Here is a 57,671-nt window from a genome sequence, read left to right on the forward strand (position 1 = left end):
CCATCCGCACGGCGGTGCAGCCGAACGCGAAGCCCGACGATCTGCACCAGCCGGGGCACATCTTCCCGCTGGTCGCCCAGCCCGGTGGCGTGCTGACCCGCGCCGGGCACACCGAAGCCGGCGTGGATCTGGCGATGCTTGCAGGGCTGGAGCCGGCCGGCGTGCTGGTCGAGATCCTCAACCCGGATGGCAGCATGGCGCGCCGTCCGGAACTGGAAGTCTTCGCGCGCGAGCACGGCCTGAAGATGGGCTCGATTGCCGATCTGATCGCCTACCGCCTGGCGACCGAGCACACCGTCGAGCGCCTCGACGAACGCGATATCGACACCGAGTTCGGCCCGTTCAAGCTGGTGACCTACCGCGACCGCATCGCCCACGAGCTGCATTTCGCGCTGGTGCGCGGCACACCCGATGCGCAGGCGCCGACGCTGGTGCGCGTGCAGGTGGAAAACCCGCTGGCCGACCTGCTGCACTGGCGCCGCGACGATTTCGGTGTGGCCGCCACCGACGCCCTGCGTGCGATCGCCGCCGAGGACCGCGGCGTGATGGTGCTGCTGTCGGCGCCGCGCGATGCCGACGCGCTGCTGTCGCGCCTGCGCCAGGAACCGGTCGTCCGGCCGCCCGGCAAGGACAAGGACGTGGGCCAGTGGCGCCGCAATGGCGCCGGCGCGCAGATCCTCGCCGATCTCGGCCTGGGGCGGCTGCGCGTGCTGGGCACGCCGCGCAAGCAGGTGGGCCTGGCCGGCTACGGTCTGGAAGTCGTCGAATACGTGCCGGCGTGAGCCACGCTAAACTGCACGGCCCTGCGCGAGTCCCGAGCCCATGAGCCACATCGAAGGCGACCTGCGCGCCCCTGCCGGCGCGCGTTACGCGATCGTCGCCAGCCGCTGGAATCCCAAGATCACCGACACGCTCGTCGCCGGTGCGCGCAAGGCTTTCGCCGACCACGGCGTGGCCGACGACGCGGTCGACGTGATCCGCGTGCCGGGTGCGTGGGAAATCCCGGTGGCGTGCGCGCGGCTCGCCGCGAGCGGCAACTACACCGCGCTGCTGGGCCTGGGCTGCGTGGTCCGCGGTGATACGCGCCATTACGAGCAGGTGGCCGACGGCTGCAGCGACGCATTGATGCGGGTCGCGCTCGACAGCGGCGTGCCGGTCGCCAATGGCGTGCTCGCGGTCGAGGATTACGCCGATGCCGAGAAGCGCGCCGGCGGCAGCCACGGCAACAAGGGCGAGGAGGCGGCACTCGTCGCCATCGAAATGAGCAACCTGCTGGACAAGATCGGATGAACCAGACCCGCAAACCCCATGGCGTCGACCCGGTGCTGCGCTCGCGCGCGCGCCGTCGTGCGCTGCAGGCCATCTACGCGATGCAGATGTCGGGCACCGAGCCGCGCGAGATCGTCGCGCAGTTCGCGCACGAGCAGGCCAAGGAAGTCGCGGATCTCGCGTACTTCGAGGACCTCGTGCACGGCGTGGGCACGCGCTACCGCGAGCTCGACGCCGCGCTGGCGCCGTTCCTGGACCGCGAGATCGACGAGGTCGATCCGATCGAACGCGCGATGCTGCGCATCGCCGCCTACGAACTGCAGCACCGCATCGACGTGCCGTATCGCGTGGTCATCGATGAGGCGCTGAAGACGGTCAAGCGCTTCGGGTCCGAGCACGGCCATACCTATGTCAACGGCGTGCTCGACAAGGCCGCGGCGCAGTGGCGCGCACCGGAAGTCGGCGCGCTGCGCGGGCGTTGAGCCCGGGCCGCCGCCCGTGGCCGGCGAATTCGATCTGATCGACCGCATCGCCGCGCGCACCGTTGCGCGCGACGACGTGGTGCTGGGCATCGGCGACGACGCCGCGCTGCTGCAGCCGCCGGCCGGCCGCCAGCTGGTCGTGGCCATGGACACGCTCAACAGCGGCGTGCATTTCCCCGCCGACACCGCGCCGGCCGACATCGGCTGGAAGGCGTTGGCGGTGAACCTGTCCGATCTCGCCGCGATGGGCGCGACGCCCGCGTGGTGCACGCTGTCGCTGTCGTTGCCCGACCCGGATGCGGCGTGGATCGACGCGTTCCTCGACGGCTTCGACGCGCTTGCACAGAGGCACGGTGTCGCCCTAGTTGGCGGCGACACCACGCGCGGCCCGCTGTCGATCTGCGTGACGGTGTTCGGGCTCGTCGCGCCCGGCAGCGCGCTGCGCCGGGATGGTGCACAGCCCGGCGATGACATCTGGCTCAGCGGCACGCCGGGCGATGCGGCCGCGGCGCTCGCGCAGTGGTCGCGCGGCGCGGTGCGCGATCCTGCGCTGCGATCGCGTCTCGATCGACCCACGCCGCGTGTGGCGCTCGGGTTGGCGCTCGCGAACCTTGCGCACGCGGCGATCGACGTCTCGGATGGCCTGTTGGCCGATCTGGGCCACGTGTGCCGTGCCAGCAACGTCGCTGCCCATATCGACGTCGATGCGTTGCCGGTCTCCGATGCCCTCGGCGCGCTCGGTCTCGATGCCGACTCGCGGCGCGCGCTGCAGGCCGGTGGCGGGGACGATTACGAACTGTGCTTCACCGCATCACCGACGGCGCGCGACGCGGTCGCGTCAGCCGCGGCGACCGCCGCGACGCCGGTTGCCCGGATCGGCCGCATCGTCGAAGGTGCCGGCGTCACAGCAGTCAGGTCCGACGGCGTGGCGTGGGCGCCGTCACGCGCCGGCTGGGATCACTTCGCCGGTTGAAGCGCCCGCTGGCGGAGCTTGGGCGATACCAAGGTGGAGTTGCGGGTGCGGCTTGCTTCTGCTGTCGCGCTTTTGCTCTGGCTGTTCGCTTTCGGGTTGAATCGAGCCGTAAAGCGAGCCGAGCATCGCAGGGTGGCGGGGTCGAAGAGCAGCCCATGTCTGAGCGCAGCGAGTTCGGGCTGCGTGCCCCGTCGGCCGAGAAGCGCAGGGGACCGCCGCGGCTGTATCGCGGCGGATCGCGTCCGGCGAAAGGACCTTTTGGTTCCTTTTGGGTCCATCCAAAAGGAACTCGCACGCACAGCGGGCGAAAGCTCTGCATTTGCTTGTGTTTCTAGCTCGTCGCTCGTCGTTTGCGACTATAAGGTTCGTACCGAAAAAAGATTAACGGCAGGAGCGAAGATCAAGTACAGGGCTTCCGCGTTGTCGCGCGGCTTACTTTTGTCTTGGCAAAAGTAAGCAAAACCGTCTTCGCCGGACGCGAGCCGATGCGATGAAGCCGCATCGGTCCCCTGCGCTCCTCGCCTGACGTGGCACGCAGCCCAAACTCGCTGCGCTCAGACATGGGCTGCTCTTCGGCCACGCCAGGCTCCGGTGCTCGGCTCACTCTACGGCTCGGTTCAAGTCAAAGGCCCAAAGCCAAAGCCAGAACCACGGCAGCAGAAGTCCACGACGAAGCGAAAAACAGAACGCAAAGCGAAATAGCGTCCCGCCACGACGGATCAGTCATCCGCGCGGAACGCATCCTCGATCCAGCGCAACGCAGGCGCATCCGCTGGTCCGCTCGCATCCACGACGTCGAAGCGGCAGGGCAGGTCGCGCAAGCTGGCGTGCTGCAACAGGAACTGCTGAGCCGCGAAAACGAGCTTGCGCCGCTTGCCGGCATCGATCGACGCGGCGCCGCCGCCGAACGCGGCGCTTTTGCGATGCCGCACCTCGACGAAAACGACCACGCGCGACGCAGCACGTGCATCGAGCATCACCAGATCCAGTTCGCCGCCGCGGAAGCCGACGTTGGCGGCCAACGGGCGCAGGCCGGCGGCCTGCAGATGCGCGGCCGCTGCCCGTTCGACGGCAGCGCCATCGCGCCGCCGGTCGTTCAACCGCCCGCGTCCGCCTGCGGCACCACGTTGCCGCCGCGCCAGGTCGCCCACGCGGGCTGACGCAGTACGTTGCCGTCGTTGCCGATGCGCAACATGCCGGTCGCGCCGCCGATCGCGTTCTCGGGCGTGCGCGCGAGATGCTCGAGATAGCCGCTCAGCAACCAGGCATCGAAGCCGAACGCGAACAGGCGCGCGGCGGCACCGCGCGCGGTCGGCAGTTCACGCGACACCGTCGCCAGCGGCGGCAGCGCGCGCGCGCTGGCCCCGGTCGACCAGCTTTCGGTCGGGAACACGATGCCGTCCAGGATCTGGTCTTCCTCTGGCTTGCCGGTACCGGTCTGCAGCAGCGAGCTGCCAACGCGCGGACGCGCGGCGAGGCCGGCGACCGAGAGCTGCGGCGCGAGGACACGCGCCTGGTTGCCACGGATCGCGAGGAACACCGCATCGACGCCGGTGCCGCTGGCGAGCGCGTTCTGCAGGGCCGCGGTCTGGTCGACCGGCTGGTCGCCGACGATCGCCAGCGTCGCGACGACGCTGCCGCCGCTCTGCGCCAGGCGCGCGGTGAGCGCATCGACGCTGCGACGCGCGGCGTCCTCGCCGTTGCTGAGCACCAGCACGTTGCGGGCATTGCGCTTGAGCAGGTATTGCGCCGCGGCGTCGCCCTCGTCTTCCGGCGCCAGCGAGAACGCCGCCGCATTGTCCGGCGCGTGCGCGCTGCCGCGGTTGAGCGCGACGACCGGCACCTGCACCGTGCTGCGGAACAGCGCATCGACTTCCTCGCGGCCCAGCGGACCGACCACCTGGTCCGCACCTTCCGCAATCGCGCGCGCGTAGGCGCTCGCGGTGCCGGCGCTGGTGCCGGTGGTGTCGTAGAACGCGAGCTCGGGGCGGGTGCGGCGTTCGCCGTAGTAGCCGGCCAGCAGGCCGTCGCGCACCGGCCCGGCTGCGGTGGCCAGCGCGCCCGTCATCGGCAGCAGCACCGCCAGCTTGCGCGGTGGCCGGTAGCCGTCGCGCTCGGCCGGGGCGCGGCTGTCGTCGAAGCGCCAACGCGCCGGTGCCGGCGCCGTTTCGGTCGGCGCGACGACGGTGCCCGTACTCGTGGTCTGCACGGTCGCGCAGCTGGCGAGCATCGCGGCCAGCGCCGCGCCGGCGAGCACGCGCAGTGCACGCGGACGGGCGGCCGCACGGCGCGCGGTGTGCGTGCGGGCGTTCGAAGACTGGGCCGTTGCTGCCATGTCGCGGTTCCGCTGCGGGATAATGGCCGCATTCTAGCGTTCCCCGGTGTGCAGACGATGAGCGATCCTTCCCGTGGCCCCGGCGTGCTGCATGTCGTGGCGACGCCCATCGGCAACCTCGGCGACCTCTCGCCGCGTGCCCAGACGGTGCTGCGCGGCGTCGATGCGATCTGCGCCGAGGACACCCGGCACACGCGCCAGTTGCTCGGCCACTTCGGCATCGAGCGTCCGCTGGTCGCGCTGCACGAACACAACGAGGACGGCCTGGCCGCGCGGCTGGTCGAGCGGTTGCAGGCGGGCGAGTCGCTGGCGCTGGTCAGCGATGCCGGCACGCCGCTGGTCAGTGACCCGGGCTTCCGCCTGGTGCGCGCGGCGCGCGAAGCCGGCCTGAAGGTGTCGCCGCTGCCGGGGCCGAGCGCCCTGATCGCCGCCCTCAGCGTGGCCGGCCTGCCGAGCGACCGTTTCGTGTTCGAGGGCTTCCTCCCGGCGAAGGCGGGCGCGCGGCGCGAGCGGTTGCAGGCGCTCGTCGCCGAGCCGCGCACGCTGCTGTTCTACGAAGCCTCGCACCGCATCGAGGAGATGCTGGCCGATGCGGCGCAGGTGTTCGGCGGCGATCGCAAGGCGGTGATGGCGCGCGAACTGACCAAGCTGTTCGAAACCGTGCTCGACGGTCCGCTCGATGCGCTGGCTGCACGGGTGCAGACCGAAGCCGACCAGCGCAAGGGCGAGTTCGTGGTGCTGATCGAGGGTGCCGGCGACGATGCCGACGCGCGCCTTGCCGAAGGCCATCGCGTCTACGCGCTGCTGAGCCGGGAAATGAAGCCCTCGCTCGCGGCCAAGCTCGCCGCCGACATCACCGGCGCGCCGCGCAAGGCGCTGTACGGGCAGGGAACTCCTGGCGCCTGATCGCGTCGAACGGTCTCCCATGGAAGGAGATCACCGGATGCCCGTCCGTTTCGCGCGCCTGTCGGCCGCTGCTCTGTGCGTCACGCTCGCCGCCTGCACCTACCGTCTCGAGGAATCGCATCTGGTGCGGCCGCTGCCGGCGCCGCCTGCGGATCTGGCCGCGTTGCAGATGCTCTATCCGGATCACGTCGCCACCGAATCGCGCATCGAGGCGGCCGACGGCGCATCGCTGTACCGGCTCACCCTTCGGCGCCCGGACGCGCGCGCGACGGTGCTCTATTACGGCGGCAACGGCTTCCGGATCGGCCCGCACGCGCAGCATCTGCTCAAGTCCTACGCAGCGCTGCCGGTCGACCTGATCCTGGTCGACCATCGCGGCTATGGCGCCAGCACCGGCACGCCCGGTGTCGACGCCATGCGCGCCGATGCGCTGCAGGTCTACGACCGGGTGCGTGCCGACACCGCGGGCCCGCTGGTCGTCCACGGCCAGTCGCTGGGCAGTTTCTTCGCCGGCCACGTGGCCGACCACCGTCGGCTCGATGCGCTGGTGCTGGAGAGTTCGATGACCAGCGCCGAGGACTGGACCCGTGCGATGCGGGCGCGGGCCGGTTTCTGGACGCGACTGGCGGTGCGGCGCTTCGACATCGCACCGGCGCTGCAGGCGACCGGCAATCTCGGCGTGGCCGCGCGTCTCGACGAGCCGGTGCTCTACGTCGTGGGTGCCGACGACGTGGTGACCGCGCCGGCGTTCTCGCAGGCGCTGTTCGATGCGACGCCGCCGCAGGTCGACCCGCGGTTGCTGGTGGTAGCCGGTCGCAGCCACAACGACGCCACGCTCTCGCCGGAATTCCGCGACGGCCTGCTGGAGCTGCTGGCGCGCATCGAGGGGCGGTAACCGCCGGCGCGTGCGCTGCGTGGCGTGCGACAATGCGCGCGGCGGAGTCGGCCAGACAGTCGCGTCATCCCGGGTGCCCGCATCCGGCGATGCCGAGGAAAGTCCGGGCTCCACAGGGCAAGGTGCCAGGTAACGCCTGGGCGGCGCGAGCCGACGGAAAGTGCAACAGAAAGATACCGCCTACGTCTTCTCCGGAAGGCCGGCAAGGGTGAAATGGTGCGGTAAGAGCGCACCGCGAGTCCGGTAACGGACCGGCACGGCAAACCCCACCTGGAGCAAGACCAAATAGGGACCTCATGACGTTGCCCGCGTCGGGTCCGGGTAGGTTGCTCGAGCGTACCGGTGACGGTGCGCCTAGAGGAATGACTGTCCACGACAGAACCCGGCTTATCGGCCGGCTCCGCCACTCTTCCGCCTGGCCCCGCGCTGCAATCACCGATGCCGACCGCACGTGCGCATCTGCGGATGCACGCAGCGAAGGCATCGGGATTCGGGAACCTGTTCGCGCACACGCCGGTTCCCGGCGTGCATTTGCGCATTCATAAATGACCCATGTTGCGTCGCAGTATGAAGGTCGTGTGAGGCCTGTGTGAGGGGTCGGTTCAGGCCCGAAAATGGCCGATTCTCAAAATTTGAGACGAAACAGATGCTTGTGGATAAAGCTTGAACAAGTCTCTGAAGAGTGGCGCAAGTCATTGACGGCACAGGTGAAAAGTCCTCGACAAAGCTGTTGACAACCCAAATGCCGGGTCCTAAGGTGGCGACTCGTGGGGAAACCGGGAATTTCGTGGTTTTCCGAACGCCAAAGCCCGCTCAGACGGGCACCTCAGAAGGGCAGGACCGGACGTGTTGCAGGGCGAGACCGCCATCACCATCGACGAGAAGGGCCGGTTGGCGATTCCGACCGCCTATCGGGACTTCGTCGCGCGTGAATGCGACAACCGGCTGGTGCTGACCTACAACCCGTTCGACGCGGGTGGTCTCTATCTCTATCCGTTCAAGGCCTGGGAAGCGCTGCGCGACCAGGTCAACGCGCTGCCGCGCACGCTGGCGCGCAACCGCATCCTGCAGCTCAAGCTCGTCGGCGCGGCCACCGTGCTCGAACCCGACGGCAGCGGTCGCATCGGCATTCCGGCCAGCCAGCGCAATACGGTCGGCATCGAGCGCCGCGCGGTGCTGGTCGGGATGGGCGACAAGTTCGAGCTGTGGAGCGAGCACGCCCACCAGGCCCAGATCCGCCAGACCCTGACCGATGAGGACATGGCCGGCGACGATCTCGAAGGATTGCCGTTGTGACCGCCGGTGGTGCGGATGCCACGTCCGGCCACCTCCCGGTGTTGTACGCGCAGGTCCTCGACGGTCTGCATGTGCGCCCGGGCGGCCGCTATCTCGACGGCACCTTCGGCCGCGGCGGTCACGCCGGCGGCGTGCTCGCACAGCTCGGGCCCGAAGGCCGGCTGCTGGTGATGGACAAGGATCCCGAGGCGATCGCGGTCGCCCAGGCGCGCTTCGGCACCGATCCGCGCGTGGCCATCCACCGCGGCAGCTTCGTCGAACTCGACCGCTGGTCCGCGGCCACCGAAGCGCCGCTCGACGGCGTGCTGTTCGATCTGGGCGTGTCCTCGCCGCAGCTCGACGTCGCCGAGCGCGGTTTCAGCTTCGGCAAGGACGGTCCGCTGGACATGCGCATGGATCCCGACGCCGGCGAAAGCGCGGCGGACTGGATCGCGCGCGCCGACGAGGCCGCGATCGCCGACGTGCTGTGGACGTATGGCGAAGAGCGCATGAGCCGTCGCATCGCACGCGCGATCGTGGCGCGCCGCAGCGAGTCGCCGTTCCTGCGCACCGCCGATCTGGCTGCGGTGATCGCCGCGAACGTGCCGCGCAAGGTCAAGCCCGGGCAGAAGGAAACGCATCCGGCGACGCGTTCGTTCCAGGCGATCCGCATCCACATCAACCGCGAACTGGCCGATCTCGAAGCCGGTCTCGATGCCGCGCTCGACGCGCTGCGTCCCGGTGGCCGCCTGGCGGTGATCAGCTTCCATTCGCTGGAAGACCGGATCGTCAAGCGCTTCATCGCCGGTCACGCCAAGGCGCCGGCCGGCAATCGCCGTCTGCCCGAGGCAGCCCCGTTCGTGCCGCGCCTGCGCATCGTCGCCGACGCCGCGAAGGCCGACGAGGCCGAGCTGCGCGACAACCCGCGCGCCCGCAGCGCGGTGCTGCGCGTGGCCGAGAAAGTGCAGGTGGCCGCATGAAACTGCGCCACCTCGTCATCGCCATCCTGCTGGCCGCCAACATCATCAGCGCGATCGGTGTGGTGCACGCGCGCCACGACTACCGCCAGCTCTACATCGACCTGACGCGCCTGGAGCGCGCCCGCGACGAGCTCAACATCGACTTCGGCCGCCTGCAGCTCGAGCAGGCGACCTGGGCGATGAGCAACCGTGTCGACCAGGTCGCGCGTGAGCGTCTGGGCATGCGTTTCCCCGAGACCGCCGAGATCGTGGTGGTGCGCCCATGAAGTTCGGCAAGCTCAGCCGCTTCATCAAGACCGGCGACGGTCATGCCAAAAAGCCGCGCAAGCGCGCACAGTTCGACCTGCGCCTGCGCCTGATGCTGGTCGGCGGCGCGCTGGGTCTGGGCGCGGTGGCGCTGGTTGGTCGCGCGGTCGACCTGCAGCTGATCGACAACGCCTTCTATCAGCAGAAGGCCGACGCGCGCTTCCGCCGCGAAATGCCGATTCCGGCCTCGCGCGGCATGATCACCGACCGCAACGGCGAGCCGCTGGCGATCTCGTCGCCGGTGGAATCGCTGTGGATCAATCCGCAGGAACTGAGCAAGCACCCCGACCGCATTCCCGAGCTGGCACAGGCCACCGGCCTGCCGGCCGACGAGCTGTCGCGCACGGTGTCGCAGCGTGCGGACAAGGAATTCATGTACGTGCCACGGCACCGCCGGATCAGCCCGGTGGCGGCCAAGCGCGTGCTCGACCTGGGCATTCCGGGTGTGTTCTCGCAGCGCGAGTACCGCCGCTTCTACCCGCAGGGCGAGGCGGTGTCGCACGTGCTGGGCTTCACCAACATCGACGACCGCGGCCAGGAAGGCATCGAGCTGGCGTTCGACGAATGGCTGGCCGGCAAGCCGGGTGCGCAGAACGTGATCCGCGACCGCCACGGGCGCATCGTCGAGCACGTGAACCTGGTGCGCGCTGCCGAAGCGGGCAAGGATCTGGTGCTGAGCATCGACCGCCGCATCCAGTTCCTCGCGCACCGCGAACTGCGTCGCGCACTGGAGGAAACCGGCGCCAGCGCCGGCTCGATCGTCGTGCTGGAAGTGGCGACCGGCGAAGTGCTGGCGATGGCCAACCTGCCGACCTACAACAACAATCGCGTCACCGGCGAGAACCGCGACGCGCACCGCAACCGCGCGGTGACCGATCTGCTCGAGCCCGGCTCGACGATGAAGCCGATCACCGTCGCCGCGGCGCTGGAGAAGGGCGTCATCAGCCCGAACAGCACGTTCAATACCAGCCCCGGCTGGATTCCGAACGGCCGCTATCGCACCACCGACTTCCGCAACTACGGCGTGCTCGACACGACCGGCATCATCACCAAGAGCTCGAACGTCGGCTCGTCGATGATCGTGCACAAGCTCGAAGACCGGTACTTCTACGACTTCATCCGCAACATGGGCTACGGGCACAGCACCGGCAGCGGCTTCCCGGGCGAAGCGGCCGGCCTGCTGGCCGACCCCTCGCGCTGGTCGGGCACCGACAAGCAGGTGATGTCCTACGGCTACAACATGGCGGTGACGCCGCTGCAGATCGCGCATGCCTACGCGACCTTCGGCAACCACGGCGTCGCGCTGCCGCCGACCTTCGTCAAGGGTGGTGCCGGCGAAGGCCAGCGCGTGCTGTCGGCGAACGTCGCCGACGAAGTCGTGCGCATGATGCAGACCGTGACCGAGCCGGGCGGCACCGGCACGCGCGCGGCGATCCTCGGCTATCACGTCGCCGGCAAGTCGGGCACCGCGCGCAAGGCCACCGGCGGCAGCTACGCGCGTCGTTATCTGGCGTTCTTCGCCGGCCTGGTGCCGGTGGAGAATCCGCGTTTCGCGATGGCCGTGGTGATCGACGATCCCGACACCTCCAAGGGCGGCTCGACCTACGGCGGTGGCTACGTGTCCGCGCCGGTGTTCCAGCGGGTCATGGACGGCGCGCTGCGCCTGATGGACGTGCCGCCGGACGACATCGACACCTGGCTGGCGGCGCAGGCGGCCAACGATGCCAAGCGCGCCCGTGCGCAGGGCCACGCACCCGCCGCCGCACCCGCGCCGGTCGCAGCCCCGGCGGCGGCGGCCGTCCATGCCACACCGGTCGCCGCGCACGTCGCCGGAGGCCAGCGATGAGCCGCGCGATGGCGCTCCGTGAGCTGCTGCCCGATGTCGCGGCCGTGCCCGAGGACACGGTGATCACAGGCCTCGTGCAGGACAGCCGCGCGATCCGCCCGGGCGATGCCTTCGTCGCGATCGGCGGCTTCGGCACGCACGGTCTGCACTTCACCGCGGCCGCGCGCGAGGCGGGCGCTTCGGCGATCCTGTTCGAACCGCCGGTGCCGGCCGAGATCGAATCGATGCCGGGCGACGCGATCGCCGTGGCAGGCCTGCGCGCGCGCATGGGCGCGATGGCCGACGCCTTCCATGATCGCCCGTCGCGTGCGATGGCGATGGTCGGCGTCACCGGCACCAGCGGCAAGACCTCGACCGTGCAGCTGCTGGCCCAGGCCTTCGAAGCCGTCGGCACGCGCGCCGGCACCATCGGCACGCTGGGCGCGGGCCTGCACGGCGCGCTGGAGCCCAACGGCTTCACCACGCCGCTGGTGCTGCAGACGCATGCGCTGCTCGCGCAGATGCGCGATGCCGGCGCGCGGGCGGTGGCGATGGAGGTCAGCTCGCACGCGCTCGACCAGGGCCGCGTGGATGCCGTGCACTACGACGTCGCGGTGTTCACCAATCTCACCCGCGACCATCTCGACTACCACGGCGACATGGCCGGCTACGGTGCGGCGAAGGCGAAGCTGTTCGTGCGCGAGGGCCTGAAGGCCGCCGTCATCAACATCGACGACGCCTTCGGCGCAACGCTGCCCGCGACGCTCGCTGCGGGCGTGCGTCCGATCACCGTCAGCGCCGCCGGCGACGACGCGGCCGACGTCGCCGCGCACGACGTGGCGCTCGACGATCGCGGCATCCGTTTCGTCCTGCGCATCGGCGGCGAAGCGCTGCCGGTGCACTCGCCGCTGCTGGGGCGCTTCAACGTCGACAATCTGCTGGTCGTCGCCGGCGTGCTGTGGGCGCTGGGCCACGCGCCGGCGGAGATCGTCCGCGTGCTCGATGGGCTGTCGCCGATTGCCGGCCGCATGAACCGTCTCGGTGGAGACGCGCAGCCGCTGGTCGTCGTCGACTATTCGCACAAGCCCGATCCGCTGCAGCAGGCGCTGCAGTCGCTGCGTGGCCATCTGCGCGGCGAACTGGTCTGCGTGTTCGGCTGTGGCGGCGAACGCGACACCGGCAAGCGGCCGCAGATGGCGGCGATCGCCGAGGCGCACGCCAACCGCGTGATCGTCACCGACGACAACCCGCGTCGGGAGGACGGCGATGCGATCGTGGCCGACATCTTGGCCGGCTTCGCGAAACCTGAGGCCGTGACCGTGGAGCGCGACCGCCGCCGCGCGATCGAACGCGCGATCGGCGAGGCGCGGCCCGGTGACATCGTGCTGATCGCCGGCAAGGGCCACGAGCCCTACCAGGAAGTCGACGGCGTGCAGCATGCGTTCGACGATCGCGTCGTCGCACAGGCCGCGCTTGATGCCTACCGGGAGGCGCATTCGTGATCCCGATGACCCTGGCCCGCATCGCGCAACTGGTCAACGGCCGCCTGCACGGCAGCGACGGCGCGTGCGACATCGATGCGCTCGTGACCGATACGCGCAAGCTCGATGCGATCGATGGCCGCGCCCTGCTGTTCGTCGCGCTCAAGGGTGACCACTTCGACGGACACGACCATGTCGCGAAGGCCGCAGCCTCCGGCGCGCGCGCCGCACTGGTCGCGCGCGTGGTCGAGGTCGACATTCCGCAGATCGTCGTCGCCGACCCGCAGGTCGCGCTCGGTGCGCTGGCCGGCGCCGTGCAGCGCACGCGCGTCGCCACCGTCGTCGGCATCACCGGCAGCAACGGCAAGACCAGCGTCAAGCAGCTGGTCGCCTCGGTGCTGTCTCGGCATGCCGAGACGTGCTTCAACCCAGGCAACCTCAACAACGAGATCGGCTTGCCGCTCTCGGTCCTCGATGCGCCGGAAGACGCGGCTTTCGCCGTCTACGAGATGGGCGCCGGCAAGCCGGGCGACATCGCCTATCTGACCGCGATCGCGCAGCCGCGCATCGCGCTGGTCAACAACATCGCGCCGGCGCACATGGAGCGCATGGGCAGCCTGCTGGGTATTGCCGATACCAAGGCCGCGATCTACGACGCGCTGCCGGCCGACGGCACCGCGGTCATCAACGCCGACGACGCCTTCGCGCCGTATTTCGCCGAGCGCGCGCACGGTCGCCGTCTCGTGCGTTTCGGTATCGACGCCAGCGCCGACGTGTCCGCACGCGACGTGCGCCTGGACGATGCCGGCGCGCGCTTCCGTCTGCTGACGCCCGCGGGCGAGGCCGACGTCACGCTGCCGCTGCCGGGCCGCCACAACGTGCGCAACGCGCTGGCCGCCACGGCCATCGCGCTCGCCGCCGGCGTGCCGCTGGCCACGATCGTCGCTGCGCTCGGCGCTGCCGAAGCCGTGGCCGGCCGTCTCGTGCGCCACGCACTGGCCGACGGTGCGGTGCTGATCGACGACAGCTACAACGCCAATCCCGGCTCGCTCAACGCCGCGATCGACACGCTGGCCGCCGCCAAGGGCGAGCGCTGGCTGGTGCTCGGCGATATGCGCGAGCTCGGCGGCGACGGTGCGGCGATGCACGCCCAGGCCGGCGTGCGCGCCAGGGCTGCCGGCATTGCGCGCCTCTACACGCTCGGCAGCCTGAGCGCGGCGGCGGCCGAGGCATTCGGCGAGGGCGCGCGCCGATTCGACACCCACGAGGCGCTGATCGAAGCGCTGCGGGCCGATCTGCACGCCGATGCGCGCGTGCTGGTGAAGGGCTCGCGTGGCAGTGCGATGGACCGGGTGGTCACCGCACTGCGCAACAACGAAGGAACCGGACATGCTGCTTGAACTCGCCCGCTGGCTGCAGGGTCTGGAAGACTTCTTCAAGCTGTTCGAGTACCTGACGTTCCGCGGCATTCTCGCCGCGCTGACCTCGCTGCTGTTGTCGCTGTGGCTGGGTCCGGCGGTGATCCGCAAGCTCGCCCAGTTCAAAGGCGGCCAGCCGATCCGGCAGGACGGCCCGCAGACGCATTTTTCCAAGGCCGGCACGCCGACCATGGGTGGCGCGCTGATCCTGCTGACGATCTTCCTGTCGGTGCTGCTGTGGGGCGACCTGCGCAACAAGTACGTCTGGGTCGTGATGGGCGTGATGGTGACCTTCGGCGCGATCGGCTGGTACGACGACTGGATCAAGATCGTCAAGCGCGATCCCAACGGCCTCAAGTCCCGCTGGAAGTATCTGCTGCAGTCGATCCTCGGCCTCGCCGCCGGCCTGTATCTGTATCTGTATGCCGATGTCGCCGCGGCGACCACGTTCTACGTGCCGCTGTTCAAGTCGATCGCGCTGCCGCTGGCCGGCATCAGCTTCGTCGCGATCGCGTATTTCTGGATCGTCGGCTTCTCCAATGCGGTGAACCTGACCGACGGTCTCGACGGTCTGGCGATCATGCCGACCGTACTGGTCGCCTGCGGTCTGGGCGTGTTCGCCTACGCGTCGGGTAATGCGGTGTTCTCGAACTACCTGCAGATTCCGCAGGTGCCGGGCTCCGGTGAGCTGGTGATCATCTGCGCGGCGATCGCCGGCGCGGGTCTGGGCTTCCTGTGGTTCAACACCTATCCGGCCATGGTGTTCATGGGCGACATCGGCGCGCTGGCGCTGGGCGCGGTGCTCGGCACGATGGCGGTGATCGTGCGCCAGGAACTGGTGCTGGTGATCATGGGCGGCATCTTCGTCATCGAGACGCTGTCGGTGATGATCCAGGTCGCCAGCTTCAAGCTGACCGGCAAGCGCGTGTTCCGCATGGCGCCGATCCACCACCACTTCGAACTGAAGGGCTGGCCCGAACCCCGCGTGATCGTGCGCTTCTGGATCATCTCGGTGATCCTGGTGCTGATCGGCCTCGCCACGTTGAAGGTGCGCTGATGGCCCGCGCCCACGATCCGATGTCCTACGACAGCGCCTCCGCCCGTCAGGCCACGCGGCTCGACGACATCGCTGGCCGCTTCGACCCGTGGCTGGTCGGCATTATCGTCGCGATCGCGACGCTGGGCGTGATCATGGTCGCGTCCAGCTCGATCGCAATCGGCGAAGACCTCGACGTCGGCCGTTACCACTTCCTGACCCGTCACCTGATGTTCCTGGCCATCGGCCTGGCGCTGGCGGTCACGGTGATGCGCACCGAGCTCAAGACGGTCGAAAAGTACGACCGCTTCCTGCTGCTGGGCTGCGTGGGCCTGCTGCTGCTGGTGTTCGTGCCGGGCCTGGGGCGTTCGGTCAACGGCGCGCACCGCTGGATCTGGCTCGGCGTGTCCAACTTCCAGGTCGTCGAAGCGGTCAAGGTGATCTACATCGTGTGGCTGGCCAGCTATCTGGTGCGCTTCCGCGACGACGTCAACGCGACCTGGGGCGCGATGCTCAAGCCGATCGGCGTGGCCGTGGTGCTGGTCGCGCTGCTGCTGCTGCAGCCCGACTTCGGTTCGTCGATGCTGCTGCTCGGCGTGACCGGCGGCATGCTGGTGCTCGGCGGCGGTCACCTGCAGCGCATGATGCTGCCGGTCATCGGCCTGCTGCCGCTGGTGATCGGTGTGGCGGTGCTCGAGCCCTATCGCATGCGCCGCATCACGTCCTTCATGAATCCCTGGGAAGACCAGCTCGGCGCCGGCTACCAGCTCAGCAACGCGCTGATGGCGGTCGGTCGCGGCGAGTTCTCGGGCGTGGGCCTGGGCGCTTCGGTGCAGAAGCTGTCCTACCTGCCCGAAGCGCACACCGACTTCATCTTCTCGGTGCTCGCCGAAGAGCTCGGCTTCCTCGGCGTGTGCCTGGTGATCGGCCTGTTCGTTGCGCTGGTCGGCCGCGCGCTGTGGGTGGGTCTGAAATGCGTCGAGATGCGCCGCCACTTCGCCGGCTACTGCGCCTTCGGCGTGGCGCTGATGATCGGCATGCAGAGCCTGGTGTCGATCGGCGTGAACCTCGGACTGCTGCCGACCAAGGGCCTGACCCTGCCGCTGGTCTCGTCGGGCGGCTCCAGCGTGATGATGACCTGCGTGGCGATGGGGCTGCTGCTGCGCGTGTCCTACGAACTCGACCGCGCCCAGCGCCAGGTCGCACGGCTGCGCGGCGATGCCGCGGCGCCTGCGCCGGCCGGCCCGGTCCCCCCCACCACCCAGCCCCCGCTGCCCGTGCAGTCGGCGTCGCTGTCGCGCGGCACCAGCCGCCTGCAGCAGCGCGTCGAGCCGAGCTTCGGCGGCAGGAGCAACGCATGATCCGTCGTCTCCACCAGACCCGCGGCCTGTCGAAGGAAGACTTCGCCAAGGTCTTCTCGCGCGTGCATTTCGTCGGCATCGGTGGCACCGGCATGAGCGGCATCGCCGAAGTGCTGTGCACGCTGGGCTACAAGGTCTCGGGCTCGGATACCGCCGACAGCGCCACCACGCGCCGTCTCGCGCGTCTCGGCGCGACCGTGCATCGCGGCCACGCCGCGGCCAACGTGCTCGGCACCGATTGCATCGTCGTGTCGAGCGCGATCCGCCCCGACAATCCGGAGCTGATGGAAGCGCGCGCGCAGCGCATCCCGATCGTGCCGCGCGCCGAGATGCTGGCCGAACTGATGCGCTTCCGCCGCGGCATCGCCGTTGCCGGCACGCACGGCAAGACCACGACCACCTCGCTGACGGCGAGCATCCTCGCCGAGGGCGGCATGGACCCGACCTTCGTCGTCGGCGGCCAGTTGCTCGCCGCCGGTGCGAACGCGCGTCTGGGCAGCGGCGACTGGCTGGTGGCCGAGGCGGACGAGAGCGACGGCAGCTTCCTGCGCCTCAATCCGCTGATTGCGATCGTCACCAACATCGACGCCGACCACCTGGAGAACTACGGCGGCGACTTCGCACGCGTGCAGGCCGCCTTCCATGAATTCCTGCACCGCCTGCCGTTCTACGGTCTGGCGGTGCTGTGCATCGACGATGCCGAAGTCGCGCGTCTGGCCGCGGACACGCCGCGCCACGTGATGACCTACGGCGTGTCGAGCGATGCCGACGTGCGCGCCGAGGACATCGAACAGGACGGCGCGGCGATGGCTTTCACGCTGTGTCTGCCCGAGCAGAACCGCATCCGCGTGCGTCTCGCGCTGCCGGGTCGCCACAACGTGCTCAACGCGCTGGCCGCGGCTGCGGTCGGCTGGCAGCTCGGCGTCGCGCCGGAAGCCATCGCCGCCGCGCTCGGCAGCTTCGAGGGCATCGGCCGTCGCTTCAATCTGCTGGGCGAAGTGATCACGCCGACCGGTGCGCGCGTGCAGCTGGTCGACGACTACGGCCATCACCCCAAGGAACTCGCCGCGGTGTTCGAAGCCGCGCGCGGCGGCTGGGGTGACCGTCGTCTGGTCGTCGCGTTCCAGCCGCACCGCTACAGCCGCACCCGCGACCTGTTCGACGATTTCGCCGGCGTGCTGTCGGACGTCGACGCGCTGGTGCTGACCGAGGTCTATCCGGCCGGCGAAGCGCCGATCGCGGGTGCCGATGCCAAGGCGCTGGCACGTGCGATCCGCGCGCGCGGCCGCATCGACCCCGTCGTCGTCGGCGGCGCCGACGAACTGGCCGGCGTGCTGCCGGACATGCTGCGCGATGGCGACCTGCTGCTGATGATGGGCGCCGGCGACATCGGCGCGGCCGTGCAGCAGCTCGCGCAGGGCGGATTCCAGAAGCCGGAGACCGCACGATGAGCCTGACGCTGTCGCCGCCGCGCTTCACCGATCCGGCCGTGTTCGGCCGCGTCGCCGTGCTGCTGGGCGGTCCGGGTTCCGAGCGCGAAGTCTCGCTGCAGTCGGGGCAGGGCGTGCTCGACGCATTGCGCGCGCGCGGCGTCGATGCGCACGCCATCGACGGCGTGCCGGAGCTGGCCAAGGCCATCGTCGCCGGCGAGTTCGACCGCGTCTTCAACATCCTGCACGGCGGCGACGGCGAGAACGGCGTGGTGCAGGGTCTGTGCGAGGCGTTCGCGATTCCCTACACCGGCTCGCGCGTGCTCGGCTCGGCGCTGACCATGGACAAGATCCGCACCAAGCAGGTGTGGATGAGCCTCGACCTGCCGACGCCGCGCTATCGCCGTCTGCAGCCGGGCGACGACGTGCACGCTGCCGCGCGCGCGATCGGCCTGCCGGTCATCATCAAACCGTCGAAGGAAGGCTCCAGCGTCGGCATCAGCCGCGTGTTCGCCGATGCCGATCTCGAAGCCGCCGTCGCGCTGGCCGCGCGCTACCCGGGCGAGCTGCTGATGGAGCAGATGGTCGAGGGCGACGAGCTGACCGTCGCGGTCATCGAGGATGTCGACGGCCCACTGGCGCTGCCGTCGATCCGCATCGTGCCCAAAGGCGCCTGGTACGACTACGAAGCCAAGTACATTTCCGACGACACGCAGTACCTGTGCCCCGGCCTGGACGGCGAGGACGAGGTGCGCATCGGCGCACTCGCCGTCGATGCCTTCGTCGCCGCAGGCTGCAGCGGCTGGGGCCGCGTCGACGTCATGCGTGACAGGCGCACCGGCGCCTTGCTGCTGCTGGAAGTGAACACCGCGCCGGGCATGACCAGCCACTCGCTGGTGCCCAAGGCCGCAGCTTCGATCGGCATCGATTATCCGGCGCTGTGCTGGCGCGTGCTCGAGGCCACGATTCCGGTGGAGGTGGCCGCGCGATGAACCAGGCGTTCGGCACGGCGTTGCGGGTCCTGGCCTGGGCACTGGCGATCGCGCTGGTGGCACTGCCGGTGGTCGCCGTCGTCAACGGCTGGATCGGCGCCGAGCGCTGGCCGCTGCGCGTGTTGCGCGTCAACGACGGCCTGGAGCAGGTCGACACCGCACGCGTGCGCGCCGCGGTGCTGCCGCACGCGCAGCGTGGATTCTTCGCCGTCGACCTGGGCGATGCGCAGCGCGATGTCGCGCGCGTGCCGTGGGTCGCCGGCGTCGAAGTGCGCAAGAAGTGGCCCGACGTGCTGGAAGTGCGTATCGCCGAACACGTGCCGTTCGCGCATTGGGGCGAAGGGCGCCTGCTGTCGACGCGCGGTCGCCTGTTCGCCGCCGAAGGCGTGGAGGCACCGGCCGACATGCCGCGTTTCGACGGGCCGGAGAACCGCATCGCCGAGATCGTCGCGCTCTACAACGAATCGCGCGACCTGTTCGGTGGCGCCGGCGTGCGTGTCGAACGCGTGGCGCTGGACGCGCGCGGCAGCTGGCAGCTCACCCTGTCGAGCGGCACCGAGGTCGTCGTCGGCAGCCAGGAAGCGCGCCTGCGCCTCGCACGGTTCGCCCGCATGCTGCCGCGCCTGACCACCGGCCGCGAAGACGCGCTTGCGCGCGCCGATCTCCGTTACACCAACGGCTTCGCCCTCGTCTGGGCGACGCCCGCCGCCAGCGAAGCGGCTGCCGGCGCCGCCGCGCCGCTCGACGCCTCCACGCAGCGCGTCGCCGCACACATCTCCGTCCACCGCATCCAGAAGCACGACCTCACATGAACCGCAAAGGCGACAAGACGCTCATCGTCGGACTCGACATCGGCACCTCGAAAGTGGTGGCGCTGGTCGGCGAGTACTCGCCCGGCAATCCGATCGAGGTCATCGGCATCGGCAGCCACGAGTCGCGCGGGCTCAAGCGCGGCGTGGTGGTCGACATCGAATCGACGGTGCAATCGATCCAGCGCGCCGTCGAGGAAGCCGAGCTGATGGCCGGCTGCGAGATCCGCTCGGTCTACGCGTCGATCTCCGGCAACCATGTGCAGTGCCGCAACTCGCCGGGCATCGTGCCGATCCGCGACAACGAAGTGACCTGGGCCGATCTGGACCGCGTGCTCGACGCCGCCAAGGCGGTCGCAATCCCGGCCGACCAGAAGATCCTGCACGCGATTCCGCGCGAGTACGTGCTCGACGATTCGCAGGAAGGCATCCGCAACCCGGTCGGCATGACCGGCGTGCGCCTGGAAGTGCATGCGCATCTCGTGGTCTGCGCGCAGTCGGCGGCGGCCAACATCAGCAAGTGCGTGCAGCGCTGCGGCCTGCAGATCGATGATCTGATCCTCTCGTCACTGGCATCGAGCACTGCGGTGCTGACCAGCGACGAGCGCGAACTCGGCGTGGTGCTGGTCGATATGGGCGCGGGCACGACGGATCTCGCGGTATTCGTCGGCGGTGCGATCTGCCACACGGCCTCGCTGCCGATCGCCGGCGACAAGGTCACCGAGGACATCGCGCACATGCTGCGCACGCCGACGCCGGAAGCCGAACAGATCAAGGTCCGCTACGCCTGCGCGCTGGCGCAGCTGGCGACCAGCGAGGAATCGATCCAGGTGCCGAGCGTCGGCGATCGTCCGCCGCGGCGTCTGCCGCGCCAGTCGCTGGCGCAGGCGGTGCAGGCGCGCTACGAGGAAATCTTCGAGATGGTGCAGGCCGAACTGCGCCGCTCGGGCTTCGAGCAGCACGTCCGCGCCGGCATGGTGCTGACCGGTGGCGCCTCGAAGATGGAAGGCGTGGTCGAACTCGCCGAAGAGATGCTGCAGATGCCGGTACGCGTGGGCATTCCGCAGCACGTGACCGGCCTGGGCGAAGTGGTCGGCAATCCGGTGCACGCCAGCGGTGTGGGCCTGCTGCTGATGGGCAGCCAGATCGAACACCCGCGGCGTCCGGTGGTTTCCGGCGGCCGCGCCGGCGGTTGGCTGAAGAAGATGTGGGCGCGGTTCAACGGCGAATTCTGATTCGCGCCATGCGGGACGCGGCGGGCGGGGCGACGGCGACGAGAGCAAGTGCGGCACGCGACACCTAAACCAATTGATGCCGGGACGGACGTGGACACCACGCCGCACCCGGCCCGAACCCAGAGGACGACGGACATGGCACATTTCGAACTGGTCGAGAAGATGGCTCCAAACGCGGTGATCAAGGTCATCGGCGTCGGCGGCGGCGGCGGCAACGCGGTCGCGCACATGGTCAACAACAGCGTCGACGGCGTGGAGTTCATCACCGCCAACACCGACGCGCAGGCGATCAAGAACTGCGGCGCCAAGCTGCAGCTGCAGCTCGGCAGCAGCGTCACCAAGGGTCTGGGCGCAGGCGCCAACCCGGAGGTTGGTCGTCAAGCGGCTCTGGAAGACCGCGAGATCATCATGGACGCGCTGCAGGGCGCCGACATGGTGTTCATCACCGCCGGCATGGGCGGCGGCACCGGCACCGGCGCCGCGCCGGTCGTGGCACAGCTCGCCAAGGAGATGGGCATCCTGACCGTCGCCGTGGTCACCAAGCCGTTCCCGTTCGAAGGCCGTCGCCGCATGCAGGTTGCGCTCAAGGGCATCGAAGAGATGTCGGCGCACTGCGACTCGCTGATCACCATTCCGAACGAGAAGCTGATCACCGTCCTCGGCCGCAACGCCACGATGATCCAGGCTTTCCGCGCCGCCAACGACGTGCTGCTGGGCGCCGTGCAGGGCATCGCCGATCTGATCGTCCGTCCGGGCCTGATCAACGTCGACTTCGCCGACGTGCGCACCGTCATGTCCGAGATGGGCCTGGCGATGATGGGCACGGGCCTGGCCCGTGGCGACGACCGCGCCCAGGCTGCCGCGGAAGCCGCGATCCAGAACCCGCTGCTAGACGACGTCAACCTGGCCGGCGCCAACGGCATTCTGGTCAACATCACCGCCGGCGCGGACTTCACGATGGCCGAGTTCGACGAAGTCGGCCGCACCGTCGAGAACTTCGCCAGCGAGGACGCGACCATCGTCATCGGCACCGTGCTCGATCCCGACATGCAGGACGAAGTCCGCGTGACCGTGGTCGCTACCGGCCTCAACCGCGCCCCGGCGCGCGCCAGCGGCTACGACGGCCAGGGCGCCAGCCGCGGCAAGCCGCAGGTGCAGCTGATCAGCAACAACCAGCGTGGCCTGCGCGACGGCACGACCGGCATGCTGATCGACGACGAGTCCGACGCCGTGGCCGCCTACAGCCCGGGCCACAGCATCGCGTCCTCGCTGCGTGGCAACGGCGGCGCGTCCGCTTCGCCCGCGCGCAGCAGCGCACGTCCGGAAGCCTCGGATGCGCCCAAGGTCGCCGACTTCGGCAGCGACAGCAGCTACCTGGATATTCCTGCTTTCCTGCGTCGCCAGGCTGACTGATGCCGTCCCTGGCGCAGATCATCGGCTCCGGCAAGTCCGGCCCCGCCATCCATGGCCGGGCGCGCGACGAAGCGCGAGGCGTTGCCTCGCAAGCGCTCCGTCTTGCCCTGCGTCGTCAGGCTGACTGATCCGCGTCACCCGCGGCGGTCCATGGCTCGCGCACCGGTTTGACGGTGCGCGGCGATGCACCGCCGCCGCATGGCGGCCCGTCCTCCCGCCATGAAGTGCCCGGCGTCGCGTTGTCCGCGCGTCGCCTTTTGGGTCCACCGGGCTGTCCCGGTGGACCGTTTTCCGACGCTGTGATGCGGCGCCCTGCGCATTCATTGCGACCGCGGCCGGCCTCGACACTTTGTTCAGGTTCAGCCGGCGCCGTGATAATCTGCCCCCCGGTTCCGATGACAGTCCGATGACGGACGCCCGGCGCCTCCCTTCTTGCGGACACCCCCATGCCCCGCCAACGCACCATCAAGAACGTGATCCGCGCGACAGGCGTCGGCCTGCACAGTGGCGAGAAAGTGTTCCTGACGCTGCGCCCGGCGAGCCCCGACACCGGCATCGTGTTCCGCCGTGTCGACCTGGAGCCCGTGGTCGAGATTCCGGCAGACGGCAACCTCGTCACCGAAACCACGTTGTGCACCGGCCTGAGTTGCGGCCCGGCCAACGTGCAGACCGTCGAACACCTGATGTCCGCGCTCGCGGGTCTGGGTGTCGACAACCTCTACATCGAGCTGTCCGCGGCCGAAGTGCCGATCATGGACGGCTCGTCCGGTCCGTTCGTGTTCCTGCTGCAGTCGGCAGGGGTGGTCGAGCAGGATGCGCCCAAGCGTTTCATCCGCGTGCTCAAGCCGGTGGAAGTGCGCGAGGGCGACAAGATCGCGCGCTTCGAGCCCTACGACGGCTTCAAGCTCGACTTCACCATCGCCTTCGACCATCCCGCGATTCCGGTGGCGCAGTCGCGCGCCGAAGTCGAGTTCTCGACCGAGGCCTACATCCGCGAAGTCAGCCGCGCGCGCACGTTCGGCTTCATGCGCGACCTGGAATACATGCGCGAGCGCAACCTCGGCCTCGGCGGCTCGATGGACAACGCGATCGTGCTCGACGAGTTCCGCGTGCTCAACGACGACGGCCTGCGCTACGCCAACGAGTTCGTGCGCCACAAGATCCTCGACGCGGTGGGCGACCTGTATCTGGCCGGTCATCCGATCCTCGGCCGCTTCGTCGGCTACAAGTCCGGCCACGCACTCAACAACAAGCTGGTGCGCGAACTGCTGGCGCAGGTGGATGCGTGGGAAAAGGTCAGCTTCGACCAGGCCGCGCCCGCGCCGGTCGCCTACGGCGCGCCGGTCACCGCCTGACGGTTGCCGCTGCAGGATCGTGATGGCGTGTGATGCGACACGCGCATGACTCGGGGAATCGCGCGCCAGCAAGGCGCTTCTTCATCGATAGAGGCAGCCGGACCGCCGCGGTTGTGCTCGCCCGCGTCGGCGTCGGGGTCATGTCCCCGGGGTCGGGTGTGGACCGGCCGACGGCCGCACTCATCTTCGAGAACATCTGATGAATCATGGCGCCGCGTATACGGCCAGATTCATGCAGGCCCGCGTCAATAACAGAAATTTAACTTCAAAGTTCTGAAATCCTAATTTCCAGTTAACTTCCTCTCCCGGATCGGCCGGTAGGATGCCCCCTCCTCTTCACCCGGCCTCCACGTCGGTGAGCAGGGGACAGGGATCAACCGGCTCATCTTTTTCCGTTGTCGTCGCCGTCCGGCGGCTGCAGCGCGGCCAATGCGGCGGCCACGGCCTCGCGGGCCACGGCGGAGGGGGGTGTCGGAAGTGCGCGGTCCGCGACGACCTCAGGTCGTAGCGGTCGGGTCGTGGTCCTGATCACGATGTCGCTGACATCCAGCCCGATGGACCGGGCGGCGTCGAGCAGCACGTCGGCCGACAGGCGCAGCCTGGCGTGCCAGATGGGCGAATCGACGAGGAACACCAGCCTGTTGCCATCCACATTGGCCAGCCGCGCATGCGGCGCCAGCGTCGGCGGCAACAGGGGAACGAGGCGGCGGTCCAGTGCGTCGAGCCAGAGTGCGCGACGGATCGGATCGGCCGACGACCCGCCCAGGGCCGCGTCCAGCGCGGCCGTCGCGGTCCCGGTACGGGACTTGCCGGCGCGGGGTGGCTTGGACCTGGACCTGAAATCAGACATTGGCACGCATGACCTTCGAAACTCTGTTGAATGATATGCGCGGCCGTGCCGCGCTGGTGGCCGCCAAGGCCCGCGCGCTCGCCGTGCGCAAACCGCTCACCGTCGTGACCGCCGTCGCCGTCGCCAGCCTGTGCGGCGGCGCTGCGCTCAACGCCGCAGAAGTCGCCCGCCTGCACGGTGTGGCCTCGGCCAACGAGCGCGGCATCGAGGACACCCGTCGCGAGGCGCAGCGCGAGATCAACGCGCTCGCCGCACGCATGGGCGAACTGCAGGCGCAGGCCAATCGCCTTAATGCGCTCGGCGATCGTCTTGCCCGTGGTGCGGGCATGGAGGACGGCGAGTTCGATTTCGACCGCCCGGTGGGCCAGGGTGGTGCGGAACCGGCGCGCGACATGCCGGCCCGCAAGCTGATCGGCGGCATGGATGCGCTCGACGGCGATCTCGCCAACTCCGGCCAGCAGCTCTCGGTGCTCGAGGCCCTGCTGTTCGACCGTCGCGTCGAGCAGAACGCGCGTCCGTCGCGCTCGCCGGTCGCCAGCAGCTTCGTGACGTCCTCGTACGGCTATCGCGCCGACCCGTTCGGTCGCGGCGGCCAGTTCCACAAGGGCATCGACTTCAATGCACGCACCGGCGATCCGGTGATGACCGTCGCCGACGGCGTGGTCAGCTACTCGGGCGTGCGCAGCGGCTACGGCAACGTGGTCGAAGTGGACCACGGCAACGGCTTCGTGACCCGCTATGCGCACAACTCGCGCAACGGCGTGAAAGTGGGCGATCTGGTGCGCGTGGGCGACGAGATCGCCAAGGCCGGCTCGACGGGCCGCTCGACCGGCGCGCACGTGCACTTCGAGGTCTGGGAAAACGGCCGCGTGCAGAACCCGCGCAAGTTCCTCGGCGACATGGGCGTGAGCCGCCAGTAAGCCCTGCGCCTGCGACGCAGGCGAGGGCGGGGACGGCCGGCAGGGGCGCTTGAAAACGTCCCGCCGCTCCCCAAGCTACAATGCGCGTTGCCAATGAAAGGGCGCCCAGCGCCCTTTTCTTTTTTTGCGGCTTCGGGGGAAACCGCCGAGCCGCGTCCGTCTCCAGGATCCGGATCTCCATGTTCAATCGCCTGCTCACCAGTGTCTTCGGCAGTCGCAACGACCGCTTCGTCAAACAGCTCGAGAAGATCGTCGCGAAGATCAACGCGCTCGAGCCGCAGATGGAGGCGCTGTCGGACGCCGAGCTGCAGGCCAAGACGCCCGAGTTCAAGGACCGCGTCGCCAAGGGCGAAACGCTCGACAAGATCCTCCCGGAAGCCTTCGCGGTCTGTCGCGAAGCCAGCAAGCGCGTGCTGGGCATGCGTCCCTACGACGTGCAGCTGATCGGCGGCATGGTGCTGCACATGGGCAAGATCGCCGAGATGCGCACCGGTGAGGGCAAGACGCTGGTGGGCACGCTGCCGACCTACCTCAATGCACTCGAGGGCAAGGGCGTCCACGTCATCACGGTCAACGACTATCTGGCGCGTCGCGACGCGGCGCAGATGGGCAAGCTCTACAACTGGCTGGGCCTGACCGTCGGCGTGATCTGGCCGGGCATGCCGCACGGCGAAGCCAAGCGCGATGCCTACCGCGCCGACATCACCTACGGCACCAACAACGAATTCGGCTTCGACTACCTGCGCGACAACATGGCGCTGTCGAAGGCGGACCGTTACCAGCGCGGTCTGAACTACGCGATCATCGACGAGGTCGACTCGATCCTGATCGACGAAGCGCGCACGCCGCTGATCATCTCCGGCCCGGCCGACGATTCGCCGGAGCTCTACATCAAGGTCAACCGCATCGTCCCGTCGCTGGTCCGCCAGGAAACCGAAGACGGCGACGGCGATTTCTGGGTCGACGAGAAGGGCAAGCAGGTCCACCTGTCCGAAGCCGGCCAGGAACACGCCGAGGAACTGCTGCGCCGCGCCGGCATCCTCGAAGGCGACGACAGCCTGTACGCGCCGCAGAACATCCATGTCGTGCATCACTTGAATGCCGGCCTGCGCGCACACGCGATCTACCAGCGCGACGACCACTACATCGTGCGCGACGGCGAGGTCATCATCGTCGACGAGTTCACCGGTCGCACGCTGCAGGGCCGTCGCTGGTCCGACGGTCTGCACCAGGCGGTCGAGGCGAAGGAAGGCGTGCCGGTGCAGCGCGAGAACCAGACGCTCGCCAGCATCACGTTCCAGAACCTGTTCCGCATGTACAGCAAGCTGTCGGGCATGACAGGCACCGCGGACACCGAGGCCTTCGAGTTCGAAAGCATCTACTCGCTGGAAGTGGTCGTCATCCCGACCCACCGCCCGATGATCCGCAAGGACAATCCGGATGCGGTGTTCCTCAACCGCAACGGCAAATACCGCGCGGTCGCGCGCGAGATCCAGGCCGCCAACGAGCGCGGCCAGCCGGTGCTGGTGGGCACGACGTCGATCGAAGTGTCCGAGCTGCTCAGCGAGCACCTGCGCAAGGAAGGCATCCACCACGAAGTGCTCAACGCCAAGCAGCACGAGCGCGAGGCGACGATCATCGCCCAGGCCGGTCGTCCGGGCGCGGTGACCATCGCCACCAACATGGCCGGTCGCGGTACCGACATCGTGCTGGGCGGTTCGCTGGAAACCGAGCTGGCGACGCTGGAAGCCGAGACCGGCGTGCCGGTGGACGATGCGACGAAGGCGAAGCTGCGCAGCGAATGGCAGGTGCGCCACGACGCGGTCAAGGCGGCAGGCGGCCTGCACATCATCGGTACCGAACGCCACGAATCGCGCCGCATCGACAACCAGCTGCGCGGCCGTTCGGGCCGTCAGGGCGACCCGGGTTCGAGCCGCTTCTACCTGTCGCTCGAAGACAACCTGATGCGCATCTTCGCCGCCGACTGGGTGCAGAAGGTCATGGCGCGCATGGGCCTGCAGGAAGACGACATCATCGAGTCGCCGCTGGTCACCAAGCAGATCGCCAACGCGCAGCGCAAGGTGGAAGCGCACAACTTCGACATCCGCAAGAACCTGCTCGACTTCGACGACGTCAACAACGACCAGCGCAAGGTCATCTACGGCCAGCGCGACGAACTGCTGGACGCCGAGAGCGTCAAGGAGAACGTCGACGGCATCCGCGCCGATGTCGTGAGCGGCATCGTCGGTCGTTACGTGCCGCCGCAGTCGATCGACGAGCAGTGGGACCTGCCGGGTCTGGAATCGGAACTCGAGCGCGAGTTCGGCCTGCGCCTGTCGCTGGTCGAGAAGGCCAAGACCAGCGACGAACTGGATTCGGAGCAGATCGGCGAGCTGGTGCAGCAGGACGTCGACCGTCTGTTCGCCGAGAAGGAGGCCTCGCTCGGCGACGAGACGATGCGCATGCTCGAGAAGCACATCATGCTCAACGTGCTCGACCAGGGCTGGAAGGAGCATCTGGGCCGCATGGACTACCTGCGACAGGGCATCCACCTGCGCGGCTATGCGCAGAAGCAGCCCAAGCAGGAATACAAGCGCGAGGCCTTCGAGCTGTTCTCCGAGATGCTGGAAAAGGTGAAGCACGATGTCGTGACGATGCTGGCCCGCGTGCGTGTGCGCAGCGAGGACGAGATCGCCGCACTCGAAGCCGAGGAGCGTCGCCAGATCGAAGCCAAGCTCAACCAGGCCCAGTTCCAGCACGCCGATGCCGGCGGCTACGGCGCCGACGAGGAAGCCGAAGACGTGCGCGCTGCGGCGGCGGCCGCCTCGCCCGCACAGCCGGCGACCATCGTGCGCGACGGTGAAAAGGTCGGCCGCAACGATCCGTGTCCCTGCGGCAGTGGCAAGAAGTACAAGCACTGCCACGGCCAGCTGAGCTGACCCACGAAGCCCCCGCAAGGGGGCTTCTGCGTTGTGGGAGACAGACACTGGTGACGCGGAATGGACGGCGCGCTGCGGGCCCGGCGGGGACCGTCGCGACGTGCACCGGTTATGGCGCGGACGTGGATCGGATCGCCATGCGCCGCACGCAGCCGCGTTCCCGAGGGCAATCATCGGCGCCCCGATCTCTGGCGCCCCGAGCCGACTGGCAAACCCGTCTCGCCCGGCCTACCCTGACCGCCGTTTCCCATCTTCGAGCGGCATGAGCGAACGCGTCATCGAAGTCGTCGCCGGCGTCATCACCGACAAGCGGGGCCGCATCCTGCTGTCGCGGCGCACGCCCAACCGCGACATGCCCGGCCTGTGGGAATTCCCCGGCGGCAAGCGCGAAGCGGGCGAGACGCCGGAGGCGGCGCTGGCGCGCGAGCTGGACGAGGAACTCGGCATCCGCGTGACCGTGGGGGCGCCGCTGATCACGGTGCCGCAGCAGTACCCGAGCAAGCGCCTGCGCCTCGACGTGCGTCATGTCGTGCACTGGGACGGCGTGCCGCGCGGGAGGGAAGGGCAGGCGCTCGCCTGGGTGGCGTCGGACAAGCTGGGTCGCTACTCGATGCCGCCGGCGGACCTGCCGGTCGTCGCTGCGCTGCAGACCCCCGACCGCTATCTGGTGACACCGCCGCCGGGCGATGACGATGCCGCGTGGCTGCATGCGCTCGACGACGCGCTGCGGGCCGGCATCCGCCGTGTGCAGGTGCGCCTGCCCGGCGTCCCGGACGATCGCCGCCGTACGCTGTTGCAGCAGGCTCTCGCGCGTTGCCACCGGCGCGACGCGCGCCTGCTGTTCAACGGTGCCGTCGAGATCGCGCTTGCGGCCGGCGCCGGTGTCCACCTGACGTCCACCGCGCTCCACGACCATGCTGACCGTCCGGTGCCGGCCGGCACGCTGCTGGCCGCCTCCTGCCACGACGCGCGCGACCTCGCACAGGCCACGCGCATCGGTTGCGATTTCGTGGTGCTCGGCCCGGTCGCCGAGACCGACAGCCACCCCGGCCAGCCCGGCATCGGCTGGACCGCGTTCGCGCAGCTGCGCGAAACCTGCGCCGTGCCGATCTATGCGATCGGCGGCATGATGCCCAACGACATCCCCGAAGCCCGTCGCCACGGCGCTCAGGGGATCGCCGCGATCCGGAGCCTCTGGTCGGGCTGACTTGTTCTGCGCCTTCCCCCGCCCGCGGGGGAAGGTCGGGACGGGGGCAAGCGATCGGGCGAGGCGGAGTCTGTCCAAGCCCAAAAGATGGCCGCGGCGAAACCCATCACCGACAAGGACCTCTACAGGCGTGTCGCGGGCTCGCGATAGCGCAGATCCAGTACCCCAATCGCCGCGTCCAGCGCCTCGAGCGTGCCATCGTTGACGATCACATCGTCCGCGATCGCCAGCCGCGCTTCACGCGTCGCCTGTGCAGCCACCATCCGGCCGGCAAGCGCGACATCGATGTCGTCGCGCGCCAGCAGCCGCGCCATCTGCACGTCCGTTGGGACGTCGATCACCAGCACGCGCTGCAACCACGGATAAGCGGCGCGCCCGCCCTCCGCCAACAGCGGAATCGCCGCGACCGAATACGGCCCGGGTGCCGCCTCGCACTGTGCCCGCAGCGACGCGCGGACCCGCGGGTGGATGATGGCCTCGAGTCGCCTGCGTGCATCGGGATCGTCGAATATCCGTCGACGCATCGCGGCGCGATCGAGTTCGCCATCGCTGGACAGCACGCCGGCACCGAAGCGCTCGACGACCTCCGCCAGGCCGGCGCTCCCCGGCGCCACCGCTTCGCGCGCCGCAATGTCCGCGTCGGCCACGAGGGCGCCCCGCCGTTCGAACGCGCGGGTCGCCGCGGTCTTGCCCGAGGCGATACCGCCGGTCAGGCCGATGATCAGCGCGCTCATCGCAAAGCAGGACTCAACCGAGACCGGCGAACCGCTTGTAGGCGCCGATCAGGTCGTGACCCCACATGAAGGTCACCCAGCCGGCGATCGCCAGATATGGTCCGAACGGAATCGGCGTGGAGCGATCCCGCCCCTGCACGGCCAGCATGACCGACCCGATGATCGCGCCGGCCACTGCGGACAGCAGGATGATCGGCAACAGTCCGCTGAGCCCGCACCAGGCGCCCAGCGCCGCCAGCAACTTGAAGTCGCCGTGGCCCATGCCTTCCTTGCCGGTCGCCTGCTTGAACAGCCACCAGACCGTCCACAGGCTCGCGTAGCCCACGACCGCGCCAAGCAGGGCGGGCTTGGCCGGCATGTAGAGGTTGTCAAGGCTGGCGATCAACCCCAGCCACATCAGCGGCAAGGTCAGGGAATCGGGCAGCAATTGCGTGCGGATGTCGATGCCCGAGGCCGCGACCAGGAACGAGGTCAGCACCAGCGCACCGAAGCCCTGCCAGCCGAACCCGAACTGCCATACGCAGGCCGTGAACAGCAGCATCGTCAGCAGCTCGACCGCCGGATACTGCGCCGAAATCGGCGCCTTGCAGCTGCGGCACTTGCCCCGCAGCGCCAGCCAGCTCAGCACCGGAATGTTTTCGTACCAGGAGAGCTGGTGACCGCAATGCGGGCAATGCGAGCGTTCGACCACGATCCCCGGCGGCGGCGGATCGTAGAGCTCCGGCTCGCCCAGAATCTCGCGCGAATCCCGCTTCCATTGCCACTCCATGCGCCTGGGCAGGCGCAGGATCACCACGTTGAGGAAGCTGCCTACCAGCAGGCCGAGGCCCGCGGCCAGGGGATAGCCGAGGGCGGGGTTCTGGTCGAGAAACGCCATCTAGTCGATTACCAGCACGTAACGGACATCAGACCACGGCCGCCAGCTTGAAGATCGGCAAATACATGCCGATGACCATGCCGCCGACAAGGCCGCCAATAAACACCATGATCAACGGTTCCAGCAGGCTACTGAGCGCGTCAACCGCGTTGTTGACCTCTTCTTCGTAGAAGTCGGCTACCTTGAACAGCATGGTGTCGAGTGCGCCGGCTTCTTCGCCGATCGCGGTCATCTGCACCACCATGTGCGGGAACAGATTGACCTGCTTCATCGCCATGTTGACCTGATAGCCAACCGATACATCGTCGCGCATGCGATTAACCGCTTTCTCGTACACCGAGCTGCCCGTCGCGCCTGCCACCGTATCCAGTGCTTCCACCAATGGCACGCCCGCCTTGAAGGTGATCGCCAAGGTGCGTGCAAAACGCGCGACCGCAGCGTTGTGCAGCAGTTGTCCGATCACCGGCATCTTGAGAAGCATGCGATCAATCCCGTGTTGCATCGGAACCGATCGCTTGTAGGCGAACATGAATCCGGTCACGCTACCGATCAGTATCAGAAGTGCCAGCCACCAGTAGGACACCATGAATCGACTGGCGGACACGAGCATCTGGGTGAAAGCAGGGAGCTCGGCACCAAAATCGGCGAAAACCGCCTCGAACTGTGGAACCACGAAGATCAAAAGGATCGCGCTGACGAGAATTGCGACCGCAATCACCGCGATCGGATAGAACATCGCCTTTTTGATCTTGCCCTTCAGCTTTTCGGTGTTTTCCTTGTAGGTCGCGATGGTGTCGAGCACGGTTTCGAGCACACCTGCGGACTCGCCTGCACGTACAAGATTCTGATAAAGCTCGTCAAACTGCACCGGGTGCTTGGCAAGCGCTTCGTTGATCGAGCTGCCGCCCTCGATGTCCTGGCGCATCGTGTTAAGCAGTTGCGCCATCCGCGGGTTCTTATTGCCGTTGCCCACGATCTCGAGCGCCTGCACTACCGGTACGCCGGACTTGATCATCGTGGCGAACTGTCGACTGAAAACGGCGATTTCCTTGGCCGTGATCTTTTTTCCCGCAGTGCCGAACAACGGCTTCGGCTTGGTTTTGATAACCCCGGGCTGGATACCCTGTCGCCGCAGCTCCGCTCTGAGCATGTTCGCATTCTTGGATTGCTGCTCTCCCTTCATCTTGACACCGCGCTTGTCGGTGCCCTCCCAGACGAAGGTGTCCAATTCCACGCCGGCACGAGTCGGCGTTGCAGGCTTCTTGGCGACGGTCTTGCGAGCGGCGGTGCGGCTGATGGACATGCGGGCGTTCCCCCAGGGGCCGGCCTTCCCCGGCCGGACTAGAGCGGCATGGTAGCGGCTTGGCGATGAAAGTGGCAGGCCGGTGCGTGACGGCCTACCGGATTCAGCAAGTCAGGGAAGTCACAAGCCAGTCGGGAGGCTCAAACAGCCCCAATTTGTGTGAGCGCGCGGCCCCCGTAAGTCCGTCTGCGATCGAAATCGCCTGATCGAGCGTTGGAGCCCCTGCGACCTAATCCTTGGTGACCCGATTGATTTCCGCCAAGCTCGTCAACCCCTGTCGCGCCTTCTCAAGCGCCGACTTGCGCAGATCGTTGATCCCGGCCTTCTCGGCGACCTCCGCGATCTGGATGGCATTGCCGCCCTGCAGAATGATCTCCTGGATCCGCTCGCTCATCGGCATTACCTGGTACACGCCGACCCGGCCCTTGTAGCCGTTGGTGCACTCGTCACAACCCACCGGCTCGTAGAGTTCAATACCGCCTCGGACGTGGTCTTCACTGAAGCCTTCCGCCAGCAGCGCATGGTCAGGCAGATCCACGCGCTTTTTACACTTTGAACACAGGCGTCGCGCCAAGCGCTGGGCGATGACCAGAGTCACTGACGAGGTGATGTTGTAAGGCGCGATGCCCATGTTCATCAGGCGCGCGATGGTCTGAGGCGCGTCGTTGGTATGCAAAGTCGACAGCACCATGTGACCGGTCTGCGCGGCCTTGATCGCGATCTCGGCGGTTTCCAGGTCGCGGATTTCACCAACCATGATGATGTCCGGATCCTGGCGCAGGAACGAGCGCAGCGCCGCCGCGAAGGTCATGCCGCGCTTGTTGTTCTGCTGCACCTGGTTCACGCCCGGCAAGCGGATTTCCACCGGGTCTTCTGCAGTCGAGATGTTTCTGGTTTCGTCGTTAAGGATGCCCAGCGCCGTGTACAGCGACACTGTCTTGCCCGAGCCGGTCGGGCCGGTCACCAGCACCATGCCGTAGGGCTTGTGGATAGCTTCGAGGAACAGCTTTTGCTGGTCGGGCTCGTAGCCCAGCTTGTCGATGCCCAGCTTGGCTGCGCTGGCATCGAGGATTCGCAGCACCACCTTCTCGCCGAACAACGTGGGCAGGGTGCTGACGCGGAAGTCGATCTGCTTGGTCTTGGACAGGTTGAGCTTGATGCGGCCGTCTTGCGGCACGCGTTTCTCTGCAATGTCCAACTGTGCCATCACTTTCAGGCGCGCGGTGATGCGGCCGTTGAGCTTGACCGGCATCTTGGCGACCTGCTTGAGGATGCCGTCGATGCGCAGGCGTACCCGGTAGTCGGTCTCGTAGGGTTCGAAGTGGATGTCCGATGCCCCGCGCTTGATCGCGTCTACCAGCACCTTGTTGACGAACTTGACGATAGGCGTGTCGTCCTTGCCGTCGACAACGTTCTCCATCTTGCTGGGGTCGTCGTCGCCACCGGTGTCGAGCGCGTCCAGACCGTCGGATCCATCGAGCGTCTCGCCGAAGCTGTCGGAAGACTGCAGCCAGATCTCCAGCGTGCGCCTGATGCTGTCCTCGTCGACCAGGATCGGCTCGACCGTCAGATTGGTGTGGAACTTGATCTCGTCCAGCGCATGAGTGTTCGTGGGGTCTGCAATCCCGACGAAAAGACGTGCGCCGCGCTTGTAAAGCGGCAGCACCATGTGCTTCTGCAGCAGCTCTTCGCTGACCAGCTTGACCGCGCTGGCCTGGGAATCCACAGCCGACACATCAAGAATCGGCATGCCGAATTCGACTGACTGGGCAGCAGCCATCTGGGCCGCTGTGACCAGCTTATGCTCCCGCAGAAAGGCCGCAATCTGCTTGCGGCTCGCCGTCGCCTTCTCCAACGCCTCGCGTGCAGCCGATTCGTCCAGCGCGCCGTCGAGGACGAGTCGGCGGGCGATGCCAGTGATGCCGACCAGGTTGGGCGTGGCGATTGCGTTCATGGTCACGGTTCCGATGAGCCTGTGCGGAACTTTACTGCAAGGCGGGTCGCGCGGCATCGGTATGTATCGGCGAACGGCGGCCCCTGAAAGCTTTCCGAAGCCCCGTGCAGCGCGGTACCCTCGCCGCGGGAACCGGGGAGCATGCATGCGGATATCGATCGTCCTGCCGGCGAAGAACGAGGCGGAGGGATTGCGCCGGACGTTGCCGAAGCTAGCCACCTGCCAGCCTGGCGCTGAACTGATCGTCGTGGACGACGGGTCCACCGACGAGACTGCTGAAGTGGCCCGCCAGCACGGCGCCTGCGTAGTGTCCGCGCCGTATTCGATGGGCAATGGCGCCGCCATCAAGCGCGGGGCCCGTGCGGCAAGCGGCGAGATTATCGTCTTCATGGATGCCGACGGGCAGCACGACCCGGCCCACGTCGCGTCTTTGTTGAGACGCATGGACGAGGGCTACGACATGGTGGTGGGCGCTCGTGACGCCAGCGGCCAAGCGAATGTAGGGCGCAGCGCCGCCAATGGCCTCTACAACCACTTGGCTAGCTGGATGACAGGTCATCGGATCGCCGACCTCACCTCCGGCTTCCGTGCCGTGCGCGCAGACAGGTTCCGCGAGTTCATTCACCTGTTGCCGAACGGCTTCTCGTACCCCACGACCAGCACCATGGCGTTCTTCCGCAGTGCGTATTCGGTGGCCTATGTGCCGATTCCGGTCGCGAAGCGACTAGGCAGGAGCCACATCAAGCCCATGCGGGATGGCGTGCGCTTTCTGTTGATCATCTTCAAGATCGCCACGCTCTATTCGCCGTTGAAGCTCTTCTTGCCTGTTTCGCTCGGGTTCTTCGCGGTCGGCCTGAGCTATTACGCATACACATTTGCAACGGTGGGGCGCTTCACCAACATGAGTGTCCTGCTTTTCAGCGCGGCAGTCATCGTGTTTCTAATCGGCCTGATCTCTGAGCAGATCACCGGCCTGACCTATCTGGCTGCGCGCAAGGAGCATGACTAGTTCTCTTGCGAAGTCTGGAGCGGCGCCACTCGGGGCGAGCCTGATCCGGCGCATGCACATTGGAATGGTCAGTTATGGTGACCCCCTCGTCTGGCGGAAGGTGAAATGAGGCCGCAAGAACCTCCGTCGCGGAAGCCACGGCTTCTTGTGCTGGCCTCCACCTACCCGCGCTGGCGTGACGATCCCGAACCCGCATTCGTTCACGAACTTTCCAAGCGCCTGATCCATCGCTTCGAGGTGACAGTGCTCTGCCCGCATGCGCCAGGAGCCGCCATGCGTGAAATCTTCGATGGTGTGCGCGTGGTGCGATATCGCTATGCGCCCACGCGCTGGGAAACTCTTGTGAATGACGGCGGCATCGTCAGCAACTTGAATCGCGCAAGGTGGAAGCTGTTGCTGGTGCCCGGTTTCATACTCGCGCAGGTTGTGACGGCCTGGCGCATGGTGCGTGCCGGTGAGGTCGACGTCATGCACGCCCACTGGCTGCTCCCACAAGGAATGGTTGCGGCGCTCGTTGCCCGAGCTCAGGCGGGGCGTAAAGTTCCATTTCTGGTGACGTCTCACGGTGCTGATCTGTTCGCGCTCCGTGGCCGTTTCGCGAGATGGGTGAAGGCTTGGGTTGTCGGGCGCGCCGCCATAGTGACCGTGGTCAGCGAGGGTATGCGGCAGCCGATGCTCAAGCTCGGTGTGGTGCCCGCCTCGCTCGGGGTGGAGCCGATGGGGGTCGATCTCACGGGTCAATTCACACCGGATGCGGAAGCCGAACGATCGCGCGACGAGCTGCTGTTCGTAGGACGATTGGTCGAAAAGAAGGGCTTGCGGCATCTGATCGACGCCATGCCGACCATTCTCGCCGAAAGGCCGTCTGCATTTCTCACGGTCGCAGGCTTCGGTCCAGAAATGGAGGATCGGCGAGATCAGGTCTCGCGGCTCGCGCTTTCTGATCGAGTGAAGTTTCTTGGTGCCGTGAAACAGGAAGATCTGGTGGCGCTCTATCGACGAGCGGCGGTGTTCGTTGCACCGTTCATAGAGGCTGGAAGTGGCGATCAGGACGGACTGGGGCTGGTAATCGTCGAGGCTGCCGGTTGCGGGGCACCTGTTGTGGTATCCGATATGCCCGCCACACATGCGCTCAATGGACTTTCCTCTCAAGCTCTTGTGGTGCGCTGGTCAAATGCTGAAGAGCTTGCGCGAGCAATTCTTTCAGTGCGCTGGTCCGGGCATCGAGAGCAGGCTTGGATGGCGTTCGACTGGAATCAGCGAGCGGCTGCCTACAAGCGAATCCTCGAAGATGTCTTGCGTGAGCCGAGATAGACCGATGTTCGCATCCTTGACGGCAACTTACTACCCGAACTCTGAGATCCTGCGTCGGCAGTTGTGTGCGATTCCGGATGGCTGGATAAGGCTCATCGTAGATGACGGTACATCCGACATGGCTTGGCGTGATATCGCGCGGATGCTGCGCGCGTTCGATCGCGTTGAGGTCATCCGGCTGCCTCGCAACATTGGACTTGCCGCAGCCCAGAATGCCGGGCTGCGTCAGCTCAAGAAGCGCGAAGATGTCGGCTGTGTTCTGCTTCTGGATCAGGATACTGAGCCCCGCGAGCATGCTGTCGAGTTGCTGGTTAGCGCGTATCGGGAGCTCGCAGATGCCTTTCCGAATGTCGGCGCGGTGGGGCCGGCGCTGATCGACCCCGCGACAGATGTGCATCACGGCTTTCACGTGGTTCGACGAGGCGTCTGGAAGCGGATTTCGCCGTTATCCGGCCCACCAGTGCCATGCGCGACGCTCAACGGCAGCGGCACGCTGATGGCCTTGGACACGGCGATTTCGCTGGGCGGGATGGATGAAACCTTGTTCATCGATATGGTTGACGCGGAGTGGTCATTCCGGATGTCGGCAAATGGATTCGGTCTCTATGGCGTCCCAGGCTCCCAATTCCTGCACAGGATGGGGGTTGAAACTTCCCGCATATGGCTGTTCGGGTGGCGTGTCTGGCCCAGACGCAGCCCGATCAGGAATCGTTACGTCTTCAGGAACTCCATCAAGCTGATGCGCAGGAACTATGTGCCTGCGGTATGGAAGGTCTGGGCGGTCATCAAGCTCTCACTGTCTTTCGTGGTGGCTCTGATGACAGATCCAGATCGCTGGAAGCAACTGGCTTCGATGGCGGCCGGAGTCGTGGACGGCCTGCGGCGCATCGACGGAAAAGTCACGTGACTACCGGATTTAGAAAAGCAAGTCTCGGAGGATTGGTCCTTCATTATCTGGATGCGACGCGAACAGCGACGTGCGTGCGCTCGATGCTGCGCGAAGGTTTCGCGCCGATTCTGGTTTGGGACAATTCGGGTGACGGTGGTCGATCGGTGGGCGAGCTCAAAGATATTATTTTCCCCGGCGATGGTGTGATCTATGAAGGGATTAATCTGAATATTGGATTCGCTGCTGGAGTTAATAGAGGGCTTGATGTGCTTTCCGAGACGCATCCAGGGCGTCCGGTGCTTCTGCTCAATAATGATGCCGTTCTGATTGAGGGGGCTGGGCATTCGTTTCGCGCCGCTGCTTCGAAGTATCCAGAGGCTGCAGTGTTCTATCCCAAGATCGATAATATCGGGCGTGTAGCTGGAACGACTTACTATCAAGTTCTACTTGGCTTGCTCACTAGAAGACGTCTTCCTTGGTCTGTTGCCCACGCAAGCGGCTGCTGCATGCTCATCCAGGCGTGGAATGTCGAAGGGGCGGTCTTTGATGAAGACTTCTTCATGTATGGAGAGGATGTTGAGCTGGGGCATCGGCTGCAGTCCCAAGATCGACCGATGGTGCATATTCCGCTGGTTCTTGTCGTGCATGAGGGATCCGCGAGCAGCGGAATGGCGTCGGAATTCTATGAGTCCAGAATGATTGCTGCGCATCTCATACTTGCTCGGAAATTGACTGGCCGAGAAGTCGTTTATTGGGCCCTCCTAGTCTCGCGCTGCGCCTCGCTTTCGATTCGCGCAATACTGCGTGCCCTCCGATACAGAAGTACTGTTCCGATAAGCGCATTAATTGGCGGTGTGCGAATAATGCTGGGGAGGGCCTAAGTTGAAGTTCGGGGGTCCCTGAATTTTTATTAGGCTGTGAGAAAAGGGCGGTCTCCAGATTATTTTTGCCGCAGCAAGGGCGTCGGCCTCGGGGTCTGGCTCAAGGCGGGAGCCGCTAAGCTGAGTGAGAATTCCTGCGCCCTGGAGATTGCTGCGAACTCAAGAAGTTTTCCTGGAAATATGTGCGGTGGGTGCACGCTAGCCGAAGAATTGGAGCTGACGAAGGTCCTGTTGGAAGAAGGCGACTTGGTGCTTCATGCGTGTACGCGGATCTGCGTTCCGAGGCGTGACTGATGCTATCGCTGGGGAGGCTGGACCCACGGCGGTAAGTTGGGAACGTTGGCGCAGGTCCGGCGCAGGATATGCAAGCGCCGGAAGGCGCTTTAGCCGGCGATCGGATTTCTGGTCAGGACGACGGGATTGGTCAAGGCTCACAGGGTGATGTGCTTAATGTGACATTGGCGGCGGGAGGCCATAACCCGCGCTGACTGTTCCGGACTATTGGGGGGATCGACATGATCCTTTTGTCGCGGCTGCTGAGATGTTGGAGTTGGCTGAGAAGCTGGACCGACGTTATTTCGCGTCCATAGCGGTTACCGTACTGCGTGAACAGGTTTTGCAGAGGTGATTGAATGGAAACTCGGGAGGTTCTTTAATGCGTGGGGACGTCAGTGAGCAAGCAACGAGCGGCAAATGGTCACGAGGAACGCTTGAGCGCCTCGGCGCTTGTCCAGCCTGCGGTTGTGTGTCGGATAAAGATGTCCGCATGGTTCGACGCGACGACCAGTGTGCGATGCCTGACGCGTGGCAGTTGATCCGTTGCGCGTCCTGCGCTTCGGTGTACTTGGATCCGCGACCTTCGGCGGACTCCCTTGCGCGTGCCTACGAGGATTACTACACGCATGCTGATGAGGCGGCGCCGTCGCATGGTGGCCTCGTGTCGAGCTTGGTCAACGGGTATCTCAACCGGCGTTTCAATATGCGACGCCTGCCTGCGTCCCCGGTCGGTTGGTGGGTCATGCGTACTCTCCCGCCGTTACGGATGAAGCTGGATGTCTTCGGGCGTCATGTGTCCCCCGCCGTTTGCAAGACAGGCGGAAGGCTGCTGGATGTCGGTTGTGGGAATGGCGCGTTTCTGCTGCGCGCGCGGGCCATGGGGCTGTGCGTGCAGGGGCAGGAGCCGGATCCAAGAGCCGTCGAAGCGTGTCTAAAACACGGTCTGGATGTGTATCAGGATGACATATTCTCCGCTCGATGGCCGGTCCATTCATATGACTGGATTACGATGAACCATGTCATCGAACATGTAGAAGCACCGCACATCCTGATCGATCGCGCCTATCAGCTGCTCGCTCCGGGCGGCACATTGTGGTTGGGACTTCCGAATCCCGGCGCACTCGGTTTGAAGTTCTTGGGTAAAGGCTGGAAGGGCTTGCATCCGCCCTATCACTTGCTGATTCCAAGCCGATGCGCGCTTCAACAATGGTTGCTGGACACCGGCTTTGAGGAAATCGAGTTCCTGAAACGAGGAAGCCAGAGCGCAGGTGGCTGGCGCGAGAGCGCGCAGATCGCGCGACGGGAGGGACTCCATGCCCGACTGCGCTGGTTGCCCGCGGTGCACTTGCTCGGAGAGATGCTGAGCAGTCTCGGCACGCACTGGTCTGAAGAAACAATTTTGATTGCACGCAGGCCGAGCGATCAATGAGAAATGCGGTCGCCGCCGTGGCGCTGCATTTCCGCACGGTCGAAACCACCTCAGCCTGCCTGCGTGTTGCGAAGCAGGTGTGCAGCACACCTTACTGGTCGACAACTACGAGGATCAGAGCCACTCGCTCGCGCCTGTCCTGTTGAAGCTTGGTAATCCCCCGCTCATCAGGCAGGCGTGGAGGTGCCTTATCGTCAGTTCCGCGGGCGCGGCAGAGCCCGTACTTCACCAACGCGCTCCTGCCGGGCTGCTCCTGCGCTCGACGCCCATAGGGCGCTTGGTCCGCTTGTGCGCGGCGCCTGTCAGTTGCTATCCGCCGCTGTGGCTGCGCGCCACCCGTTCGACGAGGCGCTCGTCTACTAGGGGAAGATGTCGATTGGACGGCACGCCGCCAGACGGATGGCGTCACCGTGCCTCGCGACCAAAATACAAACGTCGAACACGCCGGTGCGGCGCTACGAGTACCACATCATGCGCGGGAATTGGCTTGTGCTGGAGTGCTTGTCACAGAGTACGATGCAATTGCTTTCCGCGGTCGTATTGAGCGTGCCGATACTCGGTCTACGTGCAGGGGCTTGTTGCCTACGCGCGCGCAGTCTGGCGCCGGCGCGAGGTTGGCTGCAACCCTCGATGTCCTGAGTAGACGCCCGGTTAGTCTGGTGTCGTCTGCCGCGTCGTCGCCTGGCCTCGTCGACACCTGCCTGCGATCGTGAGCCATGCCAGAATAGCCATGCTCCATTCGGAAGCGGTCACAGCGTAAATAAGAGGCCATGCGTGTGGGGCCAGCCCGGTGGTCGCGAGAATTGCCACCAGTGCCATGACGGATAGTCCCACACCCTCGATGCACGCCCGTGCGATCGGACGACCTGTCGCCATCAGAGTGCTCGCACCCGACAGTCGCAGTGTCATTCCCGGAACGGCAATGGCCAACAGCGGCAATGTGAACTCTAGCGAGGCGTAGTCGGGGCCGAACAGTCCGGCCAGATGTGGCGTGGCCAGATACAGAGCGCCGGCCGCTGTAATTCCATAGAAGAGGGACGCGGCGAAGACGGCAGGCACTAGATGTCGGTCGCGTGTGACCTGCATGGAGAACAACCGGGGCAGCGCCGACAGCATGAGTGCCGTGATCGGCGACACGATGGCGCCGGTGATTCTGGACGCCGTCGAATAGATGCCGGCAGCGTCAGCCGCGAGCAGGCGTGCCGAGAGCGCCTTGTCCAGTTCGCCGGGTGCTGTAGCGGTGAGATTAAGGCAGGCATACCCAAGAGCATCCTTCCATTCCGGGATGGAAGGCAGGCGCCACGAGCGCAAGCTCGGGAGCGTAGTTCCGCCGGACATCCAGCAGACCGCCAAAGCCGCCAAAGATGCCCCCGCATAGAAGAGGCAGTACAGGCCCAGTGGCGCCTGAGGCGCGAATCCCAGCAGTGCGATCACAGCTAATAGCCGGAAGGCGAGCGGCAAGATCAGCAACACCTGTGAACGCGCCACGCTACCCGTTCCCAGTAGTCGCCCGGATGTCAGCTGCAGAAAGGGGTGCAGCACGACGTCTGCAATAGCGAGGGCGGCGATCGCGAAGAGCGGAAGTGCGCCGGACGGGACTACCCAAGCGACAGCGCTCGCGTAAATGATCGACATCAGGGCGGCGCCGACCAGGGTCGCCCCCGCTGCGTACTCCATCGTCCTGGCGCCGCTACTGGTGTCGGCGGCGACATTGCGCATGACAACCAGATGTGTGCCCATTGTCGCCATTGATCCGGCCATGACGCTAAGCGCGGTGATGCCTGCAAACACCCCGAAGTCCGCGGGATCCAGCAGACGCGTCAGCAGGATCAGGGTGCTCGCGACCAGCAACAAGCGCAGCGCTAAAATTCCGGATGTCCGAATGGTGGCGCGGGCCAGTGACCCGACTGCGAGGCTCATCTGATCCTCTAGTTCAATTAATCGATAATTGACGAGGCTGCGCACGAACTCATGCGCTGGCATTCTTCAGAAAGGGCCTCGCGAAGGATGGATAGTTCTTCGCGCCAGTACCAAAATAGGAGTCGATCGTGAAAGGCTGGCATTGACAGATCTCTCCTCATGCGGGGGGGGCTCTCTTCTGCCAGCTCTAAATGCTGCATGGCGAGGTTGATTTGTCGGTTGTTCGCCAGAGCTGCAGCCTGCGCAAGCGCGACGGCTGTGCGTGGCTCCGCGAGGTAAGCGCGATCAAAGAGTGTTTTGGCAAGTTTCGGGTTCCCGTCTGCCAGTGCGATCAATCCGGCAATGTTGTCCAGATCCTGCTGGCGACCTGGAATGTTCTGCACCCGGGGATTTGCGCGGGCGGAGTCCAGCATGTCTGCGAGTTGCCGAAGATCGAGCGGCGGGCAGGCGTCCCCTTGCGCTGCGACGGGTACCGAACGTGCAAACCATTCGTAGCCCATGCGCTGCAGCACGGTGGTCTGTTTCAAAGCCAGTTTCGCGCGATCGAGATCATGCTGCGTGAGTTGGCCGATCTCGCACTTTGCGCCAACGAGATTCAGCGCAAGCTGGATCTCATCGGGTCTCTGCGCCAGCAGCGTCTCGACGCGGGAGATTGCGCCTTCGGCGTCTCCGCGGGCGAGTTGCATCTGCGCCGCATAGGCTTGCGCGCGAGGAGAGTCCGGATTGGTACGGGCCCACATTTCGGCCTGATCGTCCATGTTGCCCCAGAGGGATGCGCGCATGAGCGTCAGCCCTGCAAGCAGCGCCGGCAAGCCAACCAGAAGAAACGCGCGTGCGATACGAGTGCGCTTTCGAGGTGAGGCTGACGTGTGGTGCGAGGCAATGGCGTGTCCCCGCCAGTCCCCGGTTGCCACCCACATGGCGAGCGGCCAGAAGAGCAGCAGGCTTGGCAGATAATTTCTGTGCTCGTAGTAGATCTCGAGCAGGAGCACACCCGTTTCCATCAGGTGGCCCAGCAGGAAGAACAGAACTGCCAATGGCCACAGGCCAAAGCGATGTCGGCCTGCGACGCAAAGGCCCGCCAGGCACGCGATAGCGGCAAAGGAGGCGAGCGTGGTCCAAGGCTGCAACAGGCTTGTCGATAGCGGGAAAGCATCGTTGAACAGGCCGGCGCTGTAGGGTTGCGGCAGCCAGAGCAGGCGCAGGTAATCCCACAGCACACGTCCCTCGGTTAGCAGGCGTTCTGATGCGGTCCATGGGCGATGAGGCGGCGCACCGTGCACCAGCCCGTCTATGAGGAACTTGCCGAGGTATGCAACGATCAACAGCGTCGGCAACACCAAGGCCGAGATCCGGGCGATCTGGAGATGGTTGCGGCTCTTCGCATCGTGTGCGATCAGGCGGGGCGCCAGCAGCAGCCCCTCGATCAGCCAGGCCAGCAGCGGCAGCAAAGCACCATTCGCTTTCGACAGCACCGCCAACGCGGTGCAGATACCGAGCGAGCCCACTGCTGTGAGACCGCCGCGAAGGGACAGGCCGCGAGCCATCATCACGCGGCCCCACGTCCAGCCGGCCAGTCCCAGGATGGTGAACGTGGCTGGCAGCATCGCCTCGCGCTGAACGATGTACAGCGTCGTAGAAACCAGTAACGGATGCAGCAACCAGAGGGCCGTGCTGAACCAGGCGGCGACAGCGGCCTGGCGATTCGTCACGCGGAGCAATCTGCCCCACGCGAACAGCAGGCCATACAGCAGCGCGCCGTTGAGCAGGTGCACCAGCACATTGGTGCGCTTGAACGGATAAGGATCTGCAGGCCAATCGCGGGCGTCAATCAGAAAAGTCAGCAGCGACAGAGGTCGGCCGGTCGGATCCGCTGTGCCCGAGGTGATGTAGTAGAGAAACGTCGTCCAGTTGTCGACCGGCCCGTAGGCGCCCAACGTGGGAAGATTTGCGAAGTCGTCGAAGAGAAAGCCGCCGTGTAGGCCGGGCAGGTAGACGAGCCACGCGAGCAGCAGGAGAGCGGGTAGCGCGAGGCCGTGCAGCAGCCACTCACGACGGGTACTGGAGATCTGTTGCATCGGAACGGGCCCGGACTCGACTCACGCAGCATACGCGAACGCCTTGCCCCGCCTCAGCTGCGGCAGCTGGAGGGCAGGTACTGCGCGGGCAGGGTGCCGCCCTTGCAGCGCCAGTCGGTGCTCCCCGTACTAGTGATCGCCGACAGCACCAGCGTCTGGCTCAGGATGCGCGGGTGTGCACTGTTGCCGAATGTGATCTCGATCTGCCCGGCGACTTTGGAAACACCCACTGCACTGACGTAGTGGCCGGTGATGTTGTTTGCGGGCGCAAGGCCTGCTGCGGTGTTGTTGGCCGGCCAGGTGCTCATGCTGTCGCGGTACTCGGCCAGCCCCACCTTCGCGCCCTCTGCAAGGCTTATGGCTTCGGAGACCTGGCTGCGGATCACATAGTTCTGGTAAACCGGTACCGCGATGGCGGCCAGAATCGCGATGATCGCCACGACGATCATGATTTCGATCAGGGTGAACCCCTGGTGGCGAGCCTGGGCGAGCGGATGTGATCTGGTCATGCCTGATATCGCAAGCAACACATGTGCCATGGGTGCGAGTGAATCGTGATGCCGATCGCAAGGAGGGTGGGTGCCACGTCGCCCACTTTCTGTTTCGCGAGCCCTGTTGCTCACGGGCGCTTGATCGGCAATCCTCATGGGCCACGCCGCCAGGCGCGAGGGGATGCGATACGTGACCAACGACTTCCGGCGCCAGCGGCATCTGCTGCTGGCCGTGTTCGTCCTGTCCGGCTTTGCCGGGCTCGTCTACCAGTCCATCTGGTCCCACTACATCGGTCTGTTCCTCGGCCATGCGGCGTATGCGCAGGCGTTGGTGCTCGCCATCTTCATGGGGGGCATGGCGGTGGGCGCTGCGTTGATCGCCAAGGCGGGCGAGCGCTGGCGCAATCTGATTCGCGGCTACGCCGTGATCGAGGTCGTGATCGGCGTGCTGGGCCTGGCGTTCCACTGGATTTACGGTGGCGTGGTCGGCCTCAGTTACGACGTGTTGATTCCCGCTGCAGGTGGAGGCGCGGCGGTCAATGCGGTGAAGTGGGGCATGGCGGCATTGCTGATCCTGCCGCAGACCGTGCTGCTGGGCATGACCTTTCCCCTGATGAGCGGTGGCCTGATCCGACGGTTCCCCGGTCAGGACGGTGACGCGCTGGGCGGCCTGTATTTCACCAACAGCGCAGGCGCCGCAGTTGGTGCACTCGCCACTGCCTTCGTGTTGTTGCCTGCAGTGGGGTTGCCGGGGGCAACAGTCACTGCGGGTGTACTGAATCTGGTGGTGGCGGCATTGGCCTGGTGGGTGGCGAGAACACCCGAGCCCGAGCGCATGGTAGCCGCCCCCGTGCCTGCGGATGCGGTAACTGGCCCTGCCGCCAGTGATCGACCCCTTCTGCGTCTGGTGCTTTGGGGCACTGCGTTGTCTGGCGCAGCCTCCTTCGTCTACGAAATCGTCTGGATCCGGATGCTCAGCATGGCGGTCGGCAGCACCCTGCATGCGTTCGAGTTGATGCTCGCGTCGTTTATTGCCGGGATTGCGCTCGGCGGCCTGTGGATCCGCAAGCGCGCCGATCGTACCGCGGACCCGCTGCGGCTGGTCGGTTGGATGCAGATCCTGATGGGCTTGGCGGCGCTTGCCTCGCTGGTGTTGTACGGAAATGCCTTCGAATGGGTCGGCTGGATGATGCGCGCCCTGGCCAGGAGCGATGGCGGCTACGTGCTGTTCAATCTGGGCTCGGCCACGATCTCGATGTTGATCATGCTGCCGGCGGCTTTCTTCGCAGGCACGACGCTGCCTTTGTTCACCGTGGCGCTGCTGCGTGCGGGGTTCGGTGAGCGCTCGATCGGGCGCGTCTACGCCTGGAACACGATGGGTGCGATCTTCGGCGTGTTCGCGGCCATCCACCTGCTGATTCCCGGATTGGGGTTGAAGCTGGCGCTGTGCGTGGCTGCGCTGTTGGATCTGGCCATCGGTCTGGTGTTGTTGCGCTGGCGCGTTGAAACGCGCCCCGCGATGCTGCGGTTCGCTGCGGCTGGACTTCTGAGCGCAGGATGTCTGGCGCTGGTCGTCACTCAGGTGCCGTTCGACCCGATGCGACTGGCATCGGGGGTGTTCCGGACGGGCAACACGCAGATCGATCCCAGCCAGAAGATGATGTACTACCGTGATGGCAAGACGGCGAGTGTCTCGGTGGTGTCGTCCCCGAACGGAACGGTGCGCATCGCCACGAACGGTAAGGTGGACGCGTCGATCGCGGTCGCCGATGACGTGCCCGCGCAGCTCGACGAACCCACGATGGCGATGTTGGCGGCGCTTCCTCTGGCGATGCACGAGGCGCCGGAGCGCGTGGGTGTGATCGGTTTCGGCTCCGGCATGACCACGCACGTGTTGCTGGGGGATTCGCGTGTTAGACGGGTCGACACTGTCGAGATCGAGCAGGCGATGGTGGAAGGCGCTCGAGCCTTTGGCAACCGGGTCGTGCGTGCCTACGAAGACCCGCGATCGAACGTCGTCATCGACGATGCCAAGGTCCATTTCTCGGGACAGTCGCAGGGTTACGACATCATCGTGTCCGAGCCATCCAACCCGTGGATCAGTGGGGTCGGTTCGCTGTTCTCCAAGGAGTTCTACAGTTTCGTGCCGCGCCAGCTCAACGAAGGTGGTCTGTTCGTGCAGTGGGTGCAGTTGTACGAGATCGACGACCGTCTGGTGGCGTCCATCCTCAGCGCGATGACGCCAGCCTTCGGCGACTACGCCGCCTGGATGTCCAATCATTCCGATCTGATCATCGTTGCGACCATGGACGAGCGTCTGCCCGAGGCGGATTTCGCGATAGTGCTGGAAGGCGCGATTGGAGACGACATGCGCAGGGTGGGAATCTCGCATCCCGAACAGCTCGCGTTCCGGAAGGTGGCGGATGCCCGGATGTTGCGTGCCCTCGGCCGGCTCTATGGAAGCGTCGAGAATTCCGATTATCGTCCTCTGCTCAGCCTAGAAGCACCGCGGACCCGCTTTCTCGGCAGTAACGCCGTCAACCTGATCGAACTCCCGTTTCTGGATCAGCCGGTATTGGACATGCTCGGGGTGCGCCGACCGCTTTCCGATGCGATCGAGTTGCCGGAGAATAGCTTGTTCCAGGCTGAAGCGCTGACGTTGCGTGCCCGACGTATGCAAGCGGCGCTCGCGCAAGAAGATGGCGAATTCGTCGACCTGTCGACTGAGGACGCGGCTTTGGTCCTGTCCTACAAGCATGTTGTGACGCAGTGCGCGCAAGGCCGTGTTGGCAGTGATGCGCGTCTGGCCCGGTTCGTTCGAATCGCGGCCGCCGTGACGCCCTACATCGGTTCCGATTCCAAAGGGCGCTCTGAAATCACTACAGCATCCGGTCGTTGTGCAGATAACGACATGGACATTGCAAGAGCCCTTGTCGAGGCGACTGCTGCCCGAGATGCCGACCGGATGCTTCAATGGGGCACGGCGTGGTTCGCGCGCGGCTCGGCCGCACACAACGCGCGTGAGCATCACTGGTTCGATCAGATCGCGTATGGGGCTCAGATGCTGGCATTCGGTGCCAAAGGGGACTGGCGCGGCGTTGAAGGACTTGAGCATGAATTAGGCGCGCAGGTTAAATCAACAGATGAGTTCCTGAGGACTCGGAGCCTGCTGCTGTCGATGGCCGATGACGAGCGCTAATTTTTGAAGCTTAGATCGCGTTTCGGAAGCGTTGGCACATGTTGCTTGCAACTGTGTTGGCACAACCCTCGTGCCAGCGAGGTCAGCCTACTTAGGTTGGCTGGCTGGCTTGGCTTTCAAGCTGTCGGCCTGTAGTCCGTGGCCATACCTAATCTGCATACGCCCCCAAAATAGCCAGCGTTTAGGGCTGCTTTGATCCTACATAATGATGGTGGGCGAGCATGAGAGTTCTCCTTTCTCAGGGCAAAAAAAAGCCGCCCGAGGGCGGCTTTTCTACGCCTGATAAAGAAGATATCAGGTGGTCGTACGGCAGACGGTCGGACGATACTTGGTATCAACATCGCCGCCCTTACAGACCCAGTCAATGCTGCCAGCGTTGCTGACTGCCGAATAGATCATGTTCTTGCCGCTGATCTTGCTGTTTGCGCTGTTGCCGTAAGTGACGGTGATTTTGCCGTTGCTGGCATCAACGCTCGACACGTACTTGCCCTTAATGTTAGCGGAAGATTCAAGACCGGCGTTTGCGTTGGAGGTGGGCCACGTACCCCTGTCAGCGCGATACTCAGCGATGGCAGTCTTGGCGCCCGAAGCAAGGCTCGCGCCTTCCGACACCTGTGCGCGGATGGTGTAGTCCTGATACGCCGGGATCGCGATGGCGGCCAGGATGGCGATGATCGCGACCACGATCATCAGTTCGATCAGGGTAAAGCCCTTCTGCAGCGTCTTCATGGTGTATCCCCTAGGAGTGGATGGTGTCACGTGCCTTGTGGCCGGCTGGTGCCGTTCCGTGGGCAGCCGTGCGACATGCACGTGCGGTAGGGATATCGCATGAGCCGTGCCAACTTTTGCAGCGCGATCACGGAGTGAACTGTGCGGCGCGTCACTTGGATGAACAGGGCGGAGAGTCGAAAGTGGCGCCGAACGTCAAAAGGTGACCTTGAGCGCGCATGAGGCGTTCCAGCCCCGTGTAACAGCGCTCCAGGTCGGCCGGGCCGTTCCTTGGGGGAATTTCGGCTTTGCGGAGCGATCGGTTTCGCTGCGCTCTACCCGTCCTGCGAAGCCGCCAAGCGCGGGGTCGTGCGCTCAGTCGATACCCAACTTCTTGAGCTTGTACCGCAGCGCCCGGAACGTGATCCCCAGCGCCGCCGCGGTCTTGGTCTTGTTGTAGCGGTTTTCCTGCAGCGCCTGCTGGATGGCGGCGCGCTCGATGTCCTCGATGAAGGAGGGCAGGGCGGTGCCGGCGGTCTCGTAGGGGCTGACGGTGCGCGGGTCGCGAGATGGCGGGCTGGAAGGCAGCGCCTGATGCGTGCCAGTGACGAAGGGCGAAGCTGCGGACTGCGGCTGGTTGGCCTGCTGTGTGCCGCGCGGGACGGGCAGATGCAGGTCGGCCGCAGTAATGCGGTCCTCGTCGGCCATGGCCAGGGCGCGCTCGAGGATATTCTCGAGCTCGCGCACGTTGCCAGGGAATCGGTAGGCCTCGAGCGCGGCGACGGCGTCGTCGGCGAGCGCCGGTGCGGATCGCTGCATCGCTTGGGCGAGGCGGCGCAGGATGGCGTCCGACAACAACGGCAGGTCGCCGGCGCGTTCGCGCAGGGCCGGCACGTTCAGGCCGATGACGTTGATGCGGTAGTAGAGGTCGTGGCGGAAGCGGCTGTCGTTGACCAGCTGCGACAGATCCTTGTGCGTGGCCGACAGGATGCGCACGTCGACCTGGATTTCGGCAGACGCGCCGACCGGGCGGATCGACTTTTCCTGGATCGCGCGCAGCAGCTTGACCTGCATGGGCAGCGGCAGCTCGGCGACTTCGTCGAGAAACAGCGTGCCGCCGTCGGCCGCCTGGAACAGGCCCGGCTTGTCGCTGTGCGCGCCGGTGAAGCTGCCCTTCTTGTGGCCGAAGAATTCGCTTTCCATCAGTTCGGTGGGAATCGCGCCGCAGTTGACCGGCACGAACGGGCCGTTGGCGCGGGCGCCCTGCGCGTGGATGGTGCGGGCGACGAGTTCCTTGCCGGTGCCGGACTCGCCTTGGATGAAGACCGGGGCCTGGCTGCGGGCGACCTTGGCGATGGTGTTGCGCAGCGTGACCATGGCGTCTGAGGTGCCGAGCAGGCGGCTGCTCTGTTCATCGGCATTGCGCTTGGCGCGTTCGCCCAGCTCCAGTGCCTGGCGGACGAGACCGCGCAGGACGTGAATGTCGACCGGCTTGCTGACGAAATCGAAGGCGCCGACCTTCAAGGCCTCGACCGCGGCTTCGACGTTGCCGTAGGCGGTGATCATGGCGACCGGCATGCCAGGGTAGCGGGTGTTGATCTCGCCGACCAGCTCAAGGCCCGAGCCGTCGGGCAGGCGCATGTCGGTCAGGCACAGATCGTATGAAGCGGAGGCCAGGAGTTCACGCGCGGCGGCCAGCGTGGGCGCGGTTTCGGTGCGCAGCCCCATGCGGCTGAGCGTCAGGACCAGTAGCTCACGGATATCGTGTTCGTCGTCGACGATCAGGACACTGCGCGTTTCGCTCATCGATTCGCCACACCACGGAATTCAGATGTGACGCATAGTGACAGAAGTTGCCAAAAGTGACGAGGGTCACATTGGTGATCGAGGTCACGCGGGTTGGGCGACGGGGTGCAGGGAATTGCGGTGGGTGTGACGCGGGTATGCCTAGACGCTTCGCTCACTTGGCGGATTTGTCGGGGCTTCCGCGCTCGCGTTGTCGTGCGAGCTTCGGAGGCTCGAGCGCGCTCCGACTCGGCCGCACCGGAAATTTCCAGTCGATCTGCGCCTCGCCTTTCGCCGGAGCGACGTCGAAGATTGGGAGCGAAAGAGTGAGCGGTGTGCTGGCTGCAGGCGTCGGGCAGTTGGGTCAGGGCTCGAAACGCTTCGTGTCTACTCCCGATACCTGATAAGCCTCAGCGGTATTCAGCCTCGAAGCAAAGTCCGCCGCGCAGCCAGCGTGACCCGGAAGCAGGCGCCGCCACCGGGCACCGCGACATATTCGAGATGCGCTTCGTTCGCCCGGCACAGTTCGTGAGCGATGTAGAGACCCAGCCCGGTGCCGCTTTCGGAGGTCGTGAAGAACGGCCGGAACAGTTGGGCCGCGACCGCGTCCGGAATGCCGGGGCCGCGGTCGAGCACGCCGAGGGTCGGGCACTCGCCTTCCTGTTCGATGCGCAGCGTGATGCGGGCCGGTTCGCCGGGCATGCGGCCGTAGCGCACTGCGTTGTTGACCAGGGCGGTCAGCACCTGCTGCAGATGGCGCGGGTCGAAGATCGCGCGCAGCGTGGGCTCCTCGCAGGCGACCTTCAGCTCCGCGTTTTCCTCGGTGACGATCAGCCGGTAGTCCTGCACGAACGCGTTCGCGGCGGCGACCAGATCGACGTGTTCCGGACGCGCGCGTTCGCGACGGGCGAGGCCGAGGACGCTTTCGACGATGCCGTTCGTGCGCACGCACTGCTGGTGGATGATCTGCAGCAGGCGGCGGTCGGCCTCGCCGACCTGGTCGGATTCCTCCAGCAGCTGGGTCGCGTAGCTGATGGCCGCCAGCGGATTGCGGATCTCGTGGGCGAGGCTGGCCGAGAACCGGCCCATCGTCGCCAGCGTCAGCGACTCGGCCCGGCGCGACACCAGCGAAGTGTCGTCGAGGAAAACCAGCGTGCTGTCGCTCTCGGCCAGCAGGCGCACGAAGCGTGGCATCACGTCGGTGTGTTCGCGCAGGGTCAATGGCGCGCTGTCGATGCTGCCGCTGCGCAGCCATTCGGCGAGGCGCATCGCAAGCGGCGGCGCCAGTTGCGAGAGGGTTCGGCCGTGCAGCCCGTCCTCGCCAGGGGTTCCGGTGTCGCCGATCAGCGCCATCGCCGCTTCGTTGGTCAGGCGGATGTGGCCGGTGCCGTCGACCAGCAGCACGCCGGTCTGCATGCGGCGGATGATCAGCTCGTTGATCTCGGCGAGATTCGCCGCCTCTGCGCCGCGGCGGTCGGCCAGTGCCTGGGTTTCGCGGACCTGGGTACCGAGCTGGCGCGTCAGCGATGCGGCGGCGAAGAAGCCCAGGCCGAACATCAGCATCTCGGCAAACGGGCGATCGAACGTGCCGGTGCCGAACAGTCCGACGATGCGCTCGGCCAGCAGCGCCAGCGACGCCGCGGCCGCGATCAGCAGGCTGCTGCGGAAGGTCACGAACAGTGAAGCCGCGCCGATGTTGAACAGCAGCAGCATCGCCACGCCCGGGGCGACTTCCGGAATCGCGTAGGTAATGAGCGTGGCGACGAGAATGTCGACCCCGACGCCCACTACCGCGTGGCCGGGGTAGTTGCCACGCGCCCTGCGGGCATGCAGCAACAGGCCGACCGAGGCGACCAGATAGCCGATGCTGACCGAGACCGCGACCGGCTGGTCGGCAATGTCCCCGAGCGTCGCGCCCCACGGACTGAACACCAGCAGCGCCAGCAACGCCGCTTCCAGCACCCTGTAGAGCGCGAACAGCGACAGTTCGCGCTGCAGCAGCGATGGCGGATGCGTGGAGGCTGCAAGCAGGGGCACGGACACGTTCCGTCGGACCGGTGGCGCGAGTATAGGCCGCGGCGTCGGGGGAGCCAGTCGGCTGGGGCAAGACTGCCAGGCGCGCGCTCGGCGGAATGCACCGTCTCTCGACGCCGAGGCTCCCGGTTTTGCCCGCCGCCCCGGTCTGGGCGAGAATAGCGGACCCCCGTCGACCCGCCACGCCTGCGCGTGGCCCGCCGGCTGGCGGCTTATTCCTTTCCGTACACGGACCCCACATGAACTTCCACGAGTACCAGGCGAAGCAGTTGTTTGCCGATTTCGGCATCCCCGTGCCGGCCGGACGCGTTGCGTCCAGCGCCGACGAAGCAGTCGAAGCGGCCCAGTCCCTGGGCGATGGCCCCTGGATGGTCAAGGCCCAGATCCATGCGGGCGGCCGCGGCAAGGCCGGCGGCGTGAAGTTCTGCAAGACCACCGACGACGTCAAGACCGCGGCCGGCAACATGATCGGCACGAAGATGGCGACCTACCAGTCGGCCGGTGTCGCGCTGCCGATCAGCCAGGTGCTGGTGACCACCGCCGGCGAGATCGTCAAGGAACTCTATCTGTCGGTGCTGGTCGACCGCGACTCGCGCGCGATCACCTACATCGTCTCCAGCGAGGGTGGCGTGGACATCGAGCAGGTGGCCGCCGAGACCCCGGAGAAGATCCACTCGCTGACCGTCGATTTCGTCGAAGGCTTCCAGCCGTACCAGGGCCGCGACATCGGCTTCAAGATGGGCCTGACCGCGAAGCAGTCGAACCAGCTCGCCGGCATCATGGGCGGCCTGTACAAGCTGTTCAACGCGAAGGATCTGGCGCTGGTCGAGCTCAACCCGCTCGCCATCCTCGACGACCAGAACCTCTACGCGCTCGACGGCAAGGTCAACTCCGACGACAACGCGACCTTCCGCCACAAGGATCTCGCCGCCATGCGTGACACCACGCAGGAAGACGAGGCCGAAGTGCGTGCCAGCCAGTTCGATCTGAACTACGTGACCATGGACGGCAACATCGGCTGCATGGTCAACGGCGCAGGCTTGGCCATGGCGACGATGGACGTGATCTCGCTCAACGGCGGTTCGCCGGCGAACTTCCTCGACGTGGGCGGCGGTGCGACCAAGGAGCGCGTGACCGAGGCGTTCAAGCTGATCCTGTCCTCGGACAAGGTCAAGGCGATCTTCGTCAACATCTTCGGCGGCATCGTCCGCTGCGACATGATCGCCGAGGGCATCATCGCCGCGGTCAAGGAAGTGGACGTCAAGGTGCCGGTCGTGGTGCGTCTGGAAGGCACGAACGTCGAAGCGGGCAAGCAGCTGCTCGCCGACTCGGGCCTGGCGATCACCCCGGCCGACGACATCAACGACGGCGCCAAGAAGGTCGTCGCGGCCGCCGCCTGATTTTACTGGCGACGACAGGCCTCGACGCCGGAGTCCAAGCCCCTTGCGTCAAGGGGCGGCATCGCGAAAGCGATGCGGGGTTCCGGAGAGATGGCGCAAGCAGCGTTCCGTGAAGCGGGACGCGGCGCCGGCCCGAAGTCGCACAACCCACAGATAGCGAAGGACTCAAACGAATGTCCGTTTTGATCGGCAAGAACACGAAGGTGATCGTGCAGGGCTTCACCGGCCAGCAGGGCACCTTCCATGCGACCCAGATGGTCGAGTACGGCACCCAGGTCGTCGGCGGCGTCACGCCGGGCAAGGGTGGCACCACCCACATCAACCTGCCGGTGTTCAACACCGTGCGCGAGGCCGTCGATGCCACCGGCGCCGACGCGTCGGTGATCTACGTCCCGCCGCCGTTCGCGGCCGACGCGATCCTCGAAGCGGCTGCGGCCGGCATTAAGGTCATCGTCTGCATCACCGAAGGCATCCCGGTGCTCGACATGCTGCGCGTCAAGAACGTGCTCAAGTCGCACCCGGACGTGGTGCTGGTCGGCCCGAACTGCCCCGGCATCATCACCCCGGGCGAGTGCAAGATCGGCATCATGCCGGGCCACATCCATACACCGGGCAAGATCGGCATCGTCTCGCGTTCGGGCACGCTGACCTATGAAGCGGTCAAGCAGACCACGGCCGCGGGTCTGGGCCAGTCGACCGTCATCGGCATCGGCGGCGACCCGATCAACGGCCTGAACTTCGTCGACTGCCTCAAGCTGTTCAACGAAGACCCGCAGACGTTGGGCATCATCATGGTCGGCGAGATCGGCGGCGCGGCGGAAGAGGCCGGCGCGGAATACATCAAGAACCACGTCAAGAAGCCGGTCGTCGGCTTCATCGCCGGTGCGTCGGCCCCTCCGGGCAAGCGCATGGGCCACGCCGGCGCGATCGCGTCGGGTGGTTCGGGCACGGCCGAAGGCAAGTTCAAGGCGATGGAAGCGGCGGGCGTGAAGACCGTCCGTTCGCCGGGTGACCTCGGCGCGGCGATCGCCTCGCTGGTCAAGTAAGTCGCGCTTTTACGGGTGACTGGGAAAGGCCGCCTTCGGGCGGCCTTTTTCGTGGGCGGGATCCGTCGGCGCATGCAGGACCGTTGCGGTGCGCGGCTATGATGGGAGCCCCGCTTTTCGCGTGTATCCCGACATGACCGATCCGCTGCGCATCGCACTCGCCCAGTTCGACTTTCCGGTCGGTGACGTCGGCGGCAACGCCGAGCGCATCGCGCAGATGATCGTGCAGGCGCGCGACGAATTCGGCGCGCGCGTGGTGGTGTTTCCCGAGCTCGCGATCAGCGGCTATCCGCCTGAAGACCTGCTCATGCGCCCCGGCTTCCTGGTCGACTGCGAGGCGGCGCTGATGCAGATCGCCAAGGACGTGCACGGCATCGTCGCGGTGGTGGGCTGGCCGGAATCGGCGGGCAGCGTGCTCTACAACTCGGCCAGCGTGCTGCGCGACCGCAAGCTCGAGCGTACCTATCGCAAGCGCGAACTGCCGAATTACAACGTGTTCGACGAGCGCCGCTACTTCCATGTCGATCCCGATGGCGGTTCGTGCGTCGTGGAGGTCGATGGGGTGCAGGTGGGCGTGCTGGTCTGCGAGGACCTGTGGTTCCCCGAGCCGCTCGACGACACTGCGCGGCTCGGCGCCCAGGTTGCAGTGGTGCCGAACGCCTCGCCCTACGAGCGCGGCAAGCACCGGCAGCGCGACGCGCTGCTGGCCGAGCGCACGCGTGAAAGCGGGGTGGCGTTGGCCTACGTCAACGTGGTGGGCGGGCAGGACGCGCTGGTGTTCGACGGCGCCTCGGTCGTGGCCGACGGCGACGGCACCGTGCACCCGGCTGCGGTCGCGTTCGACGACCAGTGGCTGGTCGTGGATTTCGACCCGGCCACGCGCGCGTTCTCGCCGGTGCTGTGGGTCGATGATGGCGACGAAAGCGTCGACGCGCTCGCCTGGCGTGCGGTGGTGCGCGGCACGCGCGACTACTGCGTCAAGAACGGCTTCTCCAAGGCATGGGTGGGCCTGTCGGGCGGCATCGATTCGTCGGTGGTGCTGTCGATGGCGGTCGACGCGCTGGGCGCGGAAAACGTCACGGCGGTGCGCCTGCCCTCTCGCTACACCGCCGACCTCAGCAACGACCTCGCCGCCGAACAGTGCGAGGCACTGGGTGTGCGGATGTTGACGATTCCGATCGAAGCGCCGTTCCAGGGCTTTCTCGATGCCCTCGAAGATGCGTTCGAAGGCAAGGCGGTCGATCTTGCCGAAGAGAACCTGCAGTCGCGCACGCGCGGGGCGATCATGATGGCGCTGTCGAACAAGCATGGCGGCCTGCTGCTGACCACCGGCAACAAGAGCGAGTACGCCGTCGGCTACGCGACCATCTACGGCGACATGGCCGGCGGCTATGCGCCGATCAAGGACCTCTACAAGACCGAGGTCTTCGGCCTCGCCAAGTGGCGCAACACTGTGGGCGGCGCGCCGGTGATCCCGCCGGCGGTGATTGCCCGTCCGCCGTCGGCCGAGCTCCGGGCCAACCAGCTCGACCAGGATTCGTTGCCGCCCTACGACGTGCTCGACGCGATCCTGCGCCGCTATGTCGACCAAGAAGAATCGCGCGACGAGATCGTCGCCGCGGGTTTCGATGCGCAGGTCGTCGACCGGATGCTGCGACTGGTGCGGATCAACGAGTGGAAGCGTCACCAGGCCGCGCCGGGCCCGAAGATCTCGCGGCGCGCGTTCGGGCGCGAACGGCGGTATCCGATCAGCAACCGGTATCCGGGGTGAGGAGCGGGGGCGTTTCCGTGAGCCTCGAATATCTGCTCCTTCCCCCGCGTGCGGGGGAAGGCTGGGATGGGGGCGATTCTTCTCCTCGCGGATCTGGAGAACGTCAGTCCGGATTTCGATGCTTGTGGGCGACAGCACTACGATCTGACGGTTTGCCCCCACGCAACCCTCCCCCGCAAAGCGGGGGAGGGCTCCAAGTCGCGGGCTCGCCATGCTCGCTCTGATCCAGCGCGTCTCGGAAGCCACCGTCCGCGTCGACGGCGAGGTCATCGGCCGGACCGGCCCCGGCCTGCTGGCACTGGTCGGTGTCGAGCCCGGCGACGGCGAGGCCCAGGTCGAACGCATGGCCAGCCGCCTGCTGGCCTACCGGGTTTTCAGCGACGCCGACGGCAGGATGAACCTCTCGCTGGCCGACACCGGCGGCGGCCTGCTCCTGGTCAGCCAGTTCACCCTGGCGGCGGACACCCGCTCGGGCAACCGGCCGGGCTTCAGCACCGCCGCCGCGCCAGCCGAGGCTGAACGGATCTTCGATGCGCTGGTGGCCGTCTGCGGCGCCCGTCACCCGGGGGTGGAAACCGGTCGCTTCGGTGCCCATATGGAGGTCAGCCTGGTCAACGACGGCCCGGTGACTTTCCTGCTCAGGGCGTGATCCCGGCTGTGCAGGTGGTACAATTACGGGTTCACTTTTCAAACGGTGCGCCACATGGCGAATGAACGTCCCGCCCAGCAGTCCGACATCAAGCTCCTGATCAGCAAGGGCCTGGAGCAGGGCTATCTGACGTACGCCGAAGTCAACGATCACCTGCCCGACGACATGGTCGATCCGGAGCAGATCGAAGACATCATCGGCATGATCAACGGCATGGGCATCGATGTCCATG

Annotated in this window: 47 protein-coding genes and 1 other RNA gene (2 of these 48 cut by a window edge); 35 read left to right on the top strand and 13 right to left on the bottom strand. The window is 66.2% G+C overall.

Annotated elements, in window-relative coordinates:
• The 4 genes in view from ribB to thiL are tightly spaced (at most 40 nt apart) and all read left to right on the top strand, a layout consistent with a single transcriptional unit that may run on beyond the window.
• Positions 1 to 782, top strand: the 3' portion of a protein-coding gene (ribB, locus tag E2F49_RS12540) for a 3,4-dihydroxy-2-butanone-4-phosphate synthase (protein ID WP_133394213.1). Its footprint begins 319 nt before the window's first position; only the last 782 of its 1,101 coding nucleotides appear in the window; its start codon lies beyond the left edge, outside the window; the stop codon is at positions 780 to 782.
• Positions 783 to 822: 40 nt separating this feature from the next.
• Positions 823 to 1,290 carry a 6,7-dimethyl-8-ribityllumazine synthase gene (gene ribH / locus E2F49_RS12545; RefSeq protein WP_055246486.1) on the top strand — a complete coding sequence of 156 codons (468 nt, stop codon included), beginning with the start codon at positions 823 to 825 and terminating at the stop codon, positions 1,288 to 1,290.
• Positions 1,287 to 1,751 (top strand): transcription antitermination factor NusB, encoded by a 465-nt coding sequence (gene nusB, locus E2F49_RS12550; protein WP_133394214.1) that lies wholly within the window; start codon positions 1,287 to 1,289, stop codon positions 1,749 to 1,751. The genes ribH and nusB overlap by 4 nt, the downstream gene beginning before the upstream one ends.
• A gap of 16 nt (positions 1,752 to 1,767) precedes the next feature.
• Positions 1,768 to 2,724 carry a thiamine-phosphate kinase gene (gene thiL / locus E2F49_RS12555; RefSeq protein ID WP_243713594.1) on the top strand — a complete coding sequence of 319 codons (957 nt, stop codon included), beginning with the start codon at positions 1,768 to 1,770 and terminating at the stop codon, positions 2,722 to 2,724.
• A 719-nt stretch (positions 2,725 to 3,443) separates the two neighbouring features.
• Here the strand turns inward: thiL and E2F49_RS12565 are convergent.
• The gene (locus E2F49_RS12565) at positions 3,444 to 3,824 is read right to left on the bottom strand and encodes a YraN family protein (RefSeq protein ID WP_133394216.1); all 381 of its coding nucleotides are present in this window, start codon (positions 3,822 to 3,824) and stop codon (positions 3,444 to 3,446) included.
• Complete coding sequence (locus tag E2F49_RS12570) at positions 3,821 to 5,059, bottom strand: penicillin-binding protein activator (RefSeq protein ID WP_133394217.1); 1,239 nt, start codon at positions 5,057 to 5,059, stop codon at positions 3,821 to 3,823. Before E2F49_RS12570 ends, E2F49_RS12565 begins: the two co-directional genes overlap by 4 nt.
• A gap of 57 nt (positions 5,060 to 5,116) precedes the next feature.
• On the opposite strand from E2F49_RS12570, the gene rsmI reads away from it, so the two are divergent.
• From rsmI to lpxC, 17 genes are all read left to right on the top strand, one after another.
• Positions 5,117 to 5,965 carry a 16S rRNA (cytidine(1402)-2'-O)-methyltransferase gene (gene rsmI, locus E2F49_RS12575; RefSeq protein WP_133394218.1) on the top strand — a complete coding sequence of 283 codons (849 nt, stop codon included), beginning with the start codon at positions 5,117 to 5,119 and terminating at the stop codon, positions 5,963 to 5,965.
• Positions 5,966 to 6,002: 37 nt separating this feature from the next.
• A complete protein-coding gene (locus tag E2F49_RS12580) occupies positions 6,003 to 6,860 on the top strand; it encodes an alpha/beta hydrolase (RefSeq protein ID WP_165971233.1) in 858 nt (285 codons plus the stop codon).
• A gap of 43 nt (positions 6,861 to 6,903) precedes the next feature.
• Positions 6,904 to 7,266, top strand: an RNA gene (gene rnpB / locus E2F49_RS12585) — RNase P RNA component class A.
• Positions 7,267 to 7,706: 440 nt separating this feature from the next.
• Positions 7,707 to 8,156 carry a division/cell wall cluster transcriptional repressor MraZ gene (locus tag E2F49_RS12590; protein ID WP_055246497.1) on the top strand — a complete coding sequence of 150 codons (450 nt, stop codon included), beginning with the start codon at positions 7,707 to 7,709 and terminating at the stop codon, positions 8,154 to 8,156.
• Complete coding sequence (rsmH, locus tag E2F49_RS12595) at positions 8,153 to 9,115, top strand: 16S rRNA (cytosine(1402)-N(4))-methyltransferase RsmH (protein WP_243713595.1); 963 nt, start codon at positions 8,153 to 8,155, stop codon at positions 9,113 to 9,115. The genes E2F49_RS12590 and rsmH overlap by 4 nt, the downstream gene beginning before the upstream one ends.
• Complete coding sequence (gene ftsL, locus E2F49_RS12600) at positions 9,112 to 9,381, top strand: cell division protein FtsL (RefSeq protein ID WP_055246500.1); 270 nt, start codon at positions 9,112 to 9,114, stop codon at positions 9,379 to 9,381. The genes rsmH and ftsL overlap by 4 nt, the downstream gene beginning before the upstream one ends.
• Positions 9,378 to 11,267, top strand: a complete 1,890-nt coding sequence (locus E2F49_RS12605; RefSeq protein WP_133394221.1) for a peptidoglycan D,D-transpeptidase FtsI family protein — start codon at positions 9,378 to 9,380, stop codon at positions 11,265 to 11,267. Before ftsL ends, E2F49_RS12605 begins: the two co-directional genes overlap by 4 nt.
• A complete protein-coding gene (locus E2F49_RS12610; protein WP_133394222.1) occupies positions 11,264 to 12,748 on the top strand; it encodes a UDP-N-acetylmuramoyl-L-alanyl-D-glutamate--2,6-diaminopimelate ligase in 1,485 nt (494 codons plus the stop codon). Before E2F49_RS12605 ends, E2F49_RS12610 begins: the two co-directional genes overlap by 4 nt.
• A 5-nt stretch (positions 12,749 to 12,753) precedes the next feature.
• Entirely contained in the window at positions 12,754 to 14,127 is a 1,374-nt protein-coding gene (locus E2F49_RS12615) for a UDP-N-acetylmuramoyl-tripeptide--D-alanyl-D-alanine ligase (protein ID WP_133394367.1), read from the top strand.
• Positions 14,117 to 15,202, top strand: a complete 1,086-nt coding sequence (gene mraY, locus E2F49_RS12620) for a phospho-N-acetylmuramoyl-pentapeptide-transferase (protein WP_055246509.1) — start codon at positions 14,117 to 14,119, stop codon at positions 15,200 to 15,202. The genes E2F49_RS12615 and mraY overlap by 11 nt, the downstream gene beginning before the upstream one ends.
• Positions 15,202 to 16,542: a putative lipid II flippase FtsW gene (ftsW, locus tag E2F49_RS12625; RefSeq protein ID WP_133394223.1), complete on the top strand. Its 1,341-nt coding sequence runs from the start codon at positions 15,202 to 15,204 to the stop codon at positions 16,540 to 16,542. The genes mraY and ftsW overlap by 1 nt, the downstream gene beginning before the upstream one ends.
• Positions 16,539 to 17,993 carry a UDP-N-acetylmuramate--L-alanine ligase gene (murC, locus tag E2F49_RS12630; protein ID WP_133394224.1) on the top strand — a complete coding sequence of 485 codons (1,455 nt, stop codon included), beginning with the start codon at positions 16,539 to 16,541 and terminating at the stop codon, positions 17,991 to 17,993. Before ftsW ends, murC begins: the two co-directional genes overlap by 4 nt.
• On the top strand, positions 17,990 to 18,964 hold the full coding sequence (locus E2F49_RS12635; RefSeq protein WP_133394225.1) for a D-alanine--D-alanine ligase: 975 nt from the start codon (positions 17,990 to 17,992) through the stop codon (positions 18,962 to 18,964). Before murC ends, E2F49_RS12635 begins: the two co-directional genes overlap by 4 nt.
• Positions 18,961 to 19,776: a cell division protein FtsQ/DivIB gene (locus tag E2F49_RS16440; RefSeq protein WP_165971228.1), complete on the top strand. Its 816-nt coding sequence runs from the start codon at positions 18,961 to 18,963 to the stop codon at positions 19,774 to 19,776. Before E2F49_RS12635 ends, E2F49_RS16440 begins: the two co-directional genes overlap by 4 nt.
• Positions 19,773 to 21,008, top strand: a complete 1,236-nt coding sequence (ftsA, locus tag E2F49_RS12640) for a cell division protein FtsA (RefSeq protein ID WP_055246515.1) — start codon at positions 19,773 to 19,775, stop codon at positions 21,006 to 21,008. The genes E2F49_RS16440 and ftsA overlap by 4 nt, the downstream gene beginning before the upstream one ends.
• Before the next feature lie 135 nt (positions 21,009 to 21,143).
• Complete coding sequence (ftsZ, locus tag E2F49_RS12645) at positions 21,144 to 22,421, top strand: cell division protein FtsZ (RefSeq protein WP_055246517.1); 1,278 nt, start codon at positions 21,144 to 21,146, stop codon at positions 22,419 to 22,421.
• A gap of 446 nt (positions 22,422 to 22,867) precedes the next feature.
• Positions 22,868 to 23,776, top strand: a complete 909-nt coding sequence (gene lpxC, locus E2F49_RS12650; RefSeq protein WP_133394226.1) for a UDP-3-O-acyl-N-acetylglucosamine deacetylase — start codon at positions 22,868 to 22,870, stop codon at positions 23,774 to 23,776.
• Between the two features lie 382 nt (positions 23,777 to 24,158).
• On the opposite strand, the gene E2F49_RS16815 is transcribed toward lpxC, so the two are convergent.
• The gene (locus E2F49_RS16815) at positions 24,159 to 24,626 is read right to left on the bottom strand and encodes a DciA family protein (RefSeq protein WP_133394227.1); all 468 of its coding nucleotides are present in this window, start codon (positions 24,624 to 24,626) and stop codon (positions 24,159 to 24,161) included.
• An 8-nt stretch (positions 24,627 to 24,634) separates the two neighbouring features.
• On the opposite strand from E2F49_RS16815, the gene E2F49_RS12660 reads away from it, so the two are divergent.
• The 3 genes from E2F49_RS12660 to E2F49_RS12670 all read left to right on the top strand — a co-directional run bounded on the left by E2F49_RS12660 (position 24,635) and on the right by E2F49_RS12670 (position 29,692).
• Complete coding sequence (locus tag E2F49_RS12660) at positions 24,635 to 25,546, top strand: M23 family metallopeptidase (protein WP_133394228.1); 912 nt, start codon at positions 24,635 to 24,637, stop codon at positions 25,544 to 25,546.
• A 179-nt stretch (positions 25,547 to 25,725) separates the two neighbouring features.
• Positions 25,726 to 28,485, top strand: a complete 2,760-nt coding sequence (gene secA / locus E2F49_RS12665; RefSeq protein ID WP_133394229.1) for a preprotein translocase subunit SecA — start codon at positions 25,726 to 25,728, stop codon at positions 28,483 to 28,485.
• A gap of 262 nt (positions 28,486 to 28,747) precedes the next feature.
• Positions 28,748 to 29,692, top strand: a complete 945-nt coding sequence (locus E2F49_RS12670) for a Nudix family hydrolase (RefSeq protein ID WP_133394230.1) — start codon at positions 28,748 to 28,750, stop codon at positions 29,690 to 29,692.
• A 122-nt stretch (positions 29,693 to 29,814) separates the two neighbouring features.
• Here the strand turns inward: E2F49_RS12670 and coaE are convergent, their stop codons facing one another.
• The 4 genes from coaE to pilB all read right to left on the bottom strand — a co-directional run bounded on the left by coaE (position 29,815) and on the right by pilB (position 34,560).
• Positions 29,815 to 30,426, bottom strand: coding sequence for a dephospho-CoA kinase (gene coaE, locus E2F49_RS12675; RefSeq protein ID WP_133394231.1), 612 nt, complete (start codon positions 30,424 to 30,426; stop codon positions 29,815 to 29,817).
• A 13-nt stretch (positions 30,427 to 30,439) separates the two neighbouring features.
• Positions 30,440 to 31,303, bottom strand: a complete 864-nt coding sequence (locus tag E2F49_RS12680) for a prepilin peptidase (RefSeq protein WP_055246530.1) — start codon at positions 31,301 to 31,303, stop codon at positions 30,440 to 30,442.
• Positions 31,304 to 31,331: 28 nt separating this feature from the next.
• Complete coding sequence (locus tag E2F49_RS12685; RefSeq protein ID WP_133394232.1) at positions 31,332 to 32,606, bottom strand: type II secretion system F family protein; 1,275 nt, start codon at positions 32,604 to 32,606, stop codon at positions 31,332 to 31,334.
• 229 nt (positions 32,607 to 32,835) lie between these two features.
• Complete coding sequence (pilB, locus tag E2F49_RS12690) at positions 32,836 to 34,560, bottom strand: type IV-A pilus assembly ATPase PilB (protein WP_133394233.1); 1,725 nt, start codon at positions 34,558 to 34,560, stop codon at positions 32,836 to 32,838.
• A 145-nt stretch (positions 34,561 to 34,705) separates the two neighbouring features.
• Here pilB and E2F49_RS12695 point away from each other — a divergent pair, with 145 nt between their 5' ends.
• The 5 genes from E2F49_RS12695 to E2F49_RS16445 all read left to right on the top strand — a co-directional run bounded on the left by E2F49_RS12695 (position 34,706) and on the right by E2F49_RS16445 (position 40,358).
• A complete protein-coding gene (locus E2F49_RS12695) occupies positions 34,706 to 35,569 on the top strand; it encodes a glycosyltransferase family 2 protein (protein ID WP_133394234.1) in 864 nt (287 codons plus the stop codon).
• A gap of 105 nt (positions 35,570 to 35,674) precedes the next feature.
• A complete protein-coding gene (locus tag E2F49_RS12700; protein WP_133394235.1) occupies positions 35,675 to 36,883 on the top strand; it encodes a glycosyltransferase in 1,209 nt (402 codons plus the stop codon).
• 4 nt (positions 36,884 to 36,887) lie between these two features.
• Positions 36,888 to 37,790, top strand: coding sequence for a glycosyltransferase (locus E2F49_RS12705; RefSeq protein WP_165971234.1), 903 nt, complete (start codon positions 36,888 to 36,890; stop codon positions 37,788 to 37,790).
• Positions 37,787 to 38,653 (top strand): glycosyltransferase family protein, encoded by an 867-nt coding sequence (locus E2F49_RS12710; protein ID WP_133394237.1) that lies wholly within the window; start codon positions 37,787 to 37,789, stop codon positions 38,651 to 38,653. The genes E2F49_RS12705 and E2F49_RS12710 overlap by 4 nt, the downstream gene beginning before the upstream one ends.
• Positions 38,654 to 39,695: 1,042 nt before the next feature.
• On the top strand, positions 39,696 to 40,358 hold the full coding sequence (locus tag E2F49_RS16445; protein ID WP_165971235.1) for a class I SAM-dependent methyltransferase: 663 nt from the start codon (positions 39,696 to 39,698) through the stop codon (positions 40,356 to 40,358).
• 651 nt (positions 40,359 to 41,009) lie between these two features.
• On the opposite strand, the gene E2F49_RS12720 is transcribed toward E2F49_RS16445, so the two are convergent.
• Genes E2F49_RS12720 through E2F49_RS12730 form a run of 3 tightly spaced genes read right to left on the bottom strand, consistent with a single transcriptional unit; the run spans position 41,010 to position 44,895 of the window.
• Positions 41,010 to 42,278 (bottom strand): lipopolysaccharide biosynthesis protein, encoded by a 1,269-nt coding sequence (locus E2F49_RS12720; RefSeq protein ID WP_165971236.1) that lies wholly within the window; start codon positions 42,276 to 42,278, stop codon positions 41,010 to 41,012.
• 17 nt (positions 42,279 to 42,295) lie between these two features.
• A complete protein-coding gene (locus E2F49_RS12725; RefSeq protein WP_133394240.1) occupies positions 42,296 to 44,356 on the bottom strand; it encodes a tetratricopeptide repeat protein in 2,061 nt (686 codons plus the stop codon).
• A 53-nt stretch (positions 44,357 to 44,409) separates the two neighbouring features.
• A complete protein-coding gene (locus E2F49_RS12730) occupies positions 44,410 to 44,895 on the bottom strand; it encodes a pilin (protein ID WP_279487354.1) in 486 nt (161 codons plus the stop codon).
• A gap of 142 nt (positions 44,896 to 45,037) precedes the next feature.
• Between E2F49_RS12730 and E2F49_RS12735 the strand changes: the two genes are divergently transcribed.
• Entirely contained in the window at positions 45,038 to 48,046 is a 3,009-nt protein-coding gene (locus E2F49_RS12735; RefSeq protein WP_208004896.1) for a fused MFS/spermidine synthase, read from the top strand.
• Positions 48,047 to 48,340: 294 nt separating this feature from the next.
• On the opposite strand, the gene E2F49_RS12740 is transcribed toward E2F49_RS12735, so the two are convergent.
• The 3 genes from E2F49_RS12740 to E2F49_RS12750 all read right to left on the bottom strand — a co-directional run bounded on the left by E2F49_RS12740 (position 48,341) and on the right by E2F49_RS12750 (position 52,576).
• Positions 48,341 to 48,775 (bottom strand): pilin, encoded by a 435-nt coding sequence (locus E2F49_RS12740; RefSeq protein WP_133394241.1) that lies wholly within the window; start codon positions 48,773 to 48,775, stop codon positions 48,341 to 48,343.
• Positions 48,776 to 49,129: 354 nt separating this feature from the next.
• Positions 49,130 to 50,560: a sigma-54-dependent transcriptional regulator gene (locus tag E2F49_RS12745; protein ID WP_133394242.1), complete on the bottom strand. Its 1,431-nt coding sequence runs from the start codon at positions 50,558 to 50,560 to the stop codon at positions 49,130 to 49,132.
• A gap of 399 nt (positions 50,561 to 50,959) precedes the next feature.
• On the bottom strand, positions 50,960 to 52,576 hold the full coding sequence (locus tag E2F49_RS12750; protein WP_133394243.1) for a sensor histidine kinase: 1,617 nt from the start codon (positions 52,574 to 52,576) through the stop codon (positions 50,960 to 50,962).
• A 236-nt stretch (positions 52,577 to 52,812) separates the two neighbouring features.
• Between E2F49_RS12750 and sucC the strand changes: the two genes are divergently transcribed.
• The 5 genes from sucC to rpoD all read left to right on the top strand — a co-directional run.
• Complete coding sequence (gene sucC, locus E2F49_RS12755) at positions 52,813 to 53,973, top strand: ADP-forming succinate--CoA ligase subunit beta (RefSeq protein ID WP_055246545.1); 1,161 nt, start codon at positions 52,813 to 52,815, stop codon at positions 53,971 to 53,973.
• A 173-nt stretch (positions 53,974 to 54,146) separates the two neighbouring features.
• Positions 54,147 to 55,019 (top strand): succinate--CoA ligase subunit alpha, encoded by an 873-nt coding sequence (sucD, locus tag E2F49_RS12760; RefSeq protein ID WP_055246547.1) that lies wholly within the window; start codon positions 54,147 to 54,149, stop codon positions 55,017 to 55,019.
• Positions 55,020 to 55,152: 133 nt separating this feature from the next.
• On the top strand, positions 55,153 to 56,790 hold the full coding sequence (locus tag E2F49_RS12765; RefSeq protein WP_133394244.1) for an NAD+ synthase: 1,638 nt from the start codon (positions 55,153 to 55,155) through the stop codon (positions 56,788 to 56,790).
• A 211-nt stretch (positions 56,791 to 57,001) separates the two neighbouring features.
• A complete protein-coding gene (gene dtd / locus E2F49_RS12770; protein WP_133394245.1) occupies positions 57,002 to 57,439 on the top strand; it encodes a D-aminoacyl-tRNA deacylase in 438 nt (145 codons plus the stop codon).
• Between the two features lie 54 nt (positions 57,440 to 57,493).
• Positions 57,494 to 57,671 carry the 5' portion of an RNA polymerase sigma factor RpoD gene (gene rpoD, locus E2F49_RS12775; protein WP_055246552.1) on the top strand. It continues 1,706 nt past the right edge of the window, so the window shows 178 of its 1,884 coding nt (coding positions 1–178); its start codon is at positions 57,494 to 57,496; its stop codon lies beyond the right edge, outside the window.

It is taken from the genome of Luteimonas terrae (assembly GCF_004358165.1).
Classification (GTDB): Bacteria; Pseudomonadota; Gammaproteobacteria; order Xanthomonadales; family Xanthomonadaceae; genus Luteimonas; species Luteimonas terrae.

Coding starts and splice junctions, on each gene's coding strand:
- E2F49_RS16440 (WP_165971228.1), top strand. CDS start 18,961: ATGAACCAGGCGTTCGGCACGGCGTTGCGGGTCCTGGCCTGGGCACTG.
- E2F49_RS12660 (WP_133394228.1), top strand. CDS start 24,635: ATGACCTTCGAAACTCTGTTGAATGATATGCGCGGCCGTGCCGCGCTG.
- secA (WP_133394229.1), top strand. CDS start 25,726: ATGTTCAATCGCCTGCTCACCAGTGTCTTCGGCAGTCGCAACGACCGC.
- E2F49_RS12740 (WP_133394241.1), bottom strand. CDS start 48,775: ATGAAGACGCTGCAGAAGGGCTTTACCCTGATCGAACTGATGATCGTG.
- E2F49_RS12680 (WP_055246530.1), bottom strand. CDS start 31,303: ATGGCGTTTCTCGACCAGAACCCCGCCCTCGGCTATCCCCTGGCCGCG.
- E2F49_RS12610 (WP_133394222.1), top strand. CDS start 11,264: ATGAGCCGCGCGATGGCGCTCCGTGAGCTGCTGCCCGATGTCGCGGCC.
- rsmI (WP_133394218.1), top strand. CDS start 5,117: ATGAGCGATCCTTCCCGTGGCCCCGGCGTGCTGCATGTCGTGGCGACG.
- nusB (WP_133394214.1), top strand. CDS start 1,287: ATGAACCAGACCCGCAAACCCCATGGCGTCGACCCGGTGCTGCGCTCG.
- E2F49_RS12670 (WP_133394230.1), top strand. CDS start 28,748: ATGAGCGAACGCGTCATCGAAGTCGTCGCCGGCGTCATCACCGACAAG.
- ribH (WP_055246486.1), top strand. CDS start 823: ATGAGCCACATCGAAGGCGACCTGCGCGCCCCTGCCGGCGCGCGTTAC.
- E2F49_RS12745 (WP_133394242.1), bottom strand. CDS start 50,560: ATGAGCGAAACGCGCAGTGTCCTGATCGTCGACGACGAACACGATATC.
- lpxC (WP_133394226.1), top strand. CDS start 22,868: ATGCCCCGCCAACGCACCATCAAGAACGTGATCCGCGCGACAGGCGTC.
- E2F49_RS12695 (WP_133394234.1), top strand. CDS start 34,706: ATGCGGATATCGATCGTCCTGCCGGCGAAGAACGAGGCGGAGGGATTG.
- pilB (WP_133394233.1), bottom strand. CDS start 34,560: ATGAACGCAATCGCCACGCCCAACCTGGTCGGCATCACTGGCATCGCC.
- murC (WP_133394224.1), top strand. CDS start 16,539: ATGATCCGTCGTCTCCACCAGACCCGCGGCCTGTCGAAGGAAGACTTC.
- E2F49_RS12705 (WP_165971234.1), top strand. CDS start 36,888: ATGTTCGCATCCTTGACGGCAACTTACTACCCGAACTCTGAGATCCTG.
- dtd (WP_133394245.1), top strand. CDS start 57,002: ATGCTCGCTCTGATCCAGCGCGTCTCGGAAGCCACCGTCCGCGTCGAC.
- E2F49_RS16445 (WP_165971235.1), top strand. CDS start 39,696: ATGAAGCTGGATGTCTTCGGGCGTCATGTGTCCCCCGCCGTTTGCAAG.
- E2F49_RS12570 (WP_133394217.1), bottom strand. CDS start 5,059: ATGGCAGCAACGGCCCAGTCTTCGAACGCCCGCACGCACACCGCGCGC.
- ftsZ (WP_055246517.1), top strand. CDS start 21,144: ATGGCACATTTCGAACTGGTCGAGAAGATGGCTCCAAACGCGGTGATC.
- coaE (WP_133394231.1), bottom strand. CDS start 30,426: ATGAGCGCGCTGATCATCGGCCTGACCGGCGGTATCGCCTCGGGCAAG.
- ftsL (WP_055246500.1), top strand. CDS start 9,112: ATGAAACTGCGCCACCTCGTCATCGCCATCCTGCTGGCCGCCAACATC.
- E2F49_RS12635 (WP_133394225.1), top strand. CDS start 17,990: ATGAGCCTGACGCTGTCGCCGCCGCGCTTCACCGATCCGGCCGTGTTC.
- E2F49_RS12700 (WP_133394235.1), top strand. CDS start 35,675: ATGAGGCCGCAAGAACCTCCGTCGCGGAAGCCACGGCTTCTTGTGCTG.
- E2F49_RS12725 (WP_133394240.1), bottom strand. CDS start 44,356: ATGCAACAGATCTCCAGTACCCGTCGTGAGTGGCTGCTGCACGGCCTC.
- E2F49_RS12580 (WP_165971233.1), top strand. CDS start 6,003: ATGCCCGTCCGTTTCGCGCGCCTGTCGGCCGCTGCTCTGTGCGTCACG.
- E2F49_RS12615 (WP_133394367.1), top strand. CDS start 12,754: ATGACCCTGGCCCGCATCGCGCAACTGGTCAACGGCCGCCTGCACGGC.
- E2F49_RS12605 (WP_133394221.1), top strand. CDS start 9,378: ATGAAGTTCGGCAAGCTCAGCCGCTTCATCAAGACCGGCGACGGTCAT.
- E2F49_RS12765 (WP_133394244.1), top strand. CDS start 55,153: ATGACCGATCCGCTGCGCATCGCACTCGCCCAGTTCGACTTTCCGGTC.
- ftsA (WP_055246515.1), top strand. CDS start 19,773: ATGAACCGCAAAGGCGACAAGACGCTCATCGTCGGACTCGACATCGGC.
- mraY (WP_055246509.1), top strand. CDS start 14,117: ATGCTGCTTGAACTCGCCCGCTGGCTGCAGGGTCTGGAAGACTTCTTC.
- ftsW (WP_133394223.1), top strand. CDS start 15,202: ATGGCCCGCGCCCACGATCCGATGTCCTACGACAGCGCCTCCGCCCGT.
- E2F49_RS16815 (WP_133394227.1), bottom strand. CDS start 24,626: ATGTCTGATTTCAGGTCCAGGTCCAAGCCACCCCGCGCCGGCAAGTCC.
- sucC (WP_055246545.1), top strand. CDS start 52,813: ATGAACTTCCACGAGTACCAGGCGAAGCAGTTGTTTGCCGATTTCGGC.
- sucD (WP_055246547.1), top strand. CDS start 54,147: ATGTCCGTTTTGATCGGCAAGAACACGAAGGTGATCGTGCAGGGCTTC.
- E2F49_RS12730 (WP_279487354.1), bottom strand. CDS start 44,895: ATGGCACATGTGTTGCTTGCGATATCAGGCATGACCAGATCACATCCG.
- E2F49_RS12685 (WP_133394232.1), bottom strand. CDS start 32,606: ATGTCCATCAGCCGCACCGCCGCTCGCAAGACCGTCGCCAAGAAGCCT.
- E2F49_RS12720 (WP_165971236.1), bottom strand. CDS start 42,278: ATGAGCCTCGCAGTCGGGTCACTGGCCCGCGCCACCATTCGGACATCC.